Origin of the sequence: Terribacillus aidingensis (assembly GCF_900215625.1) — a bacterium.
In the GTDB taxonomy this organism is placed as follows: domain Bacteria; phylum Bacillota; class Bacilli; order Bacillales; family Amphibacillaceae; genus Terribacillus; species Terribacillus aidingensis.
Genome location: NZ_OBEK01000001.1, coordinates 749214 through 806884, shown reverse-complemented (window position 1 = coordinate 806884; position 57671 = coordinate 749214). Strand labels below are relative to the sequence as shown.

The window sequence follows — 57671 nt, the reverse complement described above, 5'->3', positions numbered from 1 at the left end:
CGGGCGTCTGTTTCGATAAACAAAAGACGCAATTCCATACTCTTCTGTTTCCGGAATATGTTCATGGTTCAGTTCCTTCACCCAGCCGGCAGACTGACTCGCTTTCTCAAAGGAGAAGGTATTGGTATCAAGCACCAGGTCAGGACTAATTTTGCCGTACGTTGTTTGATGTATTGCTGCGTCTGGATTCAATGTGTGAAGCAAGCTGTACAGCTGGTTAACTTCCTCCTGCACCAGCTGATCAATCTTATTGAGCAAAATGACATCGGCAAATTCAATCTGATCAAGCAGCAAGTCGGAAATTTCCCGTTCGTCTTCTTCAACTGCTTCTTGCTGTCGATCCAGTAATGTTTCTCCTGATTGATAGTCGTGCCAGAAACTGCCGGCGTCCACAACTGTTACCATCGTATCCAAACGGGTTTTGGCAGACAAATCAATGCCCAGCACATCCTCTTGCAGCGTAAAGCTTTGTGCGACAGGAATAGGTTCAGAAATTCCAGTAGACTCTACAAGAATATAATCAATATCCAAATCAGCGAGCTTATCAATCTCGACAATTAAGTCCTCTCTCAAGGTACAGCAAATGCAGCCGTTTTCCAGTTGAATCAGTTTTTCATCTGTACGCTTCAGCCCACCTTGTTCGACTAGCTGCGCATCAATATTGATTTCACTCATATCATTCACGAGCACACCAATTTTTAGATTTTGCTTGTTGGAAAGCAGATGATTTAACAATGTTGTCTTACCTGCCCCTAAATAACCACTCAGCACGGTTACAGGTATTTTCTGTTTCATGTATTACCAGCTCGCCTTCTTCACTCCCGGAATTTGCCCTTTATGTGCATACTCACGGAATTTAATTCGGCTCATACCAAATTTACGCATGTAGCCGCGCGGCCGTCCGGATATTTCACAGCGGCTCTTTAATCTTGTTGGAGAAGAATCACGAGGGAGCTTTCGCAATGCTTCATAATCCCCCTTTTCTTTTAACTCTCTGCGCAACTCGGCGTATTTAGCTACCATTTCTTGTCGCTGCTTTTCTTTTGCCACTTTTGATTTTTTAGCCATTTTCTATTCCTCCTAAATTAGTTTGCGGTTTGTATATTCCATTGAAAAGGATCCTGCAGCTGCGACCAATCACCGGCAAGTTCTGCTTCGGTCAGCAAGCAGCGGTCTAATTCTTCCGTAATTTCTTTTTGATCTAAATCGGTTCCGATGAAAACAAGCTGAGTCATGCGGTCGCCATACGTTGGATGCCAGACTTTATTCAGCGATGGGTTTTCCCGGCGTAAAAATGCTTGCCGGTCTTCATCCAACGCAGCAACCCAGTAAGAAACCGGCTCAATATTTGCTGCTGGGCCTGCCTGAGAGAGCAGCAAAGCAAATTGATTACGCGTGGCACACCAAGTAATTCCTTTCGACCGGACAATGTTCTCCGGCATTGTCTCGACAAAGTGCATAAAACGCTGGGAATGAAACGGATGCTGGCGGACGTAAGTAAATGATCCAATCCCATATTCTTCTGTTTCTGGCGTATGCTGCTCCGGTCCATTTTCTAATTCCTTCAGCCAGCCTGCGGAAGCACTGACTTTGTCAAAATCAAAGGATGCTGTAAACAAAATCTCTTTCGGGTCGATTCTCCCGTGTGTTGTTTCAATAATCTTTGCTTCTGGCTGTAATAGGCGAAGTACATGTTTCAATTGTTTAAGCTGTTCTGCTTCTACTAAATCGCATTTGTTTAAAATTAATACATTACAAAATTCAATTTGATCGAGCAGCAAATCAGCAATTTCTCGTTCATCGTTTTCCGCGGCTTCCTGCTGGCGATCCAGCAGGCTCTCTCCCGAACCAAAATCATGCCAAAAACGATTCGCATCGACTACCGTTACCATCGTATCTAGTGTTGTAAAATCAGAAAGATTGATGTTCGACTGTTCATCAATGTACGAAAAAGTCTGCGCAACTGGTACCGGCTCACTTATCCCGCTAGATTCAATTAAGATATAGTCGAACTTGCCGTCTTTCGCCAGCCTCTCTACCTCAACGAGTAGATCATCACGTAAGGTGCAGCAAATGCAGCCATTCGACATCTCAACTAGCTGCTCATCAACACGTGACAGTGTGCCTTCGTTCTCCACCAGAGCAGCATCAATATTGATTTCGCTCATGTCGTTTACAATGACCGCTACTTTCAGCCCGTCCCGGTTATGCAGCACATGATTCAGCAATGTGGTTTTGCCAGCACCTAAATATCCGCTCAGCACAGTTACGGGGATTTTCTTTTCCATATTATCACCTCTATACGTAATAATTACGATTTAAAATCAGCTAAATTTTTTTGCCTGTTCAAGCACCTTTAGATTGAAACTCGTCCACCTCACCAAGACAAAACGCAAATCCTGCTCGCAATTCTTCTTCATTTAAATCCTTGCCGATAAAAACAAGTTCAGTTTGTTTTGCTTCTCCTTGCTTCCACTCTCGCTCCCTATTGCTGGCAAAAAGCATATGTACACCTTGGAACAGAACCCGACGCTTCTCGCCTGCCACATGAAGTATACCTTTATACCGGAAAAGACTTTCACCCTTCACCTGAACCAAATACGAAAACCATATATCCAGACGTTTAGAATCCATTGGACGGTCGTCTCTTAACACGATTGCCTGGATATCGTCGTGATGGTGGTGATGATGCTGCTTGAGCAAATCAGGACGAATACGAAGTGTGTGATCGAGCGAAAAACTGTACACATGCAGCAGTTTATCTAGCGGTACATCACTATTTTGTACGTTATATATTTCCGCCTCTGGGTTGATTTGCTGCATTCGCAAAATCAATGCTTCCCGTTTGTCCTGTGAAACAAGATCCTGCTTATTCAAAATTATTCGATCGGCAAATGCAATTTGCTCTTGTGCAATTTGATGTTCGGTAAGCTGCTTGTCTATATGCAAGCTATCTACTACCGTACTCACGCAATCAATTTCGAACCAATAGCGCATGACATCATCCATAAGAAATGTTTGTATCACAGGAGCTGGATTGGCTAATCCGGTTGTTTCAATTACTACCCTTTGCAGCTGTGTTCCTTCTTTATGTGCACGTACAAGCAAATCTTTGAGTATTCTAATTAAGTCACCACGCACATTACAGCAAATACAGCCGTTGTTGATTTCGATAACCTCTTCTTTTGTTTCTTCTACAAATTTTCCATCAATGCCGGTTTCACCGAACTCATTGATAATAACTGCTGTATTGCTGCCGCGCACATCGCGCAAAATCCGATTTAATAACGTCGTCTTTCCAGAACCAAGAAACCCAGTAATAAGGCTTACTGGTATTTTCTTTTGCTCGTCCGTCATGTTACACCTCACATTTTTAATTCGTAACGGTTACGATTTATATCGTACAACAAGCATTCCCTGTTTGTAAAGACATAGTCTAAAAAATTGTGTGTAAGATAAGTTTACAAAGTGTTTGTTAGATTAATGAAGAGTCTGTAAAATTGGTTTTAATATATCCTAGCTCGGGTATAATAAAAGGTGACACCATGAAAAGGAGAGAATAGAAATGAAAAGCAAATTAGACGAAACACCGAAAGTAATTCACTGCAAGGACGATGCTGAATTCAGAGATTGGCTCACAAGATTGAGTGACGATCCAGAGAACGAAGAAGAGCTGGACGGTTAACCCCTTCTCCTCTATCTTCCTTCTTTTTTTATATCCTCTAAAAAAGCGTGCCCACTGGGCACGCTTTCCTCGTTTTTTGGACATGTTCTATTCTGTGATGTCTAGCTGCAGAAGCCAGGAACTATAGGATAAGCGCTAAATCCCTATGTGGGCAAACCACCCACTCCGGGCTCCCTCGCTTATTCCTACGTTTCTAACCGGTTTTCTCCGCTTTTCTTAATACATTTCACTCACAGTCTTTGCTAGCATATGCAGCTGCAGGTAGTCTGGTCCGCCGGCTTTGGAGTCGGTGCCGGACATTTTGAAGCCGCCAAATGGGTGGTAGCCTACGATGGCGCCGGTGCAGTTGCGGTTAAAGTATAGGTTGCCGACATGGAATCGTTGTTTGGCGTATTCGATGTGGTCGCGGTTTTTCGTGATCACAGCGCCAGTCAAACCGTACTCTGTGTTGTTTGCTACATCAATGGCTTCTTCAAAGCTGGATACTTTCGAGAACCCAAGTACTGGTCCGAAGATTTCTTCTTGCATCAAACGGGATGTTGGTGACAAGTCAGCGAAAATGGTCGGCTGGATAAAGAAGCCTTTACTGTTGTCGCTGGAACCGCCGCTGACGAGTTTTCCTTCTTCTTTCCCAACTTCGATATAATCAGCTATCTTATCAAATGAAGCTTGATCGATAACTGGTCCCATGTACACATCGGCACTTTCCGGAGCTGCCGTAATGCGAGACTCTGTTATTTCAATAACACGCTGCAGCACAGCGTCATATACTTTTTCATGCACAACCGCTCGCGAGCCAGCCGAGCATTTTTGGCCGGCAAATCCGAATGCCGATACAGCAATCGCATCTGCAGCAAGTTCGATGTCTGCATCTTCGTCCACAACAACAGTATCTTTTCCGCCCATCTCTGCGATGACTTGTTTTAGATGCTGCTGTCCTGGCTGTACTTTAGCTGCTTTTTCGATAATACGTGTACCGACATCACGCGATCCGGTGAAAGTAATAATACTTGTTTTCGGATGCTCTACTAGATAATCGCCAACTTCGCCTCCGCTTCCTGGCACAAAATTGATGACGCCCTTCGGCACACCTGCTTGCTCCAGCACCTCTACAAATTGTGCCGCGATAACTGGTGTTGCACTTGCCGGCTTCAAGACGACTGTGTTACCTGTTACGAGCGGCGCAACAGTTGTTCCTGCCATGATTGCGAACAAGAAGTTCCACGGCGAAATAACGACTGTAACACCAGTAGGCGTATAAATGTAGCGGTTCGATTCTCCCTCACGAGACAGGATTTCTTTCCCTGGCGCCAGCTCCATCATTTGACGTGCATAATATTCCATAAAGTCAATTGCTTCTGCGGTGTCGGCATCTGCTTCTTTCCAAGGCTTGCCGGCTTCCTTAACAAGCAGGGCAGAGAAATAATGCTTTTTACGCCGAACGATTGCTGCAGCTCGCATGAGAATGTGCGCACGCTCTTCTGCCGTTGTGTAGCGCCATGTTTCAAATGCTGTCGCTGCTGCTTCAATGGCACGTTCAGCATGTTCTTGAGTAGCTTTCGAAACTTCCCCTACTACTTCTTCTTTATTTGCTGGATTAATGGAGACGATTTTTTCATCAGTCGTTACCTTTTCGCCGTCGATTACAAGGGGGTACTTGTTTCCCATCACGTTTTGTACCTGCTTCAGTGCCTCTTGGAAAGCCTGCTGCTCTTGCTCCTGTGTAAAATCAGTGAACGGTTCGTGTTTATAAGGTGTTGTCATGATCTATCGCTCCTTTTGTTTATTTTTTGGTCATGCCTTTCAGTGCAAATGCAATATTTGCCGGCCGCTCTGCCAGCCTGCGCATGAAGTAGCCGTACCAGTCATCTCCATAAGGCAAGTAAATGCGAACCTTATAGCCTTGCTTTACGAGCTCTTCCTGCAGCTGCTTCCGCATACCATACAGCATCTGAAATTCAAAATTGTCTTTCCCAATTCCTTTTTCCAATGCATAATGTTTAGCAAAGGACACCATTCGCTCATCATGCGTGGCAATAGCTGTGTAGTTCCCGCTATCCAGCTGTTTGGCGATAAGTTTGCGATAGTTGGCATCAACGTCTCGCTTTTCTTGGAAAGCAACGGAAATCCGTTCTTTGTAGGCACCTTTCACTAAGCGGACGAATGGCTGCAGATGCTGCATCCTATCCAAATCTTCACTGCTGCGGTAAAGATACGCTTGAATGACCGTGCTCACATGCTGGTAATCAGCTCTGAGCTCTTGAAACAAATTCAATGTTTGCTCACATCGCGTTGAATCTTCCATGTCAATCGTCACCATGACGCCGAGACGATCCGCAGCTGTCAAGATCCGGCGCAAGTTCAGGCGAACAAGCTCTTCACTAATATCCAGCCCAAGTGCGGTCAGTTTCAAAGAAACGTGCGCATCCAGATTTTCTTCCTTGATCATCTCAAGCGCTGCGACGATTCCTCTTGTACGCTCTAGAGTCGTTAGTGGATCGTCAACATACTCACCTAGATGATCAACTGTTACACTCATACCAGCTTTGTTTTGTTCCTGGATGAATGGAATGGCTTGATCGAAGGATACGCCGCCAACGATTTTCCCTTTCACCATTTTAATGCCGTATTGGCTGGCCAATTTGTTCAACTGCTGGTTCTTTGATAGATACAAGAAAAAATTGCGAGATAAAGCTTCCAACTGTAACACCTCCCAATTCACTTGCACATGTGCTATACGTTCATTGTAGTCGGATGGGAAAGGGCTTACAATATGCAGGAATGACAAACATTTCAACTGTTTTTGTGTGTTTCACACAAAGATTAACCAAATGCTTCATTATTTCCGCTTGACTGGTTTACTTGTCTGTTCGTACGGTAACATGTACTTATTAAAGGTTCGATTTACACCACATAATGTCGAACAAACGCGGAGGACATTTCATGAAAAAGCATAAATGGATCTGGATTGGAGGAGTTATCCTTCTTATCGGGATTGCACTAGGAGGATATATGATGGAAAGACAATCTTTACGGAAACTCGCAGACAATGATGATTTACGTATTGGCTCTTCCATCCGGTATGATGCGCTAATGGAAGATACAGCCTATCAAGAGCTCGCGACGACTGAATTTTCCAGCTGGACAATTGAGAACGAAATGAAAATGGATGCCATGCAGCCTGAGGAAAATGCTTTCAATTACGTCAAAGTGGATGAAATGACTGAGATGGCTCAAGCGCATGATATTGCCATCCGCGGTCATGTACTGGTCTGGGGAGAAGCACTGCCAGCTTGGGTTCAAGAACAGGCTGTTGACCGTGTATCGGCTGAACGCATCCTAAAATCGCACATCCAAAATATCGTAACACATTATAAAGGCAGCATTGACACCTTTGATGTTGTAAATGAAGCGTATCATGATAATGGCACGCTCCGGGATAACATTTGGCTGCGTACAATCGGTCCGGATTATATTCCGCTTGCTTTCCAATGGGCGCACGAGGCCAACCCAGATGCTAATCTTTATTACAATGACTTTGGCACGGAAATGTCCAACAAAAAATCAGAAGCGATGCTGGAGGCATTAAGCGCTTGGAAAGAAGAAGGCGTCCCAATAGACGGCATCGGCACACAGATGCACCTAGACGCTGCTGATACTCGCTTCTCCAAGGATCGTATCGCAGAGTGGTTCCAACGGATCGAGGATGCTGGATTCCAAGTAGCTGTCACAGAAATGGATGTAAAATTGCAGAACTTGAACAATGGAGATGCGAAAAATATACAAGCAGAGCGGTACAGGGATGTCATGGAGGCCTGTCTGGATACAGCAGCCTGCGGAGAATTTACAGTTTGGGGCATTTCCGATAACCATAGCTGGATCACCGAACAAGAATCAGCTGATGGAAAGCCATTATTATTTAATGAAAACAGCCAGCCAAAAAAGGCTTATCACACAATACAACGGAAGCTGTTATTCTAATCAGCTTAGGAGATAGACGATTGCGATACATAGTCTATGGAGACGACATTACTGGATTACAGCTTGAGCGGCTGCCAAGCAGAACTTAGAAGACCACTGAAACCTGGACAAATTTTACGTTTGTACACGAACCGCAATAGCTTCCGTGAAAGTGATGTTCGCATCCAACGGGTTCAAGCAGCTATTTAGCCGGATTGCGCTTTTTGACCGAAACTGCTGATTCAGATACTGCTTCATACGTTTGCATGTTTTGGTTGACCCTTTTACTTTTCCGCTAGCAAACTCAAAAACAGAGCAGAAGGCGTATACCCTTCTGCTCTTGTTTATCCCTTAATATATTCATACAGTTCCTGCGTCTCGGCCTCTGCACCGAATGCCCGTGTTGCATCCCATATCTTGTCCACATCTGCTCCATTGATTTCTGCGTCTAGGTCATGGATGATACGATGCACATACCGCAAGCTGTTCACATCTGCACTGTCGGCTGCAATGCGCATGAATGCCTCTGCATTCCACATATCGTTTACTGCCTCAGAATCTGCAAAGCCTTCTGTTCGCAGACGCTCTACGTCCTCCTTCAGCTGTTTCCATTCTTGTGATTGCGCCAAATAGTCAATATCTACGTTGTCAATATGACCCCATCCGGTAAGATCATTCAAATAGGCATGCTGTTCACTGATAATTTGTTTGGCGAGCTCTTCATTCCTATACGCCACTGACGCATCATAGTCCTTATATGTTAGCGTTGAAAGAAAATCTTTCGTGCCGCCAGAGAGATTGGTTAGCTGCGAAGCTCCTTCTTCGTTTTCTTCCACAGGCTCCATCTCAATAACTTCTTGTTCCGCTGCCGCTTGCTCAGCAGCTGGCTGTTCTTTTTGCTTCGAATCCGCACTGCTTCCTCCATCTTTTGTTATGAAAATGTAAGCTCCTGTACCAATGACGGCTACTAAAACGATACTTAGTAATGTAAGAAAAAATGCCTTCAATGTACTGCCCCCTTGAAATTATGAAACTATTAGACAAATTGCTAGGTTCCATTATAACAATAGTTGCCAGAAATTTCTGTCGAAACATAAAAACAGGACGCAATCTGCGCCCTGTTTTTCTATTCTCTATTCTTCATCCTCCATCATATAACGATATGCTTCCGCAAATAGAGTCATCTGGCTATCAACCAGCTCTTCGTTGTCTCCTCGCGTCACATAATGATAGACTCCGAATTCATCCTGCTCTCTCGCTTTGCTGTTATCTTGAAGCATAAGATCAAGAATATTGCGAATGCGGCGTTTAATCGGTCCGTCATAGATGGGGAACAAGATCTCCACTCGCTTCTCCATATTTCGGGTCATCATATCCGCTGAAGACAATTGAATTTTCTCTTCTCCGTTATGATGGAAATAATAAATGCGTGTATGCTCTAAGTATCTTCCAACAATACTTCTCACTCGGATGTTTTCACTAATTCCTTTGATTCCCGGACGTAAGCAGCAGATCCCTCGAATGATTAAATCTATTTGTATACCCGCAACAGATGCTTCGTACAGCTTCTGGATAATTGGCTTATCCGTAAGAGAATTCATTTTCATGATAATGCGTCCATTATTATAACGCTTATGCATCTGGATTTCATCATCAATCATCTTAATAATATCGACTCGAATATCAAATGGTGCCACCGACAAATGATGGAAGGCTGGCTTCTCGGTATATCCGCTCAAATAATTAAAGAAATTCGTTGCATCAATACCCATCTTCCGCTTCGAAGTGAACAAACCCATATCTGTGTACAGCTTGGCCGTCTGATCATTATAGTTGCCCGTACCAAGGTGAACAAAGCGCTCAATTCGGTTATGTTTTCGTCTTACTACCAGCGTGATTTTGCTGTGGGTTTTCAGATGTGTCATACCATAAATTACATGACAGCCGGATTTCTCCAGCTCCTTTGCCCATTGCACATTATTCTCTTCATCAAAACGCGCTTTCAATTCGAACAAGACAGTCACTTGTTTGCCCTTTTCTGCTGCTCGTTTTAATGCATCAATAATTGGCGAATCACCGCTCACACGGTAAAGCGTCTGCTTGATTGCCAGAACATCCGGATCATCCGCTGCTTTTGAGACGAAATCGACAATCGGCTCAAATGACTCGTAAGGATGGTGCAGGAAAATATCCCGGTCATTGATCGCATCAAATAAATTTTCATCCGTCTCAATCTCTGCGGGCGGCTGCGGAATGAGTGTTTCATAAACCAGATGTTCTCGTTTGGGAGCAACTAACTTATAGAATTGCATCATCTTTGTCAGGTCAATTGGCCCATCAATCTCATATACATCTTTCCGGTGGATATCTAACGTCTCCGTTAAGAAATTAACCATACTAAGATCATATTCCTGCTTCGGGATTTCCAGCCGGACGGCTGCGCCCCATTTACGCTTCTTCAGTTCTTTCTCGATAACCTTTAGCAGATCTCGAGCTCCTTCTTCATGAATTGTCAGATCTGCATTCCTGGTAATCCGGAATACAGTGGATGATTTGATTTGATAGCCGCGGAAGAGCTTGTGGATATAATGGCTGATCACATCTTCCAGCAAGACGAAATGCAGCGCATCCTCGGCTGTATCTGCAAGCGGAATAAACCGATCCAGTACGGCGGGTACTTGTACAATCGCTCGCTTATGCTGGGTCGTCTCGTCAAGCTCTCTTTCATCCAGTAAGGAAACAGCTAAGTTTAGGCTCTTATTAAGCAGCATCGGAAACGGCCGGTAAGCATCGACTGCCATCGGTGTAAGGACAGGGAAGATCTCCTCTTCGAAAAATGTTTCCATCCGAAGCAGCTGTGCACTGGAAAGCTGGTCCATTTTAAGCAGTTCCACCTTTTCCTCTCGCAGTTCCGGAATGATGCTCTCTTGAAAGACACTATTTTGTACTTCTACGAGTCGGTGTGCCTTGGCGCCTATTTTCTGGAGCTGCTGTTTCGGCGTCATGCCAGCCTTATTCTCTGGCCGGTTGAATCCGGCTTTCACTTGATCTTTCAGACCAGCTACTCGCACCATGATAAACTCATCCAGATTGGAACTGAAAATTGACAGAAACTTTAACCTCTCCAACAAAGGGTTGCGCTTATCAAGCGCTTCCTCCAGCACTCGTTCATTAAAAGCAAGCCAACTCAACTCTCGGTTATTGTAATAATTCGGGTTATTCAATTCTATCCGTAGCTGTTCCTCTGTTCTCAAATCCCACGCACCACTTTTCGACAATATTCTTCACTTTTATTATAACAGCTGAGCCACTTTCAGCAGTAAAACAATTGTAAAATTTGTGTAAAGTTTAACTAATATAGGAAGTTGCGTCTTCCTGGAATGTGAGCTGGATATTGCGGCGCAGCTGCTTTTCAAGATGTTTCTTCTGCTTTTCCACCTGGTAGCTCTCCGCACGCCAATCTTCTTTACATGTAACTCTCAATACGAGCTCCGCACCTTCTAGCTGCAAATCAATCGCTGATATAATATTGCGCTTTGTCGCATGCAAACTGTTGGCTAGTTTAATCACTGCACCAAGCAAGCGATAATGAGCCAGCTCTTCTTCCTGGAACCATGTTTGGAACACTTCTGCATTTCGGTTGTAGAAAGATTTATTCTTGAAAGATGCGAGCAGCGCTAAAATTATTCGATCTTTATGCAGCAGTCCATCAATTGTACGATTGGCCAGCAAATAAAAAGAATGCTGATTACCTGATTCTGTATCGATATACGCGCCAATGTTATATACATACGCAGCATATCTTACTAAGAAGATATCATGGTCCGTTAGTGTTACCAATCCTTGCTTCTCTACAAGCTTCGCCAGCTGCAGCGCTGTTTCCTGCCGATCTTTTGCCTTGTTAACATCAATCTCAAAATCCTTCGCCAGCTCATCAAAGCTCCGCTCAAGTACGTCTGAAAACAGTGTCATCTCTTCTCGACGCTGAAGCACTTCAAACAGAAGTCCATCCCGAAGTCCTTTTCGGCTTAGTACAAACTCACTTGTGCCTACATAATCAAGCAGGCAGCGGAACACTTGCATTGCCGGCAAAATAGTATCAGCCCGGTCTTTCGACAACCCATCGACCTTCTGCAATTCTGCAAAGCTGAGCGGCGCAATCTCTTCTTCTATATTCTCGATATCCTGCTTTGTCATTTTGTATTGATGCAAACCTGCTAACGGATAGCCGACTTCTTCTTGGTGCATTTGCACGACATTCCGCGCGCTGCCTCCGATGGCAATAACCGGCAGCTGTTTGTTTTCCAGCCACTCCAAAGTCCGAAGCTGCTCACAAACATACGTATGAATTTGGTTAAGTTCTTCTTCGGTCGGCTTTTCTCCAGCTACAAACTGCCGCTTTAGTGACAAAGCACCGAATGGAAAACTATGATAGAAGCGCAATTCTTTATTTTCAAAATACGTTAATTCCGTGCTGCCGCCACCGATATCGATTGTGATTCCATCGCGGAATGGTGTGCTGTTCGTTACTGCCAAATAGCCAAGATAAGCTTCTTCATAATCAGACAATACCTTGATATGGAAATCCGTCTTCTGCTCTACTAAATCTAATATCTCTTGCTGGTTTTTCGCGTGACGCACAGTCGCTGTCGCTACACATGTTGTCGTCTCCAACTCATAAAAGCGCGTCACTTCTTGGAAGCTCTGCAATGTCTTAATTAATGTCTTGATTCCGTTCTCATCCAGCACACCATCTGTATTAAGATAGTTGCGCAGGCGTGCGACAACCTTCACATTTTCTCTTTCTTTAATGCGACCGCTCTTATCCCGTACATACACGACGAGTCGCATCGTGTTTGAACCGATATCAATAATCGCATAATACTTCGTTTTCATTCCAAATCCCCTCACATCTTCAGCCTTTTTCTCCATATTACCCAAAGTAAGCGTGTCATAACATTTTGCCTAAAAGAAAAGCCGCACATTTGTACTTGTGCGACTGGCAGGCATTACCCTACTGCCTTAATTTCTTTTGTCTCTTCTTCTGTTTCTTCTTTTTTATCTTGATCCGATTCATACGCCGGCTTATCAGGTTCTGCCTCAGAATCAGGTTTCTCTTCCTTCACTGGTTCCTGTTCTTCCTTTTGTTCTTCTGGTTTCGATTCTGGTTTCGGTTTCTTTACTGGTTTCTCTTCTTCGGGCTCTTTTACCTTTGGCTCTTCTTCGGGCTCATCCGTTTCACCCTTCTTGCTGGATGAAGATCCGCCGCTCGTGCTGCCAGAATAGCTGCTTCCCCTATAACTTGCTGAACTGCTGTTATCGCTATAGCTGGAGGAGCTGGTGCCAGTAGAACTTCTCGCAGGCGCTGTGTCATCATATGTTTGCGTCTCATCATCAGAATCAGAGCTGGATGTGTCGTCTCCTGTTTCTTCTGTCTCAGCCATCTCTTCCGTTGTTAACATATCTTCTTCTTCCGTGTCAGCCTCTTCTTCAAGCGATTCAGATTCTTCCTCATCTGCAATCATTTCTTTTTGAAGGGCAAATTCACCTTCGATATGTTCGATCTTCACTTCTTTTGGAGCTGTTGATAGCTGGGCTTTCGCCGCAAAAGACTGCTCTTTCTGTTCATTCGCTTTTAACGAGCTGCTCGTAACAGATTTATTTTGTACGTAAAAGAAAGCGGAGACTGCAACGCCAAGAAAGAGAATGAACGTACCGATTAACAGCGTTTCTTTCTTCACTTCGCTTCTCCTCCCTCTTCGTACAGTTCAATTGGAAGTCCATCTGGATCCCGGAAAAAGGTAAATGCTCTTTCCGTGAAAGGATCCATACGCACCGGCTCTGTTTTTACACCCATCGCTTCTAAACGCGCAGTCTCCTGCTCGACATCATGAACGGTAAAAGCTAGATGTCTGAGACCAGCAGCTTCCGGATAGCTTGGACGAGCGGGCGGATTGGGGAAGGAAAATAACTCAATTACATAGGTATCTCCTAGAGCGAGGTCCAATTTATAAGAATCTCTTTCTTTCCGATAAGTTTCTCTGATAGTTTCCAACCCTAATATCTCTGTATAAAATCGTTTGGATTCTGCATAATCCGAACAAATAATTGCAATATGATGCACAGCTTGCAGCACAGCGCTGCCTCCTTCCGACATTACCATTTCTTCCATTCTACTACAAAAACTTCCTCTAATCAGCATATTCTGCAAAAGATATGCGCAGCTTTACAATATCTCGGAATAATCTAAACCTGCTGCAATTTCCTTTGCTTGTTTGCGATTTTTAACACCGAGTTTTTCGTAAATACGATGGAAATAAACTTTCACAGTACCAAGTGATAATGCCAGCTCTTGTGCTATCTCAATGTTACGTTTGCCTAACTGCAGCTGATAAACAAGCTGCAATTCTCGTTTTGTCAGCTTGCTCTGCAAGCGTTGATCATGGGTATCTTCTGACCAGTAGGCAAGGATTTGTTCGACGTATTTGATTTGCTTCTTTGGTACTTCTTCTAATTGGATCAGCTCTTCGACCATGTTTCGTACCGTCTCCCCGCCCAGCCAGTATGTACGCATGTATTTAGAATCCGCACTGAGTCGCAGTGCTTGTTTGAGTGATGCTAATGCCGCATCTGTATCATCGTTATATAACAACACTGCCTGCGTAACAAAAAGGTCAATTTCCGCACTTATCCGACCTCCGAATTTGACGAAGGGCATTAACTTCTTAATGTAACTAAGCGCAGTTTCCCGCTCATTTAATGCTGCATAAGCATGGACAAGGGTGACATATTCAAACAAGCTTTTCTGCTGAATCGGCGGTTCCTGGAGTACAAATAACGAAAGCCAATTTCTTATACGATCTGTATCGTTTTGCTGAATGGCAATATGGACGCGAGCAGCTTCTGCTTTTTTAAACCAATCAGACGGCGCGTTGCTCGTTGTGAGCATATCCTTCAGTGCGTGCAGCGTTGCTTTTGCTGCTTGTGCATTTCCCTGCTGCTCTATCTCCAGACGTGCCTTTAAAAGATAGACAGGCACGAGCAAACCTGGAAGGCCAAACAAATCTGCAATCATGAGCGCTACATCCAAGTGGCGCTTCGCTTTTCCAGACTGTCCCCATTCATACGCAATTTCTGCTAAGCAGATGTGATAGTACCCGCTGAACACAGATTCTTTCGTAATTTTCGGGGCTAAGCGTTCATATAGTCGGTGAACAGAACGCAAGTCACCGCCACCGCCAATCGTAGAATGCATAATCGTCGCGTCGTGACGATTGTAATCGAATGAGTGGGAGAAATAGCTGCTTGTAATCGGACTGTACACCAGTGACTTGTTGGCATGATCGAGTGTGCTCTTTGCGTCATCCTGCAATATGGATATGAACGTCTTCAACGTATACACATCGGTGAAATACCGCTTTTCTTCCTCTTCGGTCAGCTGCAGTTCCCGACGGAGCAGCTGCTCCTCCAACATATGAGCTTGCCGCTCGGCAAGCTCTGGCTGAAAGCGGAAGCAGACGACCCATCCGTAAATGATGCCAAGCTCCAGCTGGTACATATACTTGCGCGGCAGCATGCTTATCCATTCTTGCAGCTGCGCTACACGTCCTTCCTCCAGAAGAGCGGGCGCAGCTTTTATGATTAGCCGTTTCAGCCGTTCCTGATCACCAGCTTTTGATGCATAGTGAATGGCCATGACGAGCGTCTGCTGCGTTTCGTACCAGTCACTTGCCCGTTTGTACAGTTCCTTGACATCTATTTCTGCTTGCATATCAAGCATCTCTCTTAAATAATTGCGAAGATGTCGATTTAAGGAAAACCAACCCGATTCTTCTTGCCCCTCAACGAGAAGACCTTGTGTTTTCAATCGTCTAATAATGACACGCCCGCGCCTTGTCCCAGCAAGGTGATCACATAATCGAATATGCATTGTATTTAGTACGGCCGAACAAAGCAAATAATGCTGCTCGCTTTCCGATAAACTATATACAATTTCCTGAATAAGCTGGCGCGCTACCGTCACATTTGAAAATTGTAAATCGGCGTAGTCCTCGCGCAGTTGTTCATACATATGAACAAGCCGCAATCCTGCCGGCCAGCCTTTTGTCTGCTGCATAATGTTCGCTATTACTTCTTCAGACGGCTCTCTATGAAGATACGTTGCGACATATTGCTGCAATTCTTCTACTGTCAAAATAAGGTCTTGTTTGGTAATCTGCAGCACTTGCTGATGACGCAGCAGCCGCTTGAGTGATACCCCAGTAAAAGACTGACCCGAGATGATGATATGATATGTATCCGGCATTTCTTCAATCCAGGTAATCAATTCTCCTAACTCTGGAGAATCCATCATCATATGAAAGTCATCAATGATTAACGCACCACTCACTTGATACGTACGAAGACACGTACAAAGCGTAGCAATGAAATGGGTTGGCGAAAAGGACGTACTCTGGAGAATATCCAGCAAGTTAATGCGTTCCTGTTCCGGCAAACCCGGCATATGTACAATCACTTTCTTCCAAAAGGAGACGCGCTGAATATCTTCTTCTCCTAAACTGATCCAACCAACTTCCAGATTGGTTTTCGCCGCCCATTCTTTTAAGATTGTTGTCTTCCCATATCCGGAAGGAGCCGTCACCGTTGTCAGCTTACAAGTTTCGAGATTGGCCCATACACTGTCAGGCTTAATACGCTCAATTTCCATCCGTCCGATAGTGCCTGTATGTGCCAATTGATCCAAAGTAAGTTTTCGTTCCCTCATCGCCATCAACCTTCTTCATCATAGTTACATTGATTATAGCAAAAATTGTAGAATTTTGCGGTATAATCTAGCATTTCTGTATCTGTAATTACAAATATTAATAGTATATTGGATGCATTACCATTAAAATCAAAAAAGTCACATTGCCGCCAGCGGCAGATGTTCTATTTACGATAAAACTTGTCCATTCATCACTATAACGCGCTCATATCAATCAAAACTCTTCTTTTTGTTTCGTTCCAGCGAGCCATTTCCTTCATTATCTCGATCGGCGCAGATAAAGCCATACCGTTTATTTAACTCCGCCTTCGAGGCGCTGACTAGGTCAATTGGTCCCCACCGATTAAATCGACGCCATCCGCTAAAACATACCGGCCTTACACCTCGGCAGTACTGAGAGAAAACATAAAAAAATCCGACAGCAGGAGCTGTCGGATTTACAATTTTAGTTAGCTGGCTGATTGGACTTGCCCGCACGAATGACAGACGGACGTCCAATAGAATAATAATCGATATTCGCTGTTTCTACATAGCTGAGCGGGTAGCAGTTGCGGCCGTCAATGACGATCGGCTGCTTCATTTTTTGTTCGAAAACAGTTAGCGGAAGGTCCTTGAATTCATCCCACTCCGTTACGATGAAAGCTACATCTGCATCTTGCAGTGCTTCTTCAGTGGATGCTGCATAATGAACAGATTCCGGAAGCAGACGTTTTGCATTGTCCATGGCGATCGGATCAAATGCTGTAATGTTTGCGCCAAGGTCTGCCAATTTGTGCGCCAGAACGATACTTGCTGATTCGCGCATATCATCTGTGTTCGGTTTAAATGCTAAACCAAGCATCGCCACTTTCTTGCCTTCCAAACCGCCGCGTACGACCATTTGTGCAATATCGAGCGGAAGCTGCTGCTGCTTGTTGTTTACATTGATTACAGACTCCAGCAAATCAAATTTGTGATTCACACCGCCGGCAATCTGGATCAGTGCTTTTGTATCTTTCGGGAAACAAGAACCGCCGTAACCAATTCCTGCATTGAGAAACTTATCGCCAATTCGTTTGTCCATTCCCATTCCCGCAGCAACATCTTCAATATTCGCACCAAGCTTACCGCAGATTGTGCCGATTTCATTGATAAAGCTGATCTTCGCTGCCAAGAAGGCATTAGAAGCATATTTAATCATCTCCGCACTCTCGATATCCGTACGGAAAACAGGTACGCCGAATGGTTTGTTGATTGCCTCAATTAGTTTAGCTGCTTCTTCAGATTCCGCTCCGATTACGATACGGTCACCGTTATATGTATCGTAGACAGCAGAACCTTCACGAAGGAATTCTGGATTCGATACGACTTCAATTGCAACATCACGATCAAGCGCTTCGGTAATCCAATGCTTTACAAGCTTATTGGTTCCGACAGGCACCGTACTCTTCGTAACGACAACTGCTCCTTGATCCGATACATTGGCAGCAATATCTCTTGCTACTTGCTGTACAAAGTCAAGATTAGCAGAACCGTCTGCTCGTTCTGGCGTGCCTACGGCAATATAGATAGCCTCTGCATTTTGGAAAGCGATGCTGTGGTCTGTTGTGAAATGCAGCCTGTCTGCTTGCATATTCTTTTGAATCAACTCTTCTAATTCAGGTTCATAAATTGGAGAAATACCGCGGTTTAATTTATCTATTTTAGTTGGATCTACATCCAAACAATATACATGATGCCCAATATCAGAAAGCGCCACTCCTGTAACCAGTCCTACATAACCAGTTCCGATAACTGCGATTTTCTTTCCCACTGATGTCACATCCTATTTTAAATAAAGTATGTTTGTTAAAAGAATTCTAGCACCCAAACACAGATAAAAAAGGACATTTACATAGTCTTAAGACTTTCTTAGCAAACTTTAAATTCCCTTTACAAAACGGAGCACCTCTCCTTGTTACGAGAGGTGCTCATTTGTATCAACTGTTTTTCTTACATTCTAGTATAAATGGCTGCTCCTTGAGTTTGCGTCTCACTTCACGTCCCCAATTTTTAACTGCATCGACAGTCGCATTCTCGATACGAGCAATCTCTTTTATTGGCAGCTTGCGTTCGAAGCGCCAGTATACATATTTATACTGCTTATCTGTTAAAGTACGTTTGACGTTTTGCCAAAATTCCTCTTTCTCCAGAAAATCCAATTCTTGCTGAATGGCTGCTTGTGTGTGGGCTTCATTAATAATGAGGTCTGTCTTTTCTTGTTCGCGGATGATTTTTCTGAGGTAGTCAATCAATCGATAGCGGATCATTCTGCTTACATAGGAGTCAAAATTGCCTTTCGTCTCATCATATCCTTTACAGGCGAGGAATAAAGCCATAATACCTTCTGATAGAAACTCATCATGCGGATCTCGAACTCGCATTCGGTGGATGTGGTAGTGAATCATGTTTTTATACTGATCAAGAATTGCGTCAAAGTCTTTACTGCGAATATCCATTCTTTCATCCACTCCTTTAATTTTCATTAGGTAAAACAGCTTATGAATGTCGTCCCTCCTTTTCCTTAATTTAGGACTTTTTGTTCATCCACAGCTATTCTGTCTTATAATCGATTTTTTTGCAATAAAAGGGCGAGTTTACTTCTTTCGACATCATGAAGCAAAAACAGGGGGTTTTTACAGTTTCTTAACTGCAGGATTTGTCGCCTGAAAGAGAAACAAAAAGAAAACACGCGTTTTCCATTAAGAAAGGCGTGTTTTCGCGTGCATATTAATATTTTGTAAAATAAAAACTTGGACTAGCTCTCCTGGTTGCTGAATAAGCTGTATAAGTCAGCCAAAAGGAGGCCAAGCATGGGAAGTATCTTTAATTATATCTTGTTAGGAATCAGTCTTTCAGCACCAGTCGGTCCAGTTAACGCCGCTCAGATGGAAAAAGGCATTCGAGGCGGTTATCTTCAAAGTCTGTCTGTCGGCGTTGGAGCAATGCTGGCAGATATCCTTTATATGCTGCTTGTGTATCTCGGGTTTTATCATGTTATCATGATCCCCATTGTGCAGTCCTTCCTCTATTTCTTCGGAAGCTTTGTCTTCCTTTATTTAGGTGTGGAAAGTGTGCTGAAGACCCGTACATTGACACGTGCCAGTATGACAACCGTCGCACCGCTTCAAGGGCTTCGCTATGGATTTTTGCTTGCACTCGTCAATCCAATTAGCATTATGTTCTGGGTCGGCGTATACGGCTCTGTATTAGCCAAGATCGTCGAGCACGGCGAAGGAAACCATTTATTATTGTATACAATCAGCATTTTCGTCGGTGTGTTTCTCTGGGACAATATCATCGCCCTGCTTTCCAGCAGTTTGCGCCGCTTCCTCAGTGATAAACTGCTGCAAGGAATAACACTCGTATCCGGTTTGTCTTTACTAGGCTTTGGCATCTATTTCGGCTATTTAGGCGTGCTCAGTGTTTTGTGATTTCTTGCGTTTCACCCAAATACCAATAAGTAAGATCAAAACAATAGCTCCGCCGCTTGCATATAAGCCCGGTCGGACTTCTGCTTCAACGGCTGTTCCGCTAATACCAGCAAGCAGCAAGACAGCACCGATGACAGACACCACTTTATTACCAATTTTATAATCCTCATTTTTCCAAGCTGATGCCAGAATGAACAGCCAGTTGTACAGCAGCAGCAAACCAGCAGCCGTGGTAATGTACTCATATATTTTCCCGGGCAATAACAAAGCCGTAATAATACTGGCCAGAAGCCCGACCGCAGCAAGCAGCATACTCGCTAAGGGCAAGTCTTTATATTTCAATTTCTTCGCGAAGAGTTGGGGCGCGTCTTTGTCTTTCGCTAACGTCACTAATAAATTGGTGACAGCGAATAGAGCTGCACAAAGTGTGGAGAAACCCGCAATTATAACCGCAGCGTTAAACACATGCGGAAAGAAACCGAGCGGTGTTTTTTCAAGTGCCGTAACAAACGGGCTTTCATTCGTGTGAAACCCGTGTGTGCCGACTAAACTGCACGCCAGGAGCAGGGAAATAATGTATACAATAGCTAGACCTATCAGCATAACGGTCCCAGCCTTGGCTGCTTCTTCTTTTTTCTTCAGCTGCATCGCCATCAGTCCGATAACCTCGATTCCGCCAAACGCATAAAACGCGTAAATCAAAGAAGCCCACAAGCCTTTGAATCCATCATGAAGAAACGATTCCTGAAACGGTTTGTACGTGGACTCTGTCGAAATACCGCCGAATAAGACAAGCAGAGCCAAGATAATAAACATCGTGATGGCAGCTGTCTTGACGACCGCAAATATATTTTCCATCTTATTAAAACCTTTTGCACCAGCAAGAACAACTATAATAGCCAGCGCAGCGTAAATAGCGGAAAACACCCACAATGGGATATTCTCAAACCAAAACTTACTCAGAAGAGATATCGCCGTCAGCTGGCTGCCCATAATAAGGATATTCGAGCACCAATAGCTCCAGCCGCAGCTTAAGGCTGCCCAGCCTCCAAAGGCTTTGCCTGCGTAATAACAAAAAGATCCTTCCTGCGGATCGCTAGCGGTCATTTTTGCCAGAGATAGAAAAACAATCAGCGTACCAGCCGCTGCCAATGCAAACGAAATAACAATCGATGACCCAGTCAAGTGAATACCGATTACCGACCCGAGAAAGTATCCCGTCCCAATGGTACAGCCAATCCCAATCAATGACAGCTGCCACCACTTCATATTACCTGAATTAGATGTTTTGCCTTGTCCTTTATTACCTGGATGCTTTTTCAAACCGTTCCCTCCTTGTTTCGTTAGTATGAGGAGGGAATGATGGAATTATGTAAGACAGGCGTGGTAAGATAAGATTATTCTATTTATGCAAAAGGAGCATCACGATGCCGTCTAAAGGAAAAAAAGCCTTTTTCTATTCTATGTTATTTTTACTCGCTGTAATGATGATTGGTACGATATATATCGTGTTTAACGGATACAGAGATCTTCTTGGAATGTAGAGAGCTGCCGCTAAGGACAGCTCTTTTTTTACTGCTCTTCTCCAATCTTTTCCTATTAATTGGTCACTTTCTTATAGAAAGCCCTACTTTTGTAAAGCTTTTGTAAATACTATCAAAATTACCTTTACATAACCTTCACAATTAGACATAATAGGCGTGTTTGCGACAGATAATAAACCTCAGGGGTGACGATAGTGGAAATTAACGTACAAGAACTGATCTTCTCGTTTATCGGGGGATTAGGTATATTCCTTTTTGGGATAAAGTCAATGGGAGACGGACTGCAACGGTCTGCAGGCGACAAATTACGTGACATTTTGGATAAATTAACAACTAACCCGCTTATGGGCGTACTCGCTGGTATTCTTGTGACCGTCTTGATTCAAAGCAGTTCAGGTACTACCGTTATAACAGTAAGTTTGGTTAGTGCCGGATTTATGACACTTCGCCAAGCAATCGGCGTTATTATGGGTGCCAATATCGGTACAACGATCACTGCCTTCATTATCGGTCTTGATGTTGGCGCTTATGCACTGCCGATCCTTGCAGCAGGCGCATTATTACTATTCTTCTTTAAAAACAAGAAAATCAACAACTTAGGACAAATCTTCTTTGGCTTTGGTGCTTTGTTCTACGGACTAGAGCTAATGAGCGGTGCGATGAAACCACTCCGCGGCATGGATGCTTTTCATGATTTCACCGTACAAATGAGTGACAATCCTATTTTAGCAACAGTAGCAGGTACACTGTTCACTGTTGTCGTACAAAGCTCCAGTGCAACAATTGGAATTTTGCAAGGACTTTATTCAGAAGGACTTGTTGACTTGCAGGCAGCATTGCCGATTCTTTTCGGAGATAACTTAGGAACAACAATTACAGCTGTGCTAGCTTCTATCGGTGCATCCGTTGCAGCGAGACGAGCTGCTTTCACACATGTATTGTTTAACGTTCTAGGTTCGGTGATTTTCTTAATCTTACTTCTTCCATATACGGCACTCGTTCAGTGGATGCAATCAACATGGGATTTAAATGAAAGCATGACAATCGCATTTGCACACGGAACGTTTAATATTACGAACACGCTCATTCAGCTGCCATTTGTTGCAGTACTCGCCTGGATCGTAACGAAGCTGATCCCTGGAAAAGACAAGCTAGCTGAATTAAACACCAACAAATTGGATCCTGTTATGATTCAGCAATCCCCTTCCGTAGCACTGGGAAATGCAAAACAAGAAGTTATCCGCATGGGTGATGTCGCGGTCCAAGGTTTGGAAGCAACCAATCAATATCTACAAACCAAGTCAGTCAAACACGCTGATAATGCGTATCAGCTGGAACAAGCGATTAACAACTTTGACCGCAAGATTGTAGACTATCTAGTCCAAATCTCCGCTGAGTCGCTCTCTGTACAGGAATCAGAGGAACATGGCGCTCTGCTTGACGCGGTGAGCGATATCGAACGTATTGGTGATCATTTCGAAAACATGGTGGAGCTTGTTGAATATCAGCAGTCAAACAAAGTAAAAATCTCCAGCTCTGCAATGGAAGATTTAACAGAGATGTTCCTGCTTACAACGGACACCGTAAGAGATGCGATGCTTTCCTTGCAAGACAGTGATAAAGAGCAAGCAAAACTCGTTATCCAGCAAGAACATAAAATTGACGCAATGGAACGCAAACTGCGCAAGCAGCACATCCAGCGCCTAACAGAAGGCTCCTGCAGCGGCCAATCCGGTATTATCTTTATTGATATGATCAGTAACCTAGAACGTATCGGGGACCATGCAGTGAATATTGCTGAAGCAGTGCTTGGGGAATCGAAGCATATGCATAGAGTGAATAATTAAAACAAAAAGAGCTCCTGGCAAATGACCAGGAGCTCTTTTATTTAGGAAATCATATCATGCACTTTATCTCGTTCATTCTGTTGAATTTCATAGTAATAAACGCCATCTATTTTTGTACCAGTACCTTGCATCTGGTAATTTTCCGCGTTTTGCCGCACGTTACGATAGTTCTTAAACAAATCTGTCATGGTTGAGAAATCCATGTTTGTTTTCACATTATTACCTAGCGCACCCAAGATATCATCAACTTTGTTAACTGATTTGATGCTTGCACCTTTATCGATAACGGCTTGGATAACCTGACGCTGACGAGCATTACGACCGAAGTCACCATCTGGATCTAAGTGGCGCATACGAACATAGCCCATTGCTTTTGGTCCATCTAACTGGATATCACCTTGTGCATAGTGGTAGCCTTTCTTGTAGTACCCTTCATCAATCCAATCAAGCTGATTATTAACTGTAATGCCGCCAACAGCATCAACGAAATCAGATAGACCCTCCATGTTCATTTCAGCGAAATAATCCACATCCATATCCAAGAAGTTCTCCACCGTAGCAACCGACATATCAATGCCGCCAAACGCGTACGCGTGATTAATTTTATCGACAGTTCCATGTCCTACAATTTCTGTACGCGAATCACGCGGGATACTAATGATTTTCATGGCAGCATTTGCTGGATCGAGCGACATGACCATCAGCGCATCCGAGCGGCCTGCGTCACCCTCACGCTGATCGACACCAAGGAGCAAGATATTTATTTTTTCTTTTTCTTTTACTTTCGTTGTTGATTGCTTCTTATCAATAGCTGTTGTATCTTTCTGCATTGTATTAACTGTTGTTTTTGCTTTATTGGTAGCATAGAAACCGGTAACTGCCACGGCAATTACTAGAATTGCAACTATGCTTAACATTACTTTCAGCCAAGTTCGTTTCTTCTCACGCTTCTCTTTCCTGCCCAAAACCATATCCCCCTTATTCTGTTACCACTGGAAATCTGATTATATCATAAAAAACCTCTTCTTTTTGTTAAATCTTTCAAAAAAAGAAGAGGTTTCTATTACTTTCTACTCACTTTATTGATTCAAAAAAGTCTGAGCTTCCTGAGTGTTTTGTTCCAAGCCGCCAACATTAAATTCCAGCACAGCCCCGACATCATAACGGGCATCATGATAGCTGCCATCCACCGGAATACGCATCGTTTGCATATCTTCTGTTTTGCCGCGCAGTACATCAGTACCCATTGACAGTAGCAAGCCATTCCGTACATTTGTGCTCACATAACCATTTGCAATACCAATCATCTTCGGCAGCTTGGCAACCGTCGTGACACTCGCCACTTCCTCTTTCAGCTTCGTTAATACTTCCTGCTGACGCTGTACTCGCCCATAGTCACCATTCGCATCATGGCGAAAACGACTATAAGCTAATAGCTCCTTACCTTGCAGCTTTTGTGTACCTTCCGTCAACTGAACACCTAAAGCTTTTTGGTCTGTTGTCATCTCTGGGGTTACCGTCACTTCAATCCCATTTGGCGCTACAGCATCGACTAGCTTTTCAAAGCCTTTAAAATCAATTTCAGCGTAATAACTAATATCTATACCAAAGTTTTCTGTAACTGTTTTTCGCATTAGTTCTGGTCCACCTAGGGAATAAGCAGCATTAATCTTGTTATATCCGTAGCCAGGAATATTCACATAGGTGTCTCTCATGATCGAGATAAGTTTCGGCTCCTTTGTATCGGAGCTGTAATTAGCAATCATAATGGTATCCGACCGAGCACTATCTCCTCCACGAGAATCACTTCCAAGTACAAGCACATTCACGTTATCGACATTTCCATCTGAACCATTGAATTCCACGTCGTCACTAAGATTGTTGTCCGCATTTGCAGCGCGCGAAGCATTATAAAATTGAAGTCCTGCATAAGATCCAATTGCTATAAAAGCAATGAGAAATACCACCATAAACACTCTGAATTTGCGCACTTTTTTCTTCTTGCGCGTCTGACGTTGTAGGGTCACGTTGATCCGCCTTTCTTAGGAATACTTACTAAAGATAATAGCATGAAATGTGTTGGCGAAGTATAGCTTTTATACTTCATAACAAGGTGTGTTCTATAATTTGCAAAGTTTATTTTCCATATTCATTCGCTACGTATAGTAATATTAATTAGTTTTAGCCAACACATTGAGTACTTCTTACTAACCAATGCAGAAAGAATTATACTGTAAACGGTTAGTGGGCGAACCGCGACCTTGATGTCTGATGCAGTTTGAAAGGTGCCGCCTTTGAACAATGCTTTCTTCTAATTGCTCGGAACGAAGTAATACCTGATAATCTCATGTATATTATAAAATTATTTCTCCCTCGTAATAATAAACATTTATTTGCCCATCTAATGACTCATTAATTATGACTTCTTGTCCTGAATATTGAACGCATGAAAATCTACTTGAAATGATGTTTCAAAACACCATCTCGGTCTATCATCCGATAGGTGAGAATATTCACCCCATACTTTAGATGATAGAGGATTAAGTTATCCTTTCAGCCAAATCTCTACAGGTTTTCCTTCTTTTATAGAGTGAATCCGGTTTTTGCGGTATCCCCCACCCACCTCAGAAGAATATGATTGAATTCTTTTAACGACTGTACAGCCAACCATCATTCATAACTGATAAACCGTTCGAAATTACCTTTTGTTTGTAGTCTATAAAAACGATGTACTTTAGGAGTTAAAGTCGAATTTCTAATAGAATTTTTCAGACGAAATAGAGTCTTTTCGAGTACTCTCAACTGTGAGATGTCATCTAAATAAATATTGTTCATTACGCAGCTACATTCATATCTTCCATATCAAAATACAAAAAAAGAGAAGGCTTATCCCCTTTAATTATAGGGATAAAGCCTTTTTCCCATCTTTATCTCATCTGTCCACTTACCAGGAGGCAGTGCAGGACATTTTTCACCAAACAAATCTAATTCTATTTTTCTTTTTTTTAACACCAACATCCTTTGTCTTTGCATGCCACTGCCCTAAAATAATACCAATTGTTATGAAATATACTGCTGAAGAGTTTGGGCTTAAAGCTACCTCATTAAACGTTATGTTAGCTAGGATTCCAAGAGTCAGTGTTTGAAGTAAAATTTTATCTTTTCTTACTTGAATAGTATGACTCTGTTTCAGAATAAAAGTAAAAAAATAAACATATAAAATCAACCCCAAGATACCCAATTGTCCTATTATCATTCCTAGTCCACTCTCGGTTATTTCAGTTTGAGCTCCACTGGAGTACAATCCGGCCAACACTCCTATATTTCCTAAACCTCGTCCTAATGGATGATTTACTAGTTCCGGAAATGCAGCAAAGAACCCTGTAATGTGCAATAACATACTCATGGTCGAGTTCATCATGGAATAAACTACAAATGCCCCTCCAGCTGCACAAGTACCTATCATTACTAGAATAAATATGGCTTTAGAAAACTTATGATATGCCCATACTACAGAAAAAATAAGTAATCCAAGAATTGCACCTTTACTTACAGCCAAACCAATGGATATAATCAATAGAATTGCTAGAAATTTATTTCTTAAATACCATGCTACCATGAATCCAAAAAACAAGAATGTCCCTAAATTAACAGGGTCAGCAAATGATGATACCATTCTTCTCAGTTGCTGTCCGCCCACCATCTCCGAAGAATAAAAATTTCCAGGCAGTCCTGTAAAAGCATTTAAAGGAAGGCCCTTCTTGGTCCATAAGTCCGGTAAATGAATTATATGCCAAATATCTTTAATTAAAAACCTTTCAGCAAAACCGAATATTACAACAAATATAACGATGTAAGATAAGTATCTTAAATATCTCGATAAGATCACATTACTAGAAGCAATCAGTCCAATTAAAATAAATAACATAGGCGTCATAACATTTCTCAATGATGCTAATGCTGAAGTAATGTGAGCATTAAAAATTATAATTGTTGCTAATGAATAAAGAACAAGGACTATGAATAAAATTAACATTTTTTGATATAAAGCTTTATTAAAGCGATATGGGGTTTTTATATAAATTACGCCAATCAATATGGCTGAATATAAAAAGTTAGTAATTACCATTAGTTGAATTTGAGAAGCATCTGCATACGGTGACACAAAACTCAAATACAGATTCTGAGTTGCTGATATTAAAATTGGTATAGTTATATAAAAAGAAAACTCTCTTCTTTCTACCATTTGTAGTTCATATACCAGAATGTAAATATACACCATTAAACTTAAAAGGTAAAAAATAATGTTAAAAGTTGAATGAAAGGCAATTGCCGACATCATTACTATACTTAAAAAAAGTCCAAAAAGGATAGATGAAAAGAGATCTAGTCCCTTATCATTAAAAGATCTTGTTAAAGAAGGATTCTGTATCATTAATTATCACCATTTTTCTTTTACTTTTCCCTATTATGAAATAATAATCTTTAATACGCAATTACCTTTGCCCTTTCCTCCACTTATCCATACTAATAACCAGAAAATTAGAGGTACCTAATAATTACTTTACATCCTGTTTAACGTATAATTTTAGATTTTTGTTAAGGATGTTGAGTGTATCACCTCTTTACACGAAATTTATTAAAGATTCATCTCCACATACTACATATCTATCTTAAATATCCAACCAACTATGACCAAACTGGTTACCTATAATCTATCTATTCTTAATTTCGTAAATACCTCGCTTTACTTTTCTTAGTGTTTTTCTTAACAGCGACGTACCAGCAATCTTTTCATAATCATTAATTAATGGTTTCATTTCTTCTCTAAAGACATTGAAATCGTTACTCTTTTGAGCTACTCTAAATGCTTTAAAACTTTCTTGTGAAATACGCATTCTTTTGACATATATTTCTTTCCTTTTTTTGCTTATCTTGTTTGAGGGGTTGACCCGCTTCTTAGGACGCCAAACTCCCTCTCTATCTTTTAGGTAAAGGCGATAGGAAAGCCCTTCTCTCCTATGTTTCAATCCACTTGCTTGAGATTGATAGATTTTTTCTTCACTAAGTTCTTCTAAGAATAACTCATTCTTATTATCTAAAATTAAACTATTAAGTAATGGATTTCTTACTATTACAATGTTTGTACCTTGACTATCATTTGAGTATTTCGGTAGCCAAGCATCACCGACAGTTACGTCCGCAGTTTCTGCTAATACATCATCACAAAATTCACAGGCATTGTATCTAAAGAATCCCTGCCCCCAGTTTGTTGTATATAGATCTTTTGTAGCCGAAATCTTAGTTTCTAATTTGTCATCGACATATCCAGTGGCTTGCACACCATAATTATTTGCTGCTTTATTCTCAAGTTTCTTTCTAAAATCTATAGTTTCAAGATGTTCAGGGTTAATACCCATTTGCCACCCCATAGATTTGGCAAACATGTCACTTTTCAAATGTCCACATACCAAACCAACATAAAATTTAATCCGTTCTTTTATCCTTGCGTCTTCACTTGCAAGAAGTCGAACTGATTTTAAGAAACATGGAACCCCTATAATGGCATACTTTTTATCACTATCTTTCACCATATTTAATATGTTAGATAACTCTATAGGATAATATTTTGATTTTGCTCCTTGTTCTAATTCGCTCCTATTAAATGACACCTTATACTCGAACAAGATATCTGAGTTTTCCTTATCTTCCCTATCCTTTACATGAATAACTCCATCTACCATATTGGTCTCAAGTAACTTTGAAGCAATCCAATTACCCATTCCCCCAGATGACCCTTTACTTCTATAATCACCTGACTTAACATAAGCAGCATAGTTATTTACAAAATAGCCCTCATATTCGTTATGTTTTATGCTAGGTATAGCTCCATATAATTCTTCACCTAGTTCTGATTCATCTTTACTATCATTTGAAAATGGGCATACCTTAAGTACATCAACTTCCATCTTGTCAATTTGTTCCTGTGGATTGTACACTGGTTTGTACTGACCGTTTTCATCTAGAACCATTGTTAATGGAGAATTATCAAGCGCAGCACATATACCACACCCAACACAATAATCATTAGAGACAACGGTCTCCATTAATTCCTTCACTTGATTATTCAATCTCATTTCCTCCTTTACATAAATGGTAATTTGTTGATTACATTTCTAATTAATCCTTTTTCAAAACTATTAAAAGCAAAAAAGTATATCATTAAGATATATGATAATGAGAATAAGGTTATCTGTAATAAAATACTAATAATGCTCTCTTCCATTGAGAAAAGAAGTAGAGTTGGTATTATCATATTAACTACTATTATAAAACTGATCTTCATAATATTTTTCCAAAATAATACCATGTTTAATTTCAACTTAATATTGTAGTATAGATTCATTATAATTGTATTTCCTATTAGCAAAGTAACTCCTAAAGCAATTGAGATACCAATTGCTCCATACTTTGAAGATAACAAGTACGCTCCTAGAATACAAAAAAATGCTGTCAATAATGTTACAATTGCACGAAAAGAATGCAAATTTTTAGCTTGTAATATTACAATACCAACATTCTGTATTAGTGGTGCAGTTAATGGAATCATTATTATAATGGCCAATATATATGCTTCAGTGTACTCTTGACCAGCCCATACCTTGATAAATGAACTACCATAAAGAAGAAACCCGGATAACAAGAATCCTAGAATATAAAACTGTAGTCGACCAATCTTAGTCATTAACTTACTCAGATCTTTTTCAGACACTTTATTAGCTATCATCATAGAAATTCTCGGTAGGAATAAACCACTAATCGAAGATGAAAACATCATATATAGTTTTACAAACTGTATTGAAACTCCAAAAATTGCTACAGCCATTGTACTACTTACACTTCCTAACACAAATTGTCCTGAATTCCAATATATTAAGTCGACAATTACATTCAAGAAAATGAAGAGCGAAAAGATTGTAATTTCACCAGTTAACTTAAAGTTAAGTTTTCCTAATATAAATCTAGTTTGGAGGAATTTAAAACAGTAAATTGAAACTATAGATAGACAAACTATATTTATAACTACGGTTGCTGTTACAACAAATAAAGGTCCATAACCCAATAGAAGTCCAGGTACTGTAAACAATGGTAGTGCTAAATACCTAATGATAGAAAGGGTTTTAAGATAGGCAAACTTCTCATATGCTTGCATAATGGAACTAAAGATAGCCAAAGGAAAAGATACAGCGAAATTCATTATTAAAAGAGTAATCATACCCTTAAGAATTGATAGTTCTTTCTCACTAAAGCTATCGCCAAAGATACGATCAACATAACTATTCATTATAATTCCAATTGTAGCAACCACAATTCCAATTAGTATATACAACAGTAAAAAAATGGTATTTATTCTTGCTTCTTGATTTTTATCGCCGATAGCTCTGTTTCTAGATACATAACGAACAACGGCGTTCCCCAGCCCCATATCAAAGACATTAAAATAAGCAAGAATAGGGCCTATTAATGTGTATAGGCCATATTCTTGTTGCGTTAGTGTCCTTAACAGAAACGGTGTATAAAGCAAAGCTATTGATAAATTAACAAATAGACTAATATAAGATAATATAGCTCCTAATTTTAATTTACTCATCAATACAACGACTCTCTAAACATTTAATGCTTTCTTTAAGAAATTAAGAGCTTTTTCTCTTTCAATTTGAAGTATTTTTTTGGACTCTTTGAAATCAAGATTAAATACATTATTTGGTTGAATCGCTTTATAGTATCTATCTTCTAGTTTAAAAGTATTAAGCAGTGTTTCAATTCTAGAATTCATAGACGGTAAACTACCATTTCTATCAAAAACAATAAATGGTTTTTCCAAAACAATAGAAAATACAGATCCATGGAACGAGTCAGTACATACTAATTCTGACTGTTCAATTAATCTTAAGAATTGAGCAGGATCTTTAGTGTACGTATCAGCGTCTTTAATATTTCCTAAATTTATAACATCTAGGTTATATTTAAGAGCGATATCATTAATCATTAGACTATATTCTTTAGGTATATCTCCTAAAAAATATGTAACCAGTGTTCCCTTTTTGCCCTGCTGGTCTATATTACTTGAGTTTATGAGCATATCCCATGATGATTCATCTAACAATAGCGTAGGATCTATTAATACACTAGCTTCTTTTCCTGTTAGTTGTTTTATTATAGACGCACCTGCATCCTCCCTAACAGATATATGATTAACACCGTTTAACCATGTTTTATATTCTTCTTCTCTTTCGGAAGGTACATTAGATACTCCAAAACTCGGAGCATAAGATATCCTTTTATGAAACTCAGCAAACGTTAGAAAATCAATTGATGATCTGTGATCAATAATTGGATTCCACACTTGATCACTACCAGTAATAAAATAATCAAATTTACTATTTAAATCTTCTGGTATATGGTTCTTGTTAATGACAAAATCTGTTTCTTTAATATGAAGTTTTGTAAAGGATTTAAAAGCCTTAATTCTATTATGCGTGTTATTAGAATATCTCTTATGGATTGCTCTTTCATTGACCTTATTAAATATATCTTTAATGTTTTTTCCTTTTAACTTTTTAATAATACTTCCATCGCTAGGTAATGTGTTAGAATTATTTACAACTGTTTCAACCTCAAATCCCAATCCTTTTATTACCTCTTGTAATGCAAAATTCTGTAACCTGTTTCCATAATTTCCGTAGTCGTTAATAGTTAGTAATCCAACTTTTTTTTTCATTTTTTACTCCCTTATTTATCCTCAGTAAGTAAACGTTCCCACCAACTTCTATTGTTTACGTACCATTCTATAGTTTGCTTTAGACCATCCTTAAATTGATAGTTAGGTTTCCAACCTAATTCACTAATCTTACTCGGATTGATAGCATATCTCTTGTCATGACCTTTTCTGTCCTTAACATATTCTATACAATCTAAGCTTTTACCAAAATACGATAAGATATCTGACACGACTTCTAAGTTCGTCTTTTCATTATGGCCGCCAATATTATATACTTGACCATTCTCTCCTCTACGAAGAACTAAATCAATAGCGGAACAATGATCTTCTACATGCAACCAATCTCGAATATTTTCTCCTGTTCCATAAACAGGTACTTTTCTATTTCTTAACACATTTGTAATTGCTAAGGGAATTAGCTTTTCTGGAAAATGAAACGGACCGTAGTTATTTGAACAACGTGTTATGTTAACAGGCAGACCATATGTCTTTGAGTAAGCTAAGACAATAAGATCAGATGATGCTTTACTTGAGCTATAAGGACTGCTTGGATCCAAAGGCGTATCCTCATTAAAATATGTATTTGGAGTGAAATCTAATTCTCCATATACCTCATCTGTAGAAACGTGTAAGAACTTTTTAATATTGGTTTTCAAACTAGCATTGAGTAGATTGTGAGTACCTAATACGTTAGTTTCCAAGAAGACATCTGGAGAATGAATCGATCTATCAACATGACTTTCAGCAGCAAAATGAACCACATAGTCAAATTTATATTCTTCAAATATATTGGTAATTTGTTCTTTATCTCTGATATCTGCCTCTATAAACTTATAATTAGGATTTGAAGCACATCTTTCATGTTTATTAAGTTCTCCAGCATAGGTTAAACTGTCTAGATTATATACTAAAGCGTCTGGATCATTATTTAATAGGTAGTGTACATAGTTTCCTCCGATAAAACCGGCGCCGCCCGTTACTAAGATCTTCGTTCTATTCATAAATCATCATCCTTTATCTAGGTATCGTGACAAGGCATCTTGCCATGTGGGCATTTGATAAACTTCGCCACTATTACTTAACCTGCTATTCTTAGGCCTCACTGCCAATGTTTTGAATTCATCGCTTGTCACCCTATTAATCACAGTATTGATTGATTTTTGCTTAAAAATCTCAGTTGCAAAGTCTGCCCAACTGCAATATCCCGTATTCGTAGCGTGATATATCCCACTTTTATTAGACTTAAATAGAGATAATAAAAAACGTGCTGCATCTACAGTATATGTGGGTGAACCAATTTGATCGTCTACAACTCTTAATTCATCTTTAGATTGACTCAGCTTAATCATAGTGTCTACAAAATTACTACCGTTTTTTCCGAACACCCAAGAGATTCTTACAATGCAGTAATCTTCCATATTCTGAGCTAGATATTTTTCTATTTTTTCTTTTGTCAGGCCATAATAATTTATAGGTTGTGTTTTATCATATTCATTATAAGGAAAATTTCCTGTCCCACTAAATACATAATCACTACTAATAAATATAATTTTAGAATTAATCTTCTTAGCAGCTTCAATAAGATTTACAGACCCTTCTACATTAACTTCCCAGCATATTTCAGTATCTATTTCTGCTTGATCAACCTTTGTGTAAGCTGCACAATGGACTATACAGTCAGGATTAAAGCTCTCAACAAAGTTGTTAACTTCGTTAAAGTTAGTTAAATTAAAGTCTTTTGTACTGACCCCTTTAACCTCATAGCCTTCATATTTAAAAACTTCTACAACATCATATCCTAATTGGCCTGTATGTCCTGTAACAAGTATCTTCATTACTTATATTCTCTTTCTAGAAAAGTATCTAAAGTTGGTGCCACTCTATCTTTATCCGAGATAACATTAACCTCAGTTGGCCAGTCAATTCCCAATATTCTATCGTTCCAAGCTATTGATCTATCGTGTTCCTTTGAATAATGCTCGTCAACTTTGTACTGTACTTCAGTTTTATCTTCTAATGTAATAAATCCATGTGCAAAACCTTTTGGTATTAACAATTGTTTTTGATTAGTTTCCGACAGGATAATACCATATGATTGTTTGAAAGTTTTGCTTTCTGGTCTTAAGTCTATAGCAACATCAAAGATAGACCCTCTAGTGCATCTAACTAACTTGGTTTGTGCTTTTGGATATAGTTGTAAATGTAACCCCCTAAGAGTACCTTTGTACTTTGAAAAAGAATGATTATCTTGGATGAATTTGGTATATATACCATTCTCTTTATACATATTATGATTGTATGATTCAGTAAACCAACCTCTTTCATCACCAAAAACCTTGTTCTCGATAACTTTTACTCCGTCTAAGTCAGTATTAAATGAATTCATTATTAACTCCTAGTATCTTATTTTATTGTTTGCTACTTCGCCTAAATACTTTCCATATTCTGTTTTTGCCATGAGTTTACTAGCTTCATCAAGAGCGCTGTTTGAAATCCACTTGTTTAAATATGCTATCTCTTCAGGGGCTGAAATTTTAATTCCTTGGTGAGATTCAATGGTCCTCACAAAATTTGTTGCTTCATTTAAACTCTCGTGAGTGCCTGTATCTAGCCACGTATAACCTCTACCTAAAAGCCTTACTTGAAGCCTGTTTGATTGTAAATACATGTCGTTTAAAGAAGTGATTTCCAACTCACCTCTTTGGGAAGGAACAACATTTTTAGCATATTCAACCACATCATTGTTATAAATATATAGTCCTGTAACCGCGTAATTAGACTTAGGTGAGTCAGGCTTTTCTATAATGCTTAGAACTTTCCCATTATTATCAAATTCTACAACACCAAATCTTTCAGGATCTTTAACATGAAAACCAAAAACAGTGGCACCAATGTTGTTTTTAATAGCTTCTTTGAGCATTGTTCTTAAGCCATTACCATAGTATATATTGTCTCCAAGTATCATTGCTACTGAATCATTACCTATAAATTCTTCTCCGATTATGAAGGCTTGAGCTAGACCCTCGGGTTTATACTGAATCTCATAAGATAATTTAATACCAAATTTCTCCCCTGATCCCAACAAGTTTTGGAATCTCGGTAAATCTTCTGGTGTAGAGATTATAAGTATATCCCTTATTCCTGCTAACATAAGTGTCGATAAAGGATAATAAATCATAGGTTTATCATAGATGGGCAACAGTTGCTTACTTGTTACCTGAGTTAAAGGGTACAGCCGGGTTCCACTACCACCAGCTAATATAATGCCTTTCATTATAAGTCCTCCTTTAAGAATTCATTTTCATAATCTGCTACAATATTCCCCCAAGAATAATCATCTGATATTCTTTGCTTGGCCTTCCTACCAAAAATATCTTGTTGTTCCTCGCTTAATTCCTCTACTTCACTAATTCTATTACGTAAAGACCCTTCAGTACTGGTAAAATAAATACCAGCTTCCTCCCCAACTTCTCTATTGAAGCTAACATCATAAAGTAAATTTAACTTAGTTATTGACAAAGCTTCTAGTAAAGAAGGGTTAGTTCCACCTACTGAATGACCATGAATATAAGCGAATGAATCCTGTCTAATTTTATTTAGCAACTGGGAGTCATATACAGTTCCTACAAACTTTATTCTTTTATCATTACCCATCCTTAATTTATTACTTAACTTCTCAAACAAATCTGTTCCTAAATGATTCGTTATTATCACTAAGTCTTTAGTACTGTTACTATTCATAAATTCTCTTATAACTAATTCATAGTTATTTTCAGGTACAAAGCGCCCTACCATGAGATAGTACATATTCTTTTTAACTTTATGTTTTTCGAACCAATCTGATGAATCTAGTTCATTTTCTAATATTTCAGCTCCATAAGGAATAAAAATTGTTTTAGGATTAAAATTTGTATATTCATCTCTTATATACTTTTCTATATTTTTAGAATCGCAAATAACTAGATCAGCAGATTTCACCATATATCTCTCTGAAAACTTCCAATATTTCCTGACCGGATAACTCCATTTGCTTCTCTTCCATTCTATTCCATCGGGATTTAAGAAGACTCTAACTCCCAACTTTGATAAAGTTCTTCTTTTCCACTGTAAGAATGGTCCTATCCTACTTGCCAATATGTAAATAATTGCATCCTTTATATTATTTTTTTTTATATATTCAATACACCTATTTAAACTTGCTATATCATATGTAATCGCTTTTGCATTACCTATATCTTTCACGGTAACATTAAAGCATCTAGTTCCTTTATAAGTAAACTCATCACTATTATCAGCAAGACATGAGACATGGTAACTAATATCACTACTTTGCTTCCTTGACACTAACTCATCTACAAAAGTTTCAAACCCACCGTACTTAGCCGGTATACCTTTGGACCCTATTATAAAGATATGCTTCAATCTAATTCCTCCTGATTCAAATCCTCAAATATATCTATTAATATGCTCTTTATATTGTTCACTTCATATCTGTTCGATGTTTTGAGAGCATTGCTCCTGATTGCGTTATTTTTTTCCGGACTGGCACTCTTAGTAAGAGCATCTTCTATAACATCAGCTAAATCGTCTACATTGCCCGCGTCAAATAAGAAACCGTTTTTTCCATCACTTATGTAACTTTTTAGTCCTGCAATATTGCTTCCAATAACAGGGGTACCAGTGGCCATAGCTTCAATTCCAACTAGACCTAAGCTCTCTCCTTTCCTTTCAGTCGGGAAACAAAAATAATCAATAATGTTATAGATATGGTTTAACTCCTCTTGTTGTAGATACTGAAAATAAACAATATCATTATCAAGGTTATACTCTCTTACCGTTTCCTTGAAGATCTCAGCTTCATCTCCATATCCAACAAAAATTATTTTCCATCCAGACAAATTTCTTTCCTCTTTTAGTATCCTAAATGCCGATAATAGCGTTTTCCATCCCTTTCCGTACTCTATTCTTCCAACAAACCCTAAGTATTGCTCTCTTTTATTTAAATCAAACTCGTCATATCTTTTACTTTGTTCATTAATTGGATAGAATATTTCTTTATTTATACCTCCAGAAGGAAATACTTTGATCTTTTTATCCTCTATTCCATACCGCTCTCTAACAAGCTCCTTAAAGTAATTAGAAGGGCTTATAATTATGTTCGATTTCTGTAATAACATTTTAACAAAAGGTTGAAAAAGCTTATGGATAACATTTTCTGGAACAACATCTGTACCGTGAACATTGGTCACTACCTTAAGGTTTTTACGGAAAAAGATTGATAGTAAGATTGGTATTGAAGGATGTGCGGCAAAATGAACATATATAATTTCACTTTTAGTTGTCAGTACTTTAAAGAAGATTCTAAAATAGAAGAGCACATAATCAATCAATTTAATAAGTCTATTATTCTTTTTTATTCTTACAACCTTTTCTAGTGTATATCCATTGGCACTCAACATATTTGCAGAATGCTTTACAAAGACACCAAACCCTGGGTGTTTTTTATCTGGATACATATTTGAGATTAATAATATTCTCATTTTATATCGCTTCCTTCTAATTTCTAGAATGGGCCTAGTAAGCATCCTTTGACCCAAATAAGACAAAGACAGTCCTTACTATCAATTTTAAGTCGAAGAGGATACTCTGTTTCTTTATGTATTCTATATCTAATTCTACTTGCTCTTCAAAGCCAATATTGCTCCTTCCTGAAACTTGCCAGATACAAGTGAGGCCAGGTAGTACAATCAATCTGTTATTATGGTAAAAAGAATATTGTTCTACTTCACGCGGAAGAGCAGGTCGTGGACCCACAAGTGACATGTCACCCTTTAGAACATTAAATAATTGCGGTAATTCATCTAAGCTCGTCTTACGTATAATTTTACCAATATTGGTAATTCTGGGATCTTCTTTCATTTTGAACATCGGTCCACTTGCTTCATTATTTTTCAATAGATTATCCAATAACTCTTCTGCGTTTGAGACCATTGAACGAAATTTATACATACGGAATATTTTACCGTCTTTCCCAACTCTTTCTTGGCTAAAAAAAACAGTCCCTTTCTTGTCTTCTAACTTTATTATAATTGCAAGGACTAGAAAGACTGGGAGAAGTAAAATAAGACCTATGAGGGAAAATACAATATCTATTAGTCTTTTAAGGTAGAGATAGGCTTTCTTTTCACTGGTTATCACTCTATTGGTTTCATTCATTTTGTAAAGTTGCTGTTGCTTTGACTCCGCCATTGAATTGTTGTCCCTCCAATCAGAAAATACCTAAAAATTTTTTTCTTTCTATCTTATTTGGCATGTCTCCTACAATTGACTTTCCTGCAATCATTAATTCAGCATTTTCTTGATAATTGTATACAATTTCTTTCCCGTAAATATTTTCTATCTCTTGCATTGCCTCGCCTAACATAAATCCTCTATTATGTATATTATGGGCATCTGAAGCAATAAAGTGTGTAAGATTAGATTGTATAATTTCATGGCTAAAGCTCTTGATTTTCTTTCCAAACTTCCCCACTAGACTAGCAGCCGTAACCTGAGTTAACACTCCACCTTTAACTAATTCATATAGCATATGTGGATTAGACAACAATTCACTATTTCGCTCTGGATGAACAATCACTGGGATATAACCGTCTACTTGAAGATCATAGAGAAGTTTTTTTGAGAATTTAGGGACTGTTGTGGTAGGGAATTCTACTAAGATATAATGAGTATCAATATTTACAGGTAGAATTTCTCCTAACAACAATCCTTCTGAAAGTTCTCCATATATTCTAGTCTCCTGCCCGGGTAATATTTCTACTGCTACGTTTGCTTCCTGTAACTTTTGATTTAAATCATTTACTTGAGCTATAATATCTTGGTAATAATTATCAAATTGATTATTCCGATGATGAGGAGTAGCAACAATCGTATGAATCCCTTGTGCCACTGCTCCTTTTGCCATTTCAATGCTATCTTCTAAAGTTCGAGCCCCATCATCCATTCCTGGTAGTATATGACAATGAATATCAATCATATTATCCTCACCTTTCTTCTTCCATTAAGAAGGAAAATGTCAGTGACCTTTTTCCTATGAAGACTGCGAAAATATATCCTCGAGTGACGAGGATATGTTTCTTAAAATGTTAACTTCCATAATAGTAATAGGAGTTTGATTTTTTCTGCGCAACATCATTCAAAACTATACCAAGCAGCTTTGCATGAGCTGGTTCCAAAAGCTCCTTCGCCTTCTGAATAGCTTCATATTCTGTCTGCTCACTTCTGGCGACTATAATAGAACCATCACATATATTTGCTAAAATTTGGGCATCTGTAACGGCTAATACAGGCGGTGTATCAAAAACAATTACATCATACGTTTCCTGTGCTAATTGAAGCATTTGCTTCATCGCTTTAGACCCTAAAAGTTCAGATGGGTTAGGTGGAATAGGACCGCAAGTTAATATGTCTAAATTAGGAACATCCGTCTCTTTTACTGTTTCTTCTATTGCTTTCTCACCAACTAATACAGTACTAAGACCAATTCTATTATCAAGCTTGAATGTATAGTGCACTGTTGGCTTTCTCAAGTCTCCATCTATTAAAAGAACTCTTTTTCCTTGCTGTGCAAAAACAACAGATAGATTTGCAGTGGTAGAAGACTTCCCTTCAGACGGTCCAGATGAAGTTACAAGCAAGGTACTCAACTTTTGATCAACTGATGCAAATTCAACATTTGTTCTGATTGTACGATACTGCTCAGAGATTGGTGATTTTGGATTGAACTTCGTTATGAGAGACCGGACATTTGTTTTAAACTGTTTTTTTCTTTTGGCCATTGTAATCTCTCCTAACTTGTCTGCGTTCTACATTTGGATTGTAGTGATTGTTTGTTCGCATATCTTCCTCAGTCATATGGCTGATAACCCCAATGACTGGGACGCCTATACGTTTCTCTATATCGGCTTCGGTTTTGACAGTATTGTCTAAGTATTCCAATAGGAAAGCTAACCCAATACCAACCATCGCACCTAAAACAAGAGCAATTAAAGTATTTAAAAGAATATTCGGACTAGCAGGTGACGGGTTCTCTACAGTTTCAGCAAGTGATAACGTTTTAACGTTCTCCAGGTTCATTAACTCTGGAATCTCTTTTTGGAAAACTTCAACTGTTGTATTAGCAAGCTCAGCTGCTGCTTCCTGACTAGTATCTGTTGCAGTAACCGTAATAATTTGTGTATCTGCTTCCGAAGCAACTTCCAGTTTCTCTGCTAGTTCGTCAGCAGAAAGAGAAAGATTCATTTCTTTCGCCACTTTATCTAGAATAACTGGGCTTGTCATTACAATCTTATATGTATTTATCAAACTAATATTGGATTGAATCGCATTATTTAAGCTTGAGACATCCACGTTTTCTTCCTGGTTGACAACTACGGAGGCACTAGCCTTATAGGTCGGGGTAATCAAAAAATAACTGACTAACAGTGCAATAGCTGCAAAAGCTATAATCAGTGATAAGATCATTATCATTCGTTTTCTTAACACTGCAAAAATTTCCTTTAAAGAGATTGTCTCTTCCATTCATGTCCCTCCGATGAGTATGCATAATAGTGATAAGTCCAAAGACAAAATACTATACTAACTTTAAAATATGAGTACTTATATTATTATATCGGGTTTCAAAGGCCATGCAATGTCTGATTTTGTCGAATATTATTACAAAACATATCAGAGCCTGCATTTCTCTGAAAACAAGAAAAAATTATATAGTCCAAATTTCTCAGTTAGCTTGTAAAAACAAAGTAGAGTATACCACACAATTCCCAGTCAGAACATAGATTTACCAAAATATAATAAAAAACGAGCCTAACTATAGTAGGCTCGTTTTTTGGGTATTATTATTTACTCTCTGTCGTTACAGCTTGATTTAAGTACTCTTGCAGTTGATCCTTCAAATCGGGGCGATCTAATGCGAATTCAATTGTTGCTTTAATGAATCCGAACTTATCACCAACATCATAACGATCACCAGAAAACTCACAAGCGTAAACAGCTTGCTTCTTATTCAATTCTTTAATCGCATCTGTTAATTGAATCTCTCCGCCTGCACCAGGAGGAAGGGTTTCGAGAATGTCAAAGATTTCAGGTGTTAATACATAACGACCCATAATGGCGTAGTTAGAAGGTGCTTCTTCTTTCTTCGGCTTCTCTACTAAGTCACTAACCTGTAATAGGTTAGGTTCACTTGTAGATCCTTGAGGAGCAACCACACCATATTTCGATACTTCAGATTCCGGTACTTGCTGTACACCTACAACAGAACCGCGATACTTCTCAAAAGCATCTGTCAGTTGTTTTAATGCTGGCGTGCCTTCTGTTTTTACAATGTCATCACCAAGCAATACTGCAAATGGCTCGTCTCCGATGAATTTCTTTGCAACAGAGATAGCGTGTCCAAGTCCTTTTGCTTCTTTCTGACGAATGTAGTGGATATCAGCTAAGTTTGAGATGTCCTGAATTTCTTCAAGCATCTTCATTTTATCCTTCTTAATCAACTGATCTTCCAGCTCATAAGATTTGTCGAAATGGTCTTCAATAGCACGCTTACCGCGACCGCTGACAATGATGATGTCTTCGATTCCGGATTTAACCGCTTCTTCGACAATGTACTGAATTGTTGGTTTATCAACAATAGGAAGCATTTCTTTTGGCTGTGCTTTTGTAGCTGGCAGGAAACGTGTACCTAAACCTGCAGCGGGGATAATGGCCTTTTTAATTTTCATACGTTCTGCACCTCTTTATGTATTGTATGTAATTACGTGTAGAGTGTTTCGTAAGAATTATACTTCCCAGAATATAAAAGTTGAAACATTAATTAGGATATTGCACAACAACTCATACGAAAGTCCTCATCCGTTTACTGAATCTGTAAAAATAGTAACATATTAATATAATTCACTCAATATACTCTGTTCGACATTTCCCTACATTATATGCTCTTAATGTTACAATTGCATTACAATGACGTAAATTCTGGTAAATTAGGTGACAAATTATGCTATAGTATGATTAATTTCTTGGAATATGAAAATAAAGGAGCACATTACTAGAATGAAAAAGACGATTGTTACACTTGCTGCCTCTGCGGTTATCGCTAGCTCTTATGCCACAACAGTTGACGCTGCATCATATAAAGTACAGAGTGGTGACTCGCTTTGGAAGATTGCTAGCAAATACAACACGTCCGTTTCCGAATTGAAGAAAATTAACAACTTGAATAGCAGCTTGATTTTCCCAAATCAAGTGTTGCAGACTTCTGGATCATCTAAATCAACAAGCAAATCTACTACAAAGACAAATTCATCATCTTCTAGCAGTGCATCTACATATACTGTTAAATCTGGTGATACGTTAAGTGGTATTGCACATAAACATAATATTTCTTTGAACAACTTAAAGAAATGGAATAATATCTCCGGATACTTAATTTATCCTGGTGATAAGCTGAAGGTTTCTGCAGGAGGTTCTTCTTCATCGTCGAACAGCTCTTCCTCAACATCTAGCAGCTCATCCAACAGCAGCAGCTCTAGTTCCAGCTCTTCTTCTTATAAAGTGAAGTCTGGTGACTCTCTATGGAAAATTGCTAAAAATAACGGTGTTTCTGTTTCAAATCTGAAATCATGGAACAACCTATCATCTGACATTATCTATGTTGGCCAAACGTTGAAGATCAATGGCAAAGCAAGCAGCGGTTCCTCTTCTTCTACAAAGCCTGCAACAAATACAAAAGTAGAATCTGCACAGACTTCTTCTTCTAAAAGTGTGAGTAAGCTGATCAGCGTTGCGAAATCCCAGTTGGGTGATCCGTACGTTTGGGGCGGTTCTACACCAGGTGGATTTGACTGCAGCGGTTTCATCTACTATGCATTTAAAAACGCTGGTTATGACATGTCCCGTACATCGGCAGAGGGTTACTTCAACCGTTCTTATTATGTAAGTTCCCCGCAGCCAGGAGATTTAATCTTCTTTAAAGGAACTTATAAAGCTGGTATTTCTCATATGGGTATCTACCTTGGCGGCGGTCAGTTCATCCACGCGGATAACGACGGCGTACGTATTACAAGTACAAGCAACTCATATTATGCTAAACACTTCGATAGCTACAAGCGTTTCTATTGATTCCAAGAGCTTGGGACAGTACTTTCTGTCTCAGGCTTTTTTTGTTTGCTTTCGGCTGTGATCAGCTGACGCAAATCGGTAAGCTGGCGGGCTGCCGCAACTACTAGAAACAGCATGACGAGAACGCCTAGAATATAGAAGACCATCTGAACCATTTGTTTCGCCTCTCTTTTGTGTTGTTATGTAGTAAGACGAATGAGCAGACGATTTGGTTTCGTTTTCATACGTTATTTTTATGCCTATTTTATCGGTATGCATATTTCGCAATAATGCCTGCTTACTAATTCTTCTCTGTATCTTTCCGCTATCGGACGATTGTCTGGTTCAAGCCCATGCTGTAACAGCTCCTCAGCTATGGTTGACCATGCCTGTTGAATGGCAGCTGTTGTATGCTCCACTAGAAAACAAGCATACTTTCCTCCTCTTGTTACTCCAGCGTCAACAGAAGTGTCCTTTTCTGGATTATCTGCAACGACAATAGCCGCATCATATCTGCATTGTTCAGGCGGAGTCGCTGTAGGGTCGTCGTGTGAAATACCGAGTATAATAGATGTTCCGGTTAACAGATCCTTTTCTGCAGCCCATTTCTTCAATTGTTCCATCGTTTGGTAATTAGCCGCTCCATAAGCACCTACTCGACGTATGTAAGCTACTCGGTAATTTGGTAAGACTTCTATTTGCATTTTCACTCTTTTCATCTCCACTCCATTTGGTTTCCCTTACTTTTCCAATCTATATCATTATAAAAAAAAATGCACCTTATCCTTTATAAGTAGTTATATCTTCCCATACAAAAAAACGCACCCCTATATTCGGAATACGCTTGTTGTTTTTACAATTCGATATTTCGCCACTTTAACACATGTTCCTTCTTGCGGAGAAGATGTGATGTCGAAGTTATCCATAAGCCGTTTGACGCCAGGTAGTCCTCTTCCTAATCCGCCGCCTGTTGTGTAGCCATCTTGCAGTGCTTCCTGTAAGTTCTCAATGCCAGGGCCGTCGTCTTTAGCGGTGATGAAGATGCCGATTCTTCTTATATCTTGTTCACTGTGTATGCAAATCGTTCCGCTGCCGGCGTACTTGTAAATATTACGGGCCAGCTCGGAGATAGCAGCTGTGATTCGAGCTTGTTCGACAGCACTGAATCCGAGTTCTGCTGCTAGCTTCCTGCCTTGTGATCTGCTGGTGACGATATCCTTTTCACTTCTTATCTGCAATTCAGACACCTTCCCCTTATCAGGAGCTGACGCTGTTTGTAGCTTACTAATATGAATATTCAGGTCTCCTTTATTTGGTTAAACCATTAAAAAAAGCCAAAGCAAGAACAGGAATGCTGTCCTCGCTTTGGCTTATCGCTAGTTCTATGCCCAGCTAATGTTGGCCAATATAATTTATTTCATTTTCTTCGGATCGATAATAACAACGATCATACTTCGATCCGCTTCGAAAGCCCAATCTACAAAAACTTCCTGCGCAGCACCTTGCAGCAATTGAATGTTTTTATCAAACGCCTCTCGCAATGCCCGCCTCTCCAAACTTCTCTTTGCCCGACGCAATACCTTCGTTTCTCCGACACGGATTATTTCCTTCTCAATATTGACAAGTATTCCCTGACGATAGATGACTAAGGTTCTATTATTAAGTCTAACAGATTTTACCTTGTCCGGCAATCTCTCTGTTTTCTTTGTAACATTTGCAACGATTTCATCGACTTCCTGCAAATCCGGATCTTTTGGCAGACTGCCGAATTCTTCTGTAGCAGCTACGATAACACCGCCATTGGTCTCCATGTTCCAATCGTAATAAAAATAGGGCAAGTGCTGACCCGTTTCTTCTTGAATTTGCTCTCTCAATTCAGGCAAGCATTTTGCCATCAAGCTGTCTCGTGTTTCATAGAGCAAGCTGTACTGGTCGTTCTCAATCAGCACCTTCTCAACAGGAGTCTGCAGTTCTCGTAAATAAATACATATAATACCGTCCCCTACTGAAACGAAGACACTTTCAGGCCCCTTGCCGAAGTGTTTACGCAAAAGTCTTGCTGTGAAACCGGATAAAACTCTCTGCTGATCTCTTATCTCCATTATCTTGTACCTTTTTCCGTTTTAGTTTCTTTTATATTGTACTGTATTCCCCTCACAATTTGAATAAAAAAAAGCCTACACTAACGGATTTTAATCGTCATGGTGTAAGCTTCGTCATTTTGTTCCATCGACATCGACAATTCTTCTCCTTCAAGGATGATACGCGGCATGTCATCCAATGTTCGTTTCGCTTTTGGGTTTTCATAAATAAATGATTGCGGCATAAAGAATAGACTGTTTTTACCATCCTTCCCTTTCTCCAAGACAATATCATGGAGGTCAGGTATTTCAATATGATGATTTCCTATATATATCTTCGCCACAATTGGCTTGTGATTGAAAACGAGAAAGTAATTATCGTTGATGGACGAACCTCTCTTTGTTTTTTTGACAAAATCCTGCACACTTATTGTCAATGAAGGGCAAGCCATTTCTTACCACTCCTTCCCTGCTTGAGCAGAAGCATAGCTCTTCTAAGTTGTGCTTGCTACTTATTAATTACCCTTGAACCGGAAAAATAAACCACTTATCCACAGGTTTATGCAGCTTTTGTAACGAAGCCACTGTGCTTTAAACCAGGGCTTTGTGGTACACTAAGTTTTATGATTTCACATTTTTCGACAATGGAGGAATGCTATGTACCCGACGAATACACTACGTGAAAAATCGACCTTATTCTTTCATATATTATGGCCGATTCTTATTACACAAATTAGCTATAACCTCATGACCGTTATTGATACAATGATGTCCGGCCGTGCTGGTACAGATGATTTAGCTGGCGTTGCGGTTGGCTCCAGTCTTTGGATGCCTGTTTATACAGGGCTGACTGGGATTATGCTTGCGATAACACCGATTGTCGGACAGCTGATTGGCAATAACAAACGCAGTGATGTCGGCCGCACCGTTACACAAGGCTTTTATTTAGCCATTTTAATTTCTCTTATAGTGCTGGCTGTTGGTTTCTTCGCATTGCAGCCGGTGTTAGGGATTATGGACTTGAGCACTGACGTACATACTGTTGCTACTGATTATTTACACGGCCTCGCTATAGGCATTATTCCGCTATTTGCCAGTGCCGTACTGCGTAACTTTTTTGATGCGCAAGGCTATACACGTGTGACTATGATCATTTTACTTCTGGCATTACCTGTTAATGCACTGCTCAATTATCTGCTCATCTTCGGAAACTTCGGCTTTCCTGAGCTTGGCGGTGCTGGTGCTGGCTACGCGACAGCGATCACGTATTGGTTCATTTTGGGGGTCAGTGTGTTTCTGACATTCCAAGTGAAGGAATTGCGCAGTCATTATCTGTTTGTACGCTGGTATAAAGTATCGTTGCAAGCTTGGAAGGAGCAATTGAGGATCGGTGTACCAATGGGCCTCAGCACATTCTTCGAGGCAAGTATATTTAGTGTCGTCACCTTATTGATGGGGTCTTTGTTCGACACAAACGTCATTGCCGCCCATCAAACAGCTTTAAACTTTACGACACTTATGTTCATGGTGCCGCTCAGCATCTCGATCGGCATGACAATTGTCGTTTCCTATGAAGTTGGCGCCCGCCGTATGGAGCACGCGAAGCAATATGCCATTCTGGGCGTTAGCTCCGCATTGGTCATCATTGGTATATTGAGCTTATTTCTATTCATCTTCCGGGAGCAAATCAGCTACTTGTACACCTCTGATCGCACCGTTGTGCTGCTGGCGATGCAATTCATGCTGTTTGCAATTATGTATCAGTTCTCTGACGCAGCCCAAGCTTCCTTGCAAGGCGTCTTGCGCGGCTATAAGGATGTGACCGTTCCATTTATTATTGCGTTTATCTCGTACTGGATAGTTGGTTTGCCGAGCGGCTATCTGCTGGCCCGTTACACCGCACTTGAGCCATATGGTTTCTGGGTTGGTATCACATTAGGGCTGACATGTGCTGCGATTGGATTCTTTTTGCGGCTGCGGTTTATTCAGCGGAAGGAAAAGCAAGCGGCTGTTTAAAATCTCACTGTAATGGGACATCTTTTGAAGCGATGTATTGTATATTTCTCTTATAGCTTAAAACTGGGAGAAATGACAATGACACGAAAGCGATGGATCGATATAGCAAAAGGGTTAAGCATTATCTTAGTAGTGATTGGGCATTCAGGCCACTTGGAAATGAATCATTTTCTAGCTTGGTTCCGCATGCCTTTTTTCTTTTTTGTAAGCGGACTTATTTTTAAAGTGAATGAAAAGGAAGATTACTGGAGTTGGAGCAGGATACAAATAAGACAGCTGATGATTCCTTACCTGTCTTACGGCATCCTATTTATTCTCCTATTTTTTGCTGTTGATCCGACTAATGGCTATTTGATTGATTCGGCTTCCGATTTCCTTTATGGCGGAATGGTTCTGGAAGGTGCACATACTGTTTTCTGGTTTATTACCTGCCTTCTATTAACAAGGCTGCTTTTTGGGTTCCTGCTTCGTTACGCATTATCTATCCAGTTAATCACTATAGGCTGCGGTTATATACTTTCCCATCTTTTAGCTAGTTACTATCCACATATATCCTTCCCTTTTAATGCGGATGTAGCACTTGTTACTGTTGCATATTTTGCAATTGGCTATTACATGAAGGGTATCATCACTAAATGGATTACTAGTAAAAGAATACTTCTGGTCTGCCTGTTGATTTGCTCAACTCTCATTGTGTTAGATGTTCGTAACACACTTCGCTATACACTTGATTTGAAATACAGAATTTTCGAGCACATGCTGTTGGATTTGCTTATCCCGCTTTCTATTATTCTTGTCGTTCTAACTCTTTGCTATTATCTGGCTGAATTTTCACACATTAATTGGATAATCAAACTGGGAGAAAACACTGCAACCATCATGTATATGCATGTACCTCTTAATATGCTCGTCATATTGTTAATCGGTTATCCGTATAATTTCGTGATTTACACTGTAATTGGCATATGCATCCCTTCACTAATAGGTTATTTATTCAAATCTTCTTCTATACTTTCTTTATTATTTTTAGGAAGAATTCGGATGCGTCATTCGAACAGAGAAGACAAACAACATATCTCATAAGATTCATGCCAGCTTCCGTTATTTCGACGGGAGCTTATTTATTTAAGTAACCTTACTAACTTTCCTAAATGAGTGGAGTTCTGGCGAAAAACGATAAATAAAGTCATAAAATTCGGTCTACTTTCCCAATAAAAAATAGAGCAGAGTCATGCTATGCTAGAGACAGGCAAAAACTTACAGACTTAAGGAGTGTAAAGATGCGTTCTGACGTCACGTTCAACTCAGAAGAGCTAAAGGAACTGCTCAATTTGTGGTATATGAACATCAAATTGAAGAAGGTTCAAGCAGCGGACAAGCTGAAAACAGAAGTATCCGATCAGCTCGCTAAAGGAGAAGCGACTGACGACGTCGTCAAGCTTGCACTTCTGATTCATAGCCGACACCAAATTCTCTGCAAAAACTATCCAGAAGCGGACAAGCTCATCCGCCAGGTAGAAGGCTTTTCTCCTTATCTCAAGGAAGAACATCTCTACTACCTGCATTTATTCAAAGGCATGTACCTTTATTCGACAAAGAACTATTACAATGCCATCGAGGAATACGGCCAAGTCGAACCTTATCTCGGCTACATACAAGATGAAATCGAGAAAGCGGAATTCTTCGACCTGTTTGCATCCGCTCTCTATTACTTGGACTACACCAATCGTTCAGCTATCTATGCGGAAAAAGCGATTTATATTTATCAGCTGTATCCTACATATGAGAAAAAGCTGACGAGAATGAAAAATCTAATTGCTCTTAACTATATTGATATGGGTGAGTATGATTTGGCAGAAGAGTACTTGCATTCCGCGTTGCAAGATACGAACACAAAACAAAATGTAGCGGTTCAAATGAGTATCTATCATAATCTTGGATTGCTATATGAGAATAAAGGTCTTTATTCTGCTGCTAAGCGGTATTTGGAAAAGATATTGGAATACGAGTCTTTTGAAAACTATGTACCAACTTTATATCTGTTAGCTAAGATAGCTTTCGCTGAAGAACAGTGTGAGAAAGGAAAACAGCTTTGTGAGATAGCTTTTAAACGATTAGGAAATGAGAGTGACCAAGACTTCTACTGGCATCTTCAAATATTATACACAGCAAAGATGGACGCAAGCCGTTACACTACTACGTTAAAAAATGCTATTGACTACTTCAAGAAGCACAACCGAATGTACGAATTGCAAAAATACGCTGATGAAATGGCAACCTATTACAGCAACGAGAAAAACTTTGAAAGAGCAAATCATTATTACCGATTAGCATTAGGATATCAAAATAATATTGTAATGTTCCATTCAAGGAGGTGATAACAATGACGAAGAAACGCATTGCAGCATTTCTAGTACTTGCAACTATCCTTAGTTCTGTAGCAGGTATTTCATTCTCTGATCAAGCAATAAAAGGACACCTACCTAACGCACCTGTACTTACTGATTTCTAATACTTAAGCAGCAAAAAACCGGCGCAGTGAACTGCACCGGTTTTTCTTATTTCCCATACTTATAGCTTCGTGCTCCTGCTACATCTGTTTCATAAACAAAAATACCACCGGAAAGCGGTTCTTTCTTCAGTTCTTCTTCTGTTAGATTCTGTCTCGCTGTTGTGATGTAAAGTGTCTTCCGTTCCGGACCTCCGAATGTACAGCTAGTCACGGAGCTGACTGGCAAATGGACCTCTTCCAGCCGCTCTCCAGTTTCCGGATTCCAGCGGGATACTTTAGCTCCGCCATAGTGGGCAATCCATAGCTTACCTTCTTCATCAATTGTCATGCCATCCGGTCTGCCGTCCTTGATGGAAATAACTTTATGCGGGTTCGTGATTTCGCCTTTTTCCCCATCATAATCAAAGCGCTGCACTTCACCTGTAGGTGTATCAATATAATAAAAATACTTGTGATCAGGACTCCAAGCAAGTCCATTCGAGTTTCCAATACCATCAATGATCTTTGTTAATGTACGATCTACTTCCATACGATAAAAAGCACCTTTGTCATCGCTGCCTTTTTCGGGCATCGTTCCTGCCCATAATCTGCCGTAGGGGTCAGCTTTTCCGTCATTAAAACGGTTGGAAGGTCTGTCTTGTTCAGGACTGTGAAGCAGTACTTTTGCTTTAACATCACTGTCTGTTTCATAAATGCCATCTTCCATCGCCATAATCAATCCGCCGTCTTTCTTTAGAATAACCGCACCGATCTTTTGGTCAACTGGAATCTCCCGCTTCTCTTCTGTTTTAGTATTATAAATGTGGATGGATTGCCCGTTAATATCAACCCAATACAGCTCTTCTGTCTCCTCCCGCCAAAACGGACCCTCGGCAAGACTATGCTTTGTATCCAGGAATAATTTCGCTTCTGCCATCTTCTCCACTCCTCTGTGTATGTACAAACTGTTATAGTAATAATAACACTATATGACTAACTATTACCTGAATTACCACTAATAAAGCGTCAATCGCTAAAAAAAGGAGGAAAGTCTTTGATGGAAACAGACCGTCTGTTCATTCGGCCATACACCAATGAAGATCTGCCGTTCTTGGGAAGCCTCGTCTCAGACCCTCGCGTCGTCCGTTACATTGGAAATGGAAAACCTCGAACGAAAGAAGGCGCTCAATTATTTTTCAATTGGAACTTAACGCACAGAAAGGACAACGAGCAGCTCGGGCTGCAAGTGCTGATTGAGAAAGAAACAGGTGAAAAGATTGGGCATGCTGGGTTAGTTCCGCAAGAAGTAGAGGGTGAGACAGAGCTGGAAGTCGGCTATTGGATTGCCCCAGCGTATTGGGGAAAGGGCTATGCAACAGAGGCTGCGTTAGCTTTCAAAGACCTGGCTTTTGAGCATTTGCATGTGGCTCGCATTATCGCTTTGATATATTCCGAAAATCTTGCTTCTTGCAGAGTTGCGGATAAATTAGGTATGCGTGTTTGGAAAAGTATCGAGCGGCATGAGAAGGAAGTGCTCGTCTATTCTAAAGAAAAAACCCCTTCCTAATTAGAAGGGGGTAGAACTTACGCATCATATCCGTTCGGGCGGTTTTGATGCCATCTCCAAGCATCGCCAATGATGTCTTTCATATCGGTGCGCGTCGGGTTCCAGCCTAGTACGTCCTTCGCTTTGGCGGAGCTTGCAATCAAAACAGCTGGGTCGCCTGCTCGTCGCGGGCCGACTTGGGCTGGAATCTCTTTACCAGTTACTTCACGTGCAACGTCAATCATCTCTTTCACAGAGAAACCTTGACTGGAGCCAAGATTGAAGATATCACTCTGGCCGCCTTTCTCCAGATACTCGAGCGCCAATACGTGCGCGTCAATTAAGTCCATGACATGGATATAATCACGAATGCATGTGCCATCTTCTGTTGGATAATCTTCACCGAAGATACTGATGTGGTCACGCTGACCAAGTGCTGTCTGCAAAATGATTGGTATCAGGTGTGTTTCTGGCTGATGGTCCTCGCCGATCTGACCATCCGGATGTGCACCGCCAACGTTGAAGTAGCGAAGCGATACAAACTTGATGCCATACGCCTGATCACACCACTTCATCATTTTTTCCATCATCAGCTTGGATTCGCCATAAGGACTTTCGGGGTTCGTGTCCAGATCTTCCGTTAGTGGGACGACATTTGTATCGCCGTATGTAGCAGCAGTAGAAGAGAAAACGATACGTTTCACTTCATGCTTGTGCATTGCCTCAAGCAGCACTTGCATGCCGTAGACATTATTGCCAAAGTATTTTAGTGGATCTTCAACTGATTCTCCAACGAGGGAACTTGCCGCAAAGTGGACAATCGCATCCACTTTCTCTTTCGCAAATACGTCATCCAAGAAGGCTGCATCTCGCAAATCTCCCTCATAAAATACCGCATTTTTATTAACCGCATCTAAGTGTCCAGTAAGTATATTATCAACAATAACAGCTTGATGGCCTTTTTCCAGCAGCATGGCTGCTGCATGGGAGCCGATATAACCGGCACCGCCTGTAACGAGTACTTTCATCGATTGTCCCTCGATTCTCTTATATTATCGTCACTTATTATAACATGCTTACTTCTATAAAAATGGTAATTTTTAAACCTTATTCCATTCATGCAAGTGCAGACTGCGTACACCGTTCACTACATAAGGATCCTGCTCTGCCAACGCTCTCGCTTCTTCCTCATTGTCTGCCTGGTAGATAACCAGACCACCTACTTCATTCGCTAATGGGCCTCTGGCAAAGATAAATCCTTTCTCATCTAAATCTGCTAAATAATCCAAATGCGCTTGGCGATATTGCTGATTCAGCTCGGGCTTTTCCATTTTGATAAATGCCGCGTAATATTTCATGTTCATTCTCCTCCGTTTTAATGTGCATCTTTCGCAAGCATGAGCGCACCAACAATACCTGCATTGTCTGCTAAGCCTGGTGCTGCCAAGTAATTGTCTGGCAGCGGAACATAGTGCTGCATAAGGTTTTCTAACTCCTGCTGCACCATGTTATGCAGACCCTCTTTTTTCATGACGCCGCCGCCCATGATGATTTTCTCTGGACTTAGCACCAATGTATACGTCATGATTGCTTGCGCCAGGTAATGTGCTTCCATTCGCCACACCTCTTCTTGCTGGTACAGCTTTTGTGCTTGCTCGCCCCAGCGCGCTTCAATAGCTGGGCCAGCAGCAAGTCCTTCTAAACAATCGCTGTGATACGGGCATTTTCCTGGATAGGCATCGTTTGGATGACGTCGGATGAGCAGATGCCCCATTTCCGGATGCGAATAGCCCTGCACAGTTTCTCCGTTTACAATAGCTCCAGCTCCGATACCCGTACCGACAGTCATATACAAGCAGCTTCCTGCATGTTTTGCAGCTCCGTGCATATACTCCCCTAAAGCAGCTGCATTCACATCGGTATCGAGCTTGACGGGTACGCCGAGCTTTTCTTTTAATACAGCTAGCAGAGCATAGTCTTTCCACTGCAATTTCGGTGTATTGCCAATCGTGCCGTAAGTCGGACTGTCTGCTTTTACATCCACCGGTCCGAATGCACCGATACCAAGTGCTTTTATTCTTTTATCTTGAAAAAAGCTGAGCACGAGCTGCAGCGTTTCTTCCGGATTGGTCGTTGGGAAGGACGCTTTTTCTTCTACATGACCGTGCTCATTACCAACAGCACAGACAAATTTTGTTCCGCCTGCTTCAATTGCCCCAAGTCGCATGTTTCTCACCTCATTTGTCTCTATATATCTACTATGTAAGTTTTCCTTTTCTCCGTCAATAAAAAGCACACCCTATACAAGCACTAAATTTGTTATAATATAGAAATATAAATTGTTTCTAATAATCTTGTAAACACGACTCGTTTAGAAGAAAAGGGGGATGCATGATGACTGCTCTGCAGGCAGTGACTGCATTTGCACACAAACAAGATTTACGTAAGAGTTTTAACCAATTGGCAAAAAAGTCGTTCGGCTTTGACTTCGAAGCCTTATATAAGAGTGGCTTATGGAATGAGCGCTACCACACGCATGCTTTTGCTGATGATTCACAAATTGTCGCAAACGTTTCTGTAAGCGCCATCACAGTACATATTGAAAAGGTAAAAAGACGGGCGATACAAATTGGCACTGTCATGACAGATCCTGCTTACCAGCACCAAGGACTTGCTACACAGCTCATGCAGCGTGTGATCAAGCAATATGAAGCCGAAACAGATTTGATTTACTTATTCGCTCGCCCCGGAACAGAAAGGTTTTACGATAAAATCGGACTGACAGCAGTGGAAGAAAAGCTATTCTCTATCCCAGTTTCGCAAAAACAGCGCCCTGTTCCTGATTTCCGCAAACTAACACCAGCAGCCAATCCACAAGACATGGTCGTGCTGCTGGACCGGTATGGAAAACGCTATCCGCAGTCCCATTTGCTTGATGTGTCCGATGGGCAGCATATACTTGGCTTTCATATGCTGTATGATCCAGACCTGGAAATCATTGAATTGTTGGAGCCAAATGCCTTGCTTCTTTATAAAAAAATCGGTCAAACGATGCATCTCTACGAGGTAATCAGCCAGAGCAGGATTTCCTGGCAGCAAATTAAAAGCTATGTCACGCAGCCAGGCATCACAGAAGTCATTTTCCATTTTACGCCGACTTTCCCGGATCTCGAACCATTCGTTCATCAGCACACCGATCGTGATGCCCTTTTTGTGAACAAACCAGAGCTTCTGCCCGCTGACTTTCAGTTCCCAGAATTGTCTCATGCGTAATATAATAGACAAGAAGCTGTGACAGAAAGGGACGAAAGCTTATGCTAGATTTAGAAATGCTGAAGGATAAAGTCGAATTCTTTGAAGCAAACGACTTATCCACACTGGAGAAAAAAATCAATGAACAAATCCAGCACAACAAAGCGATTCTGCTGGAACTGCATCACGTCTCACACAATATGCATGTAGATGATAACGGCCGTCGGTTTTATAGTGCTGTTGCGCATTTTAAAGCGAAATAATATTGCATAAAAATACCGTCCAGCCTGGACGGTATTTTTTGCTGTTTAAAATATGATACCTGTAACAATCGCTACTGCGATGACGGCAAATGCGGTTCCGGTCGCCCACAAAATGGTGAAGCGCTGGAATTCTCCGAAGTCAACTTTCGACATTCCGACCAGTAAGTATGTAGCCGGAACAAGCGGGCTCAGCAAGTGGACAGGCTGCCCAAGCAAGGAAGCACGCGCTATCTCTGTAGCTGAGAAACCGTAGCTGGCTGCCGCTTCTGCTAGAATTGGCAGAACACCGAAGTAATAAGCGTCATTGGACATAAAGAAGGTGAATGGAAGACTCGTAACAGCTACGATGATACTGAAAGCTGGGCCCCATGCATCCGGAATAACCGAGATGAGGCTGTTCGCCATCGCATCGACCATTTTTGTACCCGACAAAATCCCGGTAAAGATACCTGCTGCGAATACAAGTGACACAACTGCCAGGACGTTCCCCGCATGATCCGCAATCCGTTCTTTCTGCTGCTTCAAGTTAGGATAGTTGATTGTAATTGCCACAGCGAAGGCAAGCATGAACAATACGGGAAGCGGCATAATCCCCTTAATTAGTCCGAACATTAGCAAAACTGTAAGCGCAAAGTTGACCCACAAAAGTCTCGGACGCTTCAAGGAGGCATCTACTGTGGCAGCTTGCTGCTGCAGTGTGCGCTGTTCGGCATCATCAAATGTCACAACACCAAGACGTTTCTTTTCTCTGCGGCCCATAATGAAAGCCGTGAAGAAAATCCAGATTGCTCCGCCGATCATCGTCGGAATAAGCGGTACGAATACATCGCCAACGTCTACATTAAGTGCCGCTGCCGCCCGCGCAGTCGGCCCGCCCCAAGGCACCATGTTCGTTAAACTTACACTCATAACGGCAATAGCTGGTAAAATGAGCGGATTAATCTTTAGACGCTGATACAATGGAAAGAATGCAGACACGGTGATCATATAACTTGTCGTTCCATCTCCATCGAGCGATACAACAAGCGCCAAGGCAGCTGTACCCATGACAATTTTTGTCGGGTCCCCTTTAACCGCTTTCAAAATGCGATTTACAATTGGATCAAACAAGCCAGCATCAATCATAATACCGAAATATAGGATTGCGAATAATAACATAATCCCTGTTGGCGCTAAACTTGTAATCCCTTCCAGTGACATCTCCCCTAAGTCACCGGCATGCCCGGTCAGAACAGCAAAAACAGCCGGAATGATCATCAACGCAATGAGCGCAGAAAGCTTTTTAGTCATAATTAAGTACATGAATAGAAAAACCATCAAAAAACCCATTATTGCTAACATGCTCAAATCCCCCTCATCGTCTCCTGTAACACTTCCCCCAAACCCTAAGCAGCCATGTATACTATGTTACATCTATTGTATGCGCTTTCAAAAATAATTTCAATAGTTTTATTACTTTTTTAAGTAAGAAAAAGGGCCAGTGAGACACAATGGCTCCATTCCAGTAATCTCCCTTTAAAAAACAGGTATAACCACCTATGTATATTTGTTTTCAGCTTCCTAATCAGCTTGTACAGTATAACTCATTCATATTAAATAAGTTATACTATTGTACCCTCCTCATTATCATCTTTTAATAAAACCTATTAGTTGTTACCTTACAAATATTTTGTTCCTCTATTAAAATATTTGTCACCCAAACAAAACTCCCGCCACGTATACGACAATAGTAACTGTGATACTGCTAATGATTGTTGTTACGAGAACTGTCTGTGCTGCTAAGTCGGGATTATTGTTATATTCCAGTGCAAATATCGAGCTATTACGGGAAGTAGGGAATGAACTGGCGATAAACAGTGACTGCGCGACTGTCCCATCAAGTCCTAGCAGAAAAATGATTCCCAATGCGGCAGACGGTCCAATAAGTAGACGGGAAGCTGTACTTAAATAAAGCACTACATGCGGTTTTACCAGCTTGATCTGTGCAACTTGCGCACCCAGCGTAATCAAAGCGACGGCCAGGAAAGCATCTGCGATTGATTGGATCGGATTCCAAAGAAGATTGGGAATCTTAACATGTAACGCTGCACAAAGCACTCCCAAGATAATCGCATAGATCATTGGCAGGCGAATGAGTTCCTTTAAAATGGCATTGCCCTGGCTTTTGACGCTCACCATATTATAAAGCCCGTATGTAAAGGTGAGCAGATTTTGAAATACCATAACAATAAGCTGGATGGATACGCCGAGCGGATTTGATTGGAATACAAGCTGACTAACAGGAATACCGTAGTTGCCAGAGTTCATCAGTACCACACTATTTTTATAAGTGGCTGCAATCCCGCGATCCAGTTTCAGCAGCCTGCTTGTGATCTCTGTGAAGCTGATGGAAAACATCGTAAAGATGAGCAAAAATAAAATGATTTGCCCAAACACTGCTATCGGCATACTGCTTTGATACATATTGATAAAACCGTTCACCGGCAGAAAGCAATATGTCAGCAGCTTGGACAAGGTCCCCAGATGTAATGAGAATTTTCGCTGTAAGATGACACCAACGCCAAGCAGCAGCAATAAAGGCGCGATTACTTCCAAGAAAATAAGCGATAATACAGCCATAAGTCCCCTCCTCTTCTGAAAGCGGATTCATCTGTATTATACTGCTATCTTATTTAAATCTCTATAAAATCATTTTAAAAAAGCAGCCGCCAAATGGCGGCTACTTGCATTAAGCACGTTTCCGAAGCTTGTTGATTACAAAGAATATAACACCTGCAGCAATAGCGCCAGCTCCCGCTAGCATCCAGTTGAACACATTTGTACTAGTGTTC

The 57671-nt window shown here is 40.5% G+C and carries 56 protein-coding genes (2 of these 56 cut by a window edge); 12 read left to right on the top strand and 44 right to left on the bottom strand.

Translation table 11 applies throughout. The features are described from left to right. The 6 genes from CRO17_RS03825 to CRO17_RS03800 all read right to left on the bottom strand — a co-directional run. Positions 1–795: the 5' portion of a GTP-binding protein gene (locus CRO17_RS03825; protein ID WP_097039405.1), read on the bottom strand. The gene continues 381 nt to the left of window position 1, outside the view; 795 of the gene's 1176 nt are visible here — the first part of the coding sequence; it begins with the start codon at positions 793–795; the stop codon falls past the left edge of the window. A gap of 3 nt (positions 796–798) precedes the next feature. Beyond that, on the bottom strand, positions 799–1068 hold the full coding sequence (gene rpsN / locus CRO17_RS03820; RefSeq protein ID WP_077307359.1) for a 30S ribosomal protein S14: 270 nt from the start codon (positions 1066–1068) through the stop codon (positions 799–801). A 17-nt stretch (positions 1069–1085) separates the two neighbouring features. Beyond that, positions 1086–2288, bottom strand: coding sequence for a GTP-binding protein (locus CRO17_RS03815; protein ID WP_097039403.1), 1203 nt, complete (start codon positions 2286–2288; stop codon positions 1086–1088). 58 nt (positions 2289–2346) lie between these two features. Continuing rightward, positions 2347–3357, bottom strand: coding sequence for a CobW family GTP-binding protein (locus CRO17_RS03810; RefSeq protein WP_097039401.1), 1011 nt, complete (start codon positions 3355–3357; stop codon positions 2347–2349). Positions 3358–3901: 544 nt separating this feature from the next. Next, complete coding sequence (gene pruA / locus CRO17_RS03805; RefSeq protein WP_097039399.1) at positions 3902–5449, bottom strand: L-glutamate gamma-semialdehyde dehydrogenase; 1548 nt, start codon at positions 5447–5449, stop codon at positions 3902–3904. Positions 5450–5468: 19 nt separating this feature from the next. After that, positions 5469–6386, bottom strand: a complete 918-nt coding sequence (locus CRO17_RS03800; protein WP_097039397.1) for a proline dehydrogenase family protein — start codon at positions 6384–6386, stop codon at positions 5469–5471. Positions 6387–6628: 242 nt separating this feature from the next. On the opposite strand from CRO17_RS03800, the gene CRO17_RS03795 reads away from it, so the two are divergent. After that, the gene (locus CRO17_RS03795; RefSeq protein WP_179636815.1) at positions 6629–7666 is read left to right on the top strand and encodes an endo-1,4-beta-xylanase; all 1038 of its coding nucleotides are present in this window, start codon (positions 6629–6631) and stop codon (positions 7664–7666) included. 36 nt (positions 7667–7702) lie between these two features. Beyond that, positions 7703–7855 carry a hypothetical protein gene (locus tag CRO17_RS17430; RefSeq protein ID WP_179636813.1) on the top strand — a complete coding sequence of 51 codons (153 nt, stop codon included), beginning with the start codon at positions 7703–7705 and terminating at the stop codon, positions 7853–7855. A gap of 134 nt (positions 7856–7989) precedes the next feature. On the opposite strand, the gene CRO17_RS03790 is transcribed toward CRO17_RS17430, so the two are convergent. The 8 genes from CRO17_RS03790 to CRO17_RS03750 form a co-directional block, all read right to left on the bottom strand. Then, complete coding sequence (locus CRO17_RS03790; protein WP_097039392.1) at positions 7990–8652, bottom strand: hypothetical protein; 663 nt, start codon at positions 8650–8652, stop codon at positions 7990–7992. Positions 8653–8778: 126 nt separating this feature from the next. Continuing rightward, complete coding sequence (locus tag CRO17_RS03785) at positions 8779–10899, bottom strand: RNA degradosome polyphosphate kinase (RefSeq protein ID WP_097039390.1); 2121 nt, start codon at positions 10897–10899, stop codon at positions 8779–8781. Positions 10900–10993: 94 nt separating this feature from the next. Then, positions 10994–12541, bottom strand: a complete 1548-nt coding sequence (gene ppx / locus CRO17_RS03780; RefSeq protein ID WP_097039388.1) for an exopolyphosphatase — start codon at positions 12539–12541, stop codon at positions 10994–10996. 113 nt (positions 12542–12654) lie between these two features. Beyond that, positions 12655–13386, bottom strand: a complete 732-nt coding sequence (locus CRO17_RS03775) for a hypothetical protein (RefSeq protein ID WP_097039386.1) — start codon at positions 13384–13386, stop codon at positions 12655–12657. Continuing rightward, positions 13383–13781, bottom strand: a complete 399-nt coding sequence (gene gloA2 / locus CRO17_RS03770) for an SMU1112c/YaeR family gloxylase I-like metalloprotein (RefSeq protein WP_218839521.1) — start codon at positions 13779–13781, stop codon at positions 13383–13385. The genes CRO17_RS03775 and gloA2 overlap by 4 nt, the downstream gene beginning before the upstream one ends. Before the next feature lie 90 nt (positions 13782–13871). Next, the gene (locus tag CRO17_RS03765) at positions 13872–16409 is read right to left on the bottom strand and encodes a LuxR C-terminal-related transcriptional regulator (RefSeq protein ID WP_179636811.1); all 2538 of its coding nucleotides are present in this window, start codon (positions 16407–16409) and stop codon (positions 13872–13874) included. Between the two features lie 445 nt (positions 16410–16854). Then, complete coding sequence (locus CRO17_RS03755) at positions 16855–18201, bottom strand: UDP-glucose dehydrogenase family protein (protein WP_097039380.1); 1347 nt, start codon at positions 18199–18201, stop codon at positions 16855–16857. Between the two features lie 166 nt (positions 18202–18367). After that, on the bottom strand, positions 18368–18913 hold the full coding sequence (locus CRO17_RS03750) for a sigma-70 family RNA polymerase sigma factor (RefSeq protein WP_097039378.1): 546 nt from the start codon (positions 18911–18913) through the stop codon (positions 18368–18370). A gap of 327 nt (positions 18914–19240) precedes the next feature. On the opposite strand from CRO17_RS03750, the gene CRO17_RS03745 reads away from it, so the two are divergent. After that, on the top strand, positions 19241–19861 hold the full coding sequence (locus tag CRO17_RS03745) for a LysE family transporter (protein ID WP_097039376.1): 621 nt from the start codon (positions 19241–19243) through the stop codon (positions 19859–19861). Here the strand turns inward: CRO17_RS03745 and CRO17_RS03740 are convergent. Next, positions 19838–21130 carry an amino acid permease gene (locus CRO17_RS03740; protein WP_097040069.1) on the bottom strand — a complete coding sequence of 431 codons (1293 nt, stop codon included), beginning with the start codon at positions 21128–21130 and terminating at the stop codon, positions 19838–19840. The two genes, CRO17_RS03745 and CRO17_RS03740, sit on opposite strands and share 24 nt — an antisense overlap. Positions 21131–21599: 469 nt before the next feature. On the opposite strand from CRO17_RS03740, the gene CRO17_RS03735 reads away from it, so the two are divergent. Further along, entirely contained in the window at positions 21600–23252 is a 1653-nt protein-coding gene (locus CRO17_RS03735; protein WP_179636809.1) for a Na/Pi cotransporter family protein, read from the top strand. Positions 23253–23293: 41 nt separating this feature from the next. On the opposite strand, the gene CRO17_RS03730 is transcribed toward CRO17_RS03735, so the two are convergent. The 17 genes from CRO17_RS03730 to galU all read right to left on the bottom strand — a co-directional run bounded on the left by CRO17_RS03730 (position 23294) and on the right by galU (position 41816). Continuing rightward, complete coding sequence (locus CRO17_RS03730; RefSeq protein WP_425444391.1) at positions 23294–24217, bottom strand: LCP family glycopolymer transferase; 924 nt, start codon at positions 24215–24217, stop codon at positions 23294–23296. A gap of 114 nt (positions 24218–24331) precedes the next feature. Further along, positions 24332–25279 (bottom strand): LCP family protein, encoded by a 948-nt coding sequence (locus CRO17_RS03725; protein WP_245864586.1) that lies wholly within the window; start codon positions 25277–25279, stop codon positions 24332–24334. Between the two features lie 944 nt (positions 25280–26223). After that, on the bottom strand, positions 26224–27687 hold the full coding sequence (locus CRO17_RS03720; RefSeq protein ID WP_097039371.1) for a hypothetical protein: 1464 nt from the start codon (positions 27685–27687) through the stop codon (positions 26224–26226). Between the two features lie 280 nt (positions 27688–27967). Further along, complete coding sequence (locus tag CRO17_RS03715; RefSeq protein WP_097039369.1) at positions 27968–29383, bottom strand: Coenzyme F420 hydrogenase/dehydrogenase, beta subunit C-terminal domain; 1416 nt, start codon at positions 29381–29383, stop codon at positions 27968–27970. A 14-nt stretch (positions 29384–29397) separates the two neighbouring features. Then, the gene (locus CRO17_RS03710; RefSeq protein ID WP_097039367.1) at positions 29398–30903 is read right to left on the bottom strand and encodes an oligosaccharide flippase family protein; all 1506 of its coding nucleotides are present in this window, start codon (positions 30901–30903) and stop codon (positions 29398–29400) included. Positions 30904–30918: 15 nt separating this feature from the next. Further along, positions 30919–32034: a polysaccharide pyruvyl transferase family protein gene (locus CRO17_RS03705; RefSeq protein WP_097039365.1), complete on the bottom strand. Its 1116-nt coding sequence runs from the start codon at positions 32032–32034 to the stop codon at positions 30919–30921. Positions 32035–32045: 11 nt separating this feature from the next. Then, positions 32046–33035 carry a dTDP-glucose 4,6-dehydratase gene (gene rfbB, locus CRO17_RS03700; RefSeq protein WP_097039363.1) on the bottom strand — a complete coding sequence of 330 codons (990 nt, stop codon included), beginning with the start codon at positions 33033–33035 and terminating at the stop codon, positions 32046–32048. A gap of 6 nt (positions 33036–33041) precedes the next feature. Next, positions 33042–33869: a dTDP-4-dehydrorhamnose reductase gene (gene rfbD / locus CRO17_RS03695; protein ID WP_097039360.1), complete on the bottom strand. Its 828-nt coding sequence runs from the start codon at positions 33867–33869 to the stop codon at positions 33042–33044. Next, positions 33869–34420, bottom strand: a complete 552-nt coding sequence (gene rfbC / locus CRO17_RS03690; protein WP_097039358.1) for a dTDP-4-dehydrorhamnose 3,5-epimerase — start codon at positions 34418–34420, stop codon at positions 33869–33871. Before rfbC ends, rfbD begins: the two co-directional genes overlap by 1 nt. A gap of 9 nt (positions 34421–34429) precedes the next feature. Continuing rightward, on the bottom strand, positions 34430–35308 hold the full coding sequence (rfbA, locus tag CRO17_RS03685) for a glucose-1-phosphate thymidylyltransferase RfbA (protein ID WP_097039356.1): 879 nt from the start codon (positions 35306–35308) through the stop codon (positions 34430–34432). Continuing rightward, positions 35308–36456, bottom strand: a complete 1149-nt coding sequence (gene cps2T, locus CRO17_RS03680) for a beta 1-4 rhamnosyltransferase Cps2T (protein ID WP_097039353.1) — start codon at positions 36454–36456, stop codon at positions 35308–35310. The genes rfbA and cps2T overlap by 1 nt, the downstream gene beginning before the upstream one ends. Next, positions 36453–37574 (bottom strand): glycosyltransferase family 4 protein, encoded by a 1122-nt coding sequence (locus CRO17_RS03675; RefSeq protein ID WP_179636807.1) that lies wholly within the window; start codon positions 37572–37574, stop codon positions 36453–36455. Before CRO17_RS03675 ends, cps2T begins: the two co-directional genes overlap by 4 nt. Positions 37575–37608: 34 nt before the next feature. After that, the gene (locus tag CRO17_RS03670; RefSeq protein WP_245864651.1) at positions 37609–38250 is read right to left on the bottom strand and encodes a sugar transferase; all 642 of its coding nucleotides are present in this window, start codon (positions 38248–38250) and stop codon (positions 37609–37611) included. A gap of 52 nt (positions 38251–38302) precedes the next feature. After that, complete coding sequence (locus CRO17_RS03665; protein ID WP_097039348.1) at positions 38303–39070, bottom strand: tyrosine-protein phosphatase; 768 nt, start codon at positions 39068–39070, stop codon at positions 38303–38305. A 109-nt stretch (positions 39071–39179) separates the two neighbouring features. Then, positions 39180–39872: a CpsD/CapB family tyrosine-protein kinase gene (locus CRO17_RS03660; RefSeq protein WP_097039345.1), complete on the bottom strand. Its 693-nt coding sequence runs from the start codon at positions 39870–39872 to the stop codon at positions 39180–39182. Further along, on the bottom strand, positions 39847–40614 hold the full coding sequence (locus CRO17_RS03655) for a YveK family protein (RefSeq protein ID WP_097039343.1): 768 nt from the start codon (positions 40612–40614) through the stop codon (positions 39847–39849). Before CRO17_RS03655 ends, CRO17_RS03660 begins: the two co-directional genes overlap by 26 nt. Positions 40615–40931: 317 nt before the next feature. Continuing rightward, complete coding sequence (gene galU / locus CRO17_RS03650; RefSeq protein WP_097039341.1) at positions 40932–41816, bottom strand: UTP--glucose-1-phosphate uridylyltransferase GalU; 885 nt, start codon at positions 41814–41816, stop codon at positions 40932–40934. A gap of 328 nt (positions 41817–42144) precedes the next feature. On the opposite strand from galU, the gene CRO17_RS03645 reads away from it, so the two are divergent. Then, the gene (locus CRO17_RS03645; protein WP_097039339.1) at positions 42145–43212 is read left to right on the top strand and encodes a C40 family peptidase; all 1068 of its coding nucleotides are present in this window, start codon (positions 42145–42147) and stop codon (positions 43210–43212) included. On the opposite strand, the gene CRO17_RS17425 is transcribed toward CRO17_RS03645, so the two are convergent. From CRO17_RS17425 to CRO17_RS03625, 5 genes are all read right to left on the bottom strand, one after another. Further along, positions 43206–43367 (bottom strand): hypothetical protein, encoded by a 162-nt coding sequence (locus CRO17_RS17425; RefSeq protein WP_179636805.1) that lies wholly within the window; start codon positions 43365–43367, stop codon positions 43206–43208. The genes CRO17_RS03645 and CRO17_RS17425 overlap by 7 nt on opposite strands. Positions 43368–43451: 84 nt before the next feature. Beyond that, positions 43452–43895 carry an AraC family transcriptional regulator gene (locus CRO17_RS03640; RefSeq protein WP_342748960.1) on the bottom strand — a complete coding sequence of 148 codons (444 nt, stop codon included), beginning with the start codon at positions 43893–43895 and terminating at the stop codon, positions 43452–43454. A 123-nt stretch (positions 43896–44018) separates the two neighbouring features. Beyond that, positions 44019–44429, bottom strand: coding sequence for an ATP-binding protein (locus CRO17_RS03635; RefSeq protein WP_425444390.1), 411 nt, complete (start codon positions 44427–44429; stop codon positions 44019–44021). Between the two features lie 174 nt (positions 44430–44603). Beyond that, on the bottom strand, positions 44604–45293 hold the full coding sequence (locus CRO17_RS03630) for a Na-translocating system protein MpsC family protein (protein WP_097039334.1): 690 nt from the start codon (positions 45291–45293) through the stop codon (positions 44604–44606). Positions 45294–45373: 80 nt separating this feature from the next. Next, positions 45374–45724 carry a hypothetical protein gene (locus CRO17_RS03625; protein ID WP_097039332.1) on the bottom strand — a complete coding sequence of 117 codons (351 nt, stop codon included), beginning with the start codon at positions 45722–45724 and terminating at the stop codon, positions 45374–45376. A gap of 205 nt (positions 45725–45929) precedes the next feature. Here CRO17_RS03625 and CRO17_RS03620 point away from each other — a divergent pair, with 205 nt between their 5' ends. The 4 genes from CRO17_RS03620 to CRO17_RS17850 all read left to right on the top strand — a co-directional run bounded on the left by CRO17_RS03620 (position 45930) and on the right by CRO17_RS17850 (position 49800). After that, a complete protein-coding gene (locus CRO17_RS03620; protein ID WP_097039330.1) occupies positions 45930–47288 on the top strand; it encodes an MATE family efflux transporter in 1359 nt (452 codons plus the stop codon). 78 nt (positions 47289–47366) lie between these two features. Beyond that, positions 47367–48371 (top strand): acyltransferase family protein, encoded by a 1005-nt coding sequence (locus CRO17_RS03615; protein WP_179636803.1) that lies wholly within the window; start codon positions 47367–47369, stop codon positions 48369–48371. A 197-nt stretch (positions 48372–48568) separates the two neighbouring features. Continuing rightward, entirely contained in the window at positions 48569–49666 is a 1098-nt protein-coding gene (locus CRO17_RS03610) for a response regulator aspartate phosphatase (RefSeq protein WP_097039327.1), read from the top strand. Between the two features lie 5 nt (positions 49667–49671). Next, positions 49672–49800 carry a hypothetical protein gene (locus CRO17_RS17850; RefSeq protein ID WP_281253796.1) on the top strand — a complete coding sequence of 43 codons (129 nt, stop codon included), beginning with the start codon at positions 49672–49674 and terminating at the stop codon, positions 49798–49800. Positions 49801–49846: 46 nt separating this feature from the next. Here the strand turns inward: CRO17_RS17850 and CRO17_RS03605 are convergent, their stop codons facing one another. Next, a complete protein-coding gene (locus CRO17_RS03605; RefSeq protein WP_097039325.1) occupies positions 49847–50716 on the bottom strand; it encodes an SMP-30/gluconolactonase/LRE family protein in 870 nt (289 codons plus the stop codon). Between the two features lie 120 nt (positions 50717–50836). On the opposite strand from CRO17_RS03605, the gene CRO17_RS03600 reads away from it, so the two are divergent. Continuing rightward, positions 50837–51346 carry a GNAT family N-acetyltransferase gene (locus tag CRO17_RS03600; RefSeq protein ID WP_245864649.1) on the top strand — a complete coding sequence of 170 codons (510 nt, stop codon included), beginning with the start codon at positions 50837–50839 and terminating at the stop codon, positions 51344–51346. 17 nt (positions 51347–51363) lie between these two features. Here the strand turns inward: CRO17_RS03600 and galE are convergent, their stop codons facing one another. From galE to CRO17_RS03585, 3 genes are all read right to left on the bottom strand, one after another. Beyond that, positions 51364–52353: a UDP-glucose 4-epimerase GalE gene (gene galE, locus CRO17_RS03595; protein WP_097039321.1), complete on the bottom strand. Its 990-nt coding sequence runs from the start codon at positions 52351–52353 to the stop codon at positions 51364–51366. A gap of 72 nt (positions 52354–52425) precedes the next feature. Next, positions 52426–52683, bottom strand: coding sequence for a YciI family protein (locus CRO17_RS03590; RefSeq protein ID WP_097039319.1), 258 nt, complete (start codon positions 52681–52683; stop codon positions 52426–52428). Between the two features lie 17 nt (positions 52684–52700). Next, positions 52701–53552: an ROK family protein gene (locus CRO17_RS03585; RefSeq protein WP_097039317.1), complete on the bottom strand. Its 852-nt coding sequence runs from the start codon at positions 53550–53552 to the stop codon at positions 52701–52703. A gap of 167 nt (positions 53553–53719) precedes the next feature. On the opposite strand from CRO17_RS03585, the gene CRO17_RS03580 reads away from it, so the two are divergent. Next, positions 53720–54598, top strand: coding sequence for a GNAT family N-acetyltransferase (locus tag CRO17_RS03580; protein ID WP_179636801.1), 879 nt, complete (start codon positions 53720–53722; stop codon positions 54596–54598). Between the two features lie 41 nt (positions 54599–54639). Continuing rightward, a complete protein-coding gene (locus CRO17_RS03575) occupies positions 54640–54840 on the top strand; it encodes a DUF2536 family protein (RefSeq protein ID WP_097039313.1) in 201 nt (66 codons plus the stop codon). A 45-nt stretch (positions 54841–54885) separates the two neighbouring features. Here CRO17_RS03575 and CRO17_RS03570 read toward each other — a convergent pair whose 3' ends face one another. The 3 genes from CRO17_RS03570 to CRO17_RS03560 all read right to left on the bottom strand — a co-directional run. After that, positions 54886–56181, bottom strand: coding sequence for a CitMHS family transporter (locus CRO17_RS03570; protein ID WP_097039311.1), 1296 nt, complete (start codon positions 56179–56181; stop codon positions 54886–54888). Positions 56182–56532: 351 nt separating this feature from the next. Beyond that, positions 56533–57459: an AEC family transporter gene (locus CRO17_RS03565; protein ID WP_097039309.1), complete on the bottom strand. Its 927-nt coding sequence runs from the start codon at positions 57457–57459 to the stop codon at positions 56533–56535. Between the two features lie 109 nt (positions 57460–57568). Then, positions 57569–57671, bottom strand: partial view of a choice-of-anchor I family protein gene (locus tag CRO17_RS03560; protein WP_097039307.1) — the final stretch only. It continues 1997 nt past the right edge of the window; only the last 103 of its 2100 coding nucleotides appear in the window; its start codon lies off the right edge, out of view — the gene reads right to left on this strand; the stop codon is at positions 57569–57571.

Coding starts and splice junctions, on each gene's coding strand:
- rpsN (WP_077307359.1), bottom strand. CDS start 1,068: ATGGCTAAAAAATCAAAAGTGGCAAAAGAAAAGCAGCGACAAGAAATG.
- CRO17_RS03815 (WP_097039403.1), bottom strand. CDS start 2,288: ATGGAAAAGAAAATCCCCGTAACTGTGCTGAGCGGATATTTAGGTGCT.
- CRO17_RS03810 (WP_097039401.1), bottom strand. CDS start 3,357: ATGACGGACGAGCAAAAGAAAATACCAGTAAGCCTTATTACTGGGTTT.
- pruA (WP_097039399.1), bottom strand. CDS start 5,449: ATGACAACACCTTATAAACACGAACCGTTCACTGATTTTACACAGGAG.
- CRO17_RS03795 (WP_179636815.1), top strand. CDS start 6,629: ATGAAAAAGCATAAATGGATCTGGATTGGAGGAGTTATCCTTCTTATC.
- CRO17_RS17430 (WP_179636813.1), top strand. CDS start 7,703: ATGGAGACGACATTACTGGATTACAGCTTGAGCGGCTGCCAAGCAGAA.
- ppx (WP_097039388.1), bottom strand. CDS start 12,541: ATGAAAACGAAGTATTATGCGATTATTGATATCGGTTCAAACACGATG.
- CRO17_RS03765 (WP_179636811.1), bottom strand. CDS start 16,409: ATGAGGGAACGAAAACTTACTTTGGATCAATTGGCACATACAGGCACT.
- CRO17_RS03750 (WP_097039378.1), bottom strand. CDS start 18,913: ATGAAAATTAAAGGAGTGGATGAAAGAATGGATATTCGCAGTAAAGAC.
- CRO17_RS03745 (WP_097039376.1), top strand. CDS start 19,241: ATGGGAAGTATCTTTAATTATATCTTGTTAGGAATCAGTCTTTCAGCA.
- CRO17_RS03740 (WP_097040069.1), bottom strand. CDS start 21,130: ATGAAGTGGTGGCAGCTGTCATTGATTGGGATTGGCTGTACCATTGGG.
- CRO17_RS03720 (WP_097039371.1), bottom strand. CDS start 27,687: ATGATACAGAATCCTTCTTTAACAAGATCTTTTAATGATAAGGGACTA.
- CRO17_RS03710 (WP_097039367.1), bottom strand. CDS start 30,903: ATGAGTAAATTAAAATTAGGAGCTATATTATCTTATATTAGTCTATTT.
- CRO17_RS03705 (WP_097039365.1), bottom strand. CDS start 32,034: ATGAAAAAAAAAGTTGGATTACTAACTATTAACGACTACGGAAATTAT.
- rfbB (WP_097039363.1), bottom strand. CDS start 33,035: ATGAATAGAACGAAGATCTTAGTAACGGGCGGCGCCGGTTTTATCGGA.
- rfbD (WP_097039360.1), bottom strand. CDS start 33,869: ATGAAGATACTTGTTACAGGACATACAGGCCAATTAGGATATGATGTT.
- rfbC (WP_097039358.1), bottom strand. CDS start 34,420: ATGAATTCATTTAATACTGACTTAGACGGAGTAAAAGTTATCGAGAAC.
- rfbA (WP_097039356.1), bottom strand. CDS start 35,308: ATGAAAGGCATTATATTAGCTGGTGGTAGTGGAACCCGGCTGTACCCT.
- CRO17_RS03675 (WP_179636807.1), bottom strand. CDS start 37,574: ATGAGAATATTATTAATCTCAAATATGTATCCAGATAAAAAACACCCA.
- CRO17_RS03670 (WP_245864651.1), bottom strand. CDS start 38,250: ATGAATGAAACCAATAGAGTGATAACCAGTGAAAAGAAAGCCTATCTC.
- CRO17_RS03665 (WP_097039348.1), bottom strand. CDS start 39,070: ATGATTGATATTCATTGTCATATACTACCAGGAATGGATGATGGGGCT.
- CRO17_RS03660 (WP_097039345.1), bottom strand. CDS start 39,872: ATGGCCAAAAGAAAAAAACAGTTTAAAACAAATGTCCGGTCTCTCATA.
- CRO17_RS03655 (WP_097039343.1), bottom strand. CDS start 40,614: ATGGAAGAGACAATCTCTTTAAAGGAAATTTTTGCAGTGTTAAGAAAA.
- galU (WP_097039341.1), bottom strand. CDS start 41,816: ATGAAAATTAAAAAGGCCATTATCCCCGCTGCAGGTTTAGGTACACGT.
- CRO17_RS03645 (WP_097039339.1), top strand. CDS start 42,145: ATGAAAAAGACGATTGTTACACTTGCTGCCTCTGCGGTTATCGCTAGC.
- CRO17_RS17425 (WP_179636805.1), bottom strand. CDS start 43,367: ATGGTTCAGATGGTCTTCTATATTCTAGGCGTTCTCGTCATGCTGTTT.
- CRO17_RS03640 (WP_342748960.1), bottom strand. CDS start 43,895: ATGCAAATAGAAGTCTTACCAAATTACCGAGTAGCTTACATACGTCGA.
- CRO17_RS03630 (WP_097039334.1), bottom strand. CDS start 45,293: ATGGAGATAAGAGATCAGCAGAGAGTTTTATCCGGTTTCACAGCAAGA.
- CRO17_RS03625 (WP_097039332.1), bottom strand. CDS start 45,724: ATGGCTTGCCCTTCATTGACAATAAGTGTGCAGGATTTTGTCAAAAAA.
- CRO17_RS03620 (WP_097039330.1), top strand. CDS start 45,930: ATGTACCCGACGAATACACTACGTGAAAAATCGACCTTATTCTTTCAT.
- CRO17_RS03615 (WP_179636803.1), top strand. CDS start 47,367: ATGACACGAAAGCGATGGATCGATATAGCAAAAGGGTTAAGCATTATC.
- CRO17_RS03610 (WP_097039327.1), top strand. CDS start 48,569: ATGCGTTCTGACGTCACGTTCAACTCAGAAGAGCTAAAGGAACTGCTC.
- CRO17_RS17850 (WP_281253796.1), top strand. CDS start 49,672: ATGACGAAGAAACGCATTGCAGCATTTCTAGTACTTGCAACTATCCTT.
- CRO17_RS03605 (WP_097039325.1), bottom strand. CDS start 50,716: ATGGCAGAAGCGAAATTATTCCTGGATACAAAGCATAGTCTTGCCGAG.
- CRO17_RS03600 (WP_245864649.1), top strand. CDS start 50,837: ATGGAAACAGACCGTCTGTTCATTCGGCCATACACCAATGAAGATCTG.
- galE (WP_097039321.1), bottom strand. CDS start 52,353: ATGAAAGTACTCGTTACAGGCGGTGCCGGTTATATCGGCTCCCATGCA.
- CRO17_RS03590 (WP_097039319.1), bottom strand. CDS start 52,683: ATGAAATATTACGCGGCATTTATCAAAATGGAAAAGCCCGAGCTGAAT.
- CRO17_RS03585 (WP_097039317.1), bottom strand. CDS start 53,552: ATGCGACTTGGGGCAATTGAAGCAGGCGGAACAAAATTTGTCTGTGCT.
- CRO17_RS03580 (WP_179636801.1), top strand. CDS start 53,720: ATGACTGCTCTGCAGGCAGTGACTGCATTTGCACACAAACAAGATTTA.
- CRO17_RS03575 (WP_097039313.1), top strand. CDS start 54,640: ATGCTAGATTTAGAAATGCTGAAGGATAAAGTCGAATTCTTTGAAGCA.
- CRO17_RS03570 (WP_097039311.1), bottom strand. CDS start 56,181: ATGTTAGCAATAATGGGTTTTTTGATGGTTTTTCTATTCATGTACTTA.
- CRO17_RS03565 (WP_097039309.1), bottom strand. CDS start 57,459: ATGGCTGTATTATCGCTTATTTTCTTGGAAGTAATCGCGCCTTTATTG.